The organism is Azonexus hydrophilus DSM 23864 (assembly GCF_000429605.1).
GTDB classification, from domain to species: Bacteria; Pseudomonadota; Gammaproteobacteria; order Burkholderiales; family Rhodocyclaceae; genus Azonexus; species Azonexus hydrophilus.
The window spans coordinates 112,259-169,929 of sequence record NZ_AUCE01000013.1 but is presented as its reverse complement, the minus strand read 5'-3'; the positions used below and the strand labels follow the sequence as shown (position 1 = coordinate 169,929).

Annotated in this window: 40 protein-coding genes, 1 tRNA gene and 1 pseudogene (1 of these 42 cut by a window edge); 18 read left to right on the top strand and 24 right to left on the bottom strand. The window is 65.7% G+C overall.

Annotated elements, in window-relative coordinates:
• Positions 1-50 precede the first annotated feature (50 nt).
• Both metG and G471_RS0108010 read left to right on the top strand, forming a co-directional pair.
• Positions 51-2,132, top strand: coding sequence for a methionine--tRNA ligase (gene metG / locus G471_RS0108015; protein WP_028994897.1), 2,082 nt, complete (start codon positions 51-53; stop codon positions 2,130-2,132).
• A gap of 400 nt (positions 2,133-2,532) precedes the next feature.
• On the top strand, positions 2,533-2,784 hold the full coding sequence (locus G471_RS0108010) for a hypothetical protein (RefSeq protein ID WP_028994896.1): 252 nt from the start codon (positions 2,533-2,535) through the stop codon (positions 2,782-2,784).
• On the opposite strand, the gene G471_RS0108005 is transcribed toward G471_RS0108010, so the two are convergent.
• Complete coding sequence (locus G471_RS0108005) at positions 2,781-2,972, bottom strand: hypothetical protein (RefSeq protein WP_043421182.1); 192 nt, start codon at positions 2,970-2,972, stop codon at positions 2,781-2,783. The two genes, G471_RS0108010 and G471_RS0108005, sit on opposite strands and share 4 nt — an antisense overlap.
• 106 nt (positions 2,973-3,078) lie before the next feature.
• Here G471_RS0108005 and G471_RS0108000 point away from each other — a divergent pair, with 106 nt between their 5' ends.
• Together G471_RS0108000 and G471_RS0107995 are read left to right on the top strand one after the other, a co-directional pair.
• On the top strand, positions 3,079-4,770 hold the full coding sequence (locus G471_RS0108000) for a SulP family inorganic anion transporter (protein WP_028994894.1): 1,692 nt from the start codon (positions 3,079-3,081) through the stop codon (positions 4,768-4,770).
• A 7-nt stretch (positions 4,771-4,777) separates the two neighbouring features.
• Positions 4,778-5,119, top strand: a complete 342-nt coding sequence (locus G471_RS0107995) for a zinc ribbon domain-containing protein YjdM (protein ID WP_028994893.1) — start codon at positions 4,778-4,780, stop codon at positions 5,117-5,119.
• Here the strand turns inward: G471_RS0107995 and G471_RS0107990 are convergent, their stop codons facing one another.
• Genes G471_RS0107990 through G471_RS0107965 form a run of 6 tightly spaced genes read right to left on the bottom strand, consistent with a single transcriptional unit; the run spans position 5,120 to position 14,182 of the window.
• Positions 5,120-5,320 carry a hypothetical protein gene (locus tag G471_RS0107990; RefSeq protein WP_028994892.1) on the bottom strand — a complete coding sequence of 67 codons (201 nt, stop codon included), beginning with the start codon at positions 5,318-5,320 and terminating at the stop codon, positions 5,120-5,122.
• Between the two features lie 2 nt (positions 5,321-5,322).
• The gene (locus tag G471_RS0107985) at positions 5,323-6,774 is read right to left on the bottom strand and encodes a complex I subunit 4 family protein (protein ID WP_028994891.1); all 1,452 of its coding nucleotides are present in this window, start codon (positions 6,772-6,774) and stop codon (positions 5,323-5,325) included.
• Positions 6,771-8,261 (bottom strand): complex I subunit 4 family protein, encoded by a 1,491-nt coding sequence (locus tag G471_RS0107980; RefSeq protein ID WP_028994890.1) that lies wholly within the window; start codon positions 8,259-8,261, stop codon positions 6,771-6,773. Before G471_RS0107980 ends, G471_RS0107985 begins: the two co-directional genes overlap by 4 nt.
• Positions 8,261-9,784 carry a proton-conducting transporter transmembrane domain-containing protein gene (locus tag G471_RS0107975; RefSeq protein WP_028994889.1) on the bottom strand — a complete coding sequence of 508 codons (1,524 nt, stop codon included), beginning with the start codon at positions 9,782-9,784 and terminating at the stop codon, positions 8,261-8,263. The genes G471_RS0107980 and G471_RS0107975 overlap by 1 nt, the downstream gene beginning before the upstream one ends.
• Positions 9,781-12,729, bottom strand: a complete 2,949-nt coding sequence (locus tag G471_RS0107970) for a DUF2309 domain-containing protein (RefSeq protein WP_051295361.1) — start codon at positions 12,727-12,729, stop codon at positions 9,781-9,783. The genes G471_RS0107975 and G471_RS0107970 overlap by 4 nt, the downstream gene beginning before the upstream one ends.
• Before the next feature lies 1 nt (position 12,730).
• Positions 12,731-14,182 carry a complex I subunit 4 family protein gene (locus tag G471_RS0107965; protein ID WP_028994887.1) on the bottom strand — a complete coding sequence of 484 codons (1,452 nt, stop codon included), beginning with the start codon at positions 14,180-14,182 and terminating at the stop codon, positions 12,731-12,733.
• A 167-nt stretch (positions 14,183-14,349) separates the two neighbouring features.
• On the opposite strand from G471_RS0107965, the gene G471_RS0107960 reads away from it, so the two are divergent.
• Both G471_RS0107960 and G471_RS17060 read left to right on the top strand, forming a co-directional pair.
• Positions 14,350-14,934 carry a response regulator gene (locus G471_RS0107960; RefSeq protein ID WP_043421180.1) on the top strand — a complete coding sequence of 195 codons (585 nt, stop codon included), beginning with the start codon at positions 14,350-14,352 and terminating at the stop codon, positions 14,932-14,934.
• 90 nt (positions 14,935-15,024) lie between these two features.
• Complete coding sequence (locus G471_RS17060; protein WP_051295360.1) at positions 15,025-16,542, top strand: methyl-accepting chemotaxis protein; 1,518 nt, start codon at positions 15,025-15,027, stop codon at positions 16,540-16,542.
• 4 nt (positions 16,543-16,546) lie between these two features.
• Here the strand turns inward: G471_RS17060 and dnaE are convergent, their stop codons facing one another.
• Together dnaE and G471_RS0107945 are read right to left on the bottom strand one after the other, a co-directional pair.
• A complete protein-coding gene (gene dnaE / locus G471_RS0107950) occupies positions 16,547-19,990 on the bottom strand; it encodes a DNA polymerase III subunit alpha (RefSeq protein ID WP_043421177.1) in 3,444 nt (1,147 codons plus the stop codon).
• A 25-nt stretch (positions 19,991-20,015) separates the two neighbouring features.
• Positions 20,016-21,170 (bottom strand): benzoate/H(+) symporter BenE family transporter, encoded by a 1,155-nt coding sequence (locus G471_RS0107945; RefSeq protein WP_028994884.1) that lies wholly within the window; start codon positions 21,168-21,170, stop codon positions 20,016-20,018.
• A 110-nt stretch (positions 21,171-21,280) separates the two neighbouring features.
• Here G471_RS0107945 and G471_RS0107940 point away from each other — a divergent pair, with 110 nt between their 5' ends.
• Positions 21,281-22,066 (top strand): enoyl-CoA hydratase, encoded by a 786-nt coding sequence (locus G471_RS0107940; RefSeq protein ID WP_028994883.1) that lies wholly within the window; start codon positions 21,281-21,283, stop codon positions 22,064-22,066.
• On the opposite strand, the gene G471_RS0107935 is transcribed toward G471_RS0107940, so the two are convergent.
• Positions 22,067-24,625, bottom strand: coding sequence for a putative bifunctional diguanylate cyclase/phosphodiesterase (locus G471_RS0107935; protein WP_028994882.1), 2,559 nt, complete (start codon positions 24,623-24,625; stop codon positions 22,067-22,069).
• Between the two features lie 113 nt (positions 24,626-24,738).
• Here G471_RS0107935 and G471_RS0107930 point away from each other — a divergent pair, with 113 nt between their 5' ends.
• Both G471_RS0107930 and G471_RS18300 read left to right on the top strand, forming a co-directional pair.
• On the top strand, positions 24,739-25,770 hold the full coding sequence (locus G471_RS0107930) for an exo-alpha-sialidase (RefSeq protein ID WP_028994881.1): 1,032 nt from the start codon (positions 24,739-24,741) through the stop codon (positions 25,768-25,770).
• Entirely contained in the window at positions 25,767-26,315 is a 549-nt protein-coding gene (locus G471_RS18300) for a hypothetical protein (protein ID WP_051295359.1), read from the top strand. The genes G471_RS0107930 and G471_RS18300 overlap by 4 nt, the downstream gene beginning before the upstream one ends.
• Here G471_RS18300 and G471_RS0107920 read toward each other — a convergent pair.
• Positions 26,293-27,093: a response regulator gene (locus G471_RS0107920; protein ID WP_211226406.1), complete on the bottom strand. Its 801-nt coding sequence runs from the start codon at positions 27,091-27,093 to the stop codon at positions 26,293-26,295. The genes G471_RS18300 and G471_RS0107920 overlap by 23 nt on opposite strands.
• Positions 27,094-27,200: 107 nt before the next feature.
• Here G471_RS0107920 and G471_RS0107915 point away from each other — a divergent pair, with 107 nt between their 5' ends.
• Positions 27,201-28,124, top strand: coding sequence for a LysR family transcriptional regulator (locus G471_RS0107915; protein ID WP_028994879.1), 924 nt, complete (start codon positions 27,201-27,203; stop codon positions 28,122-28,124).
• On the opposite strand, the gene G471_RS0107910 is transcribed toward G471_RS0107915, so the two are convergent.
• From G471_RS0107910 to G471_RS0107900, 3 genes are all read right to left on the bottom strand, one after another.
• On the bottom strand, positions 28,121-30,769 hold the full coding sequence (locus G471_RS0107910) for a PD-(D/E)XK nuclease family protein (protein ID WP_043421173.1): 2,649 nt from the start codon (positions 30,767-30,769) through the stop codon (positions 28,121-28,123). The two genes, G471_RS0107915 and G471_RS0107910, sit on opposite strands and share 4 nt — an antisense overlap.
• Positions 30,766-32,922: a patatin-like phospholipase family protein gene (locus G471_RS0107905; protein ID WP_245580531.1), complete on the bottom strand. Its 2,157-nt coding sequence runs from the start codon at positions 32,920-32,922 to the stop codon at positions 30,766-30,768. Before G471_RS0107905 ends, G471_RS0107910 begins: the two co-directional genes overlap by 4 nt.
• Positions 32,923-32,990: 68 nt before the next feature.
• Entirely contained in the window at positions 32,991-33,641 is a 651-nt protein-coding gene (locus tag G471_RS0107900) for an OmpA family protein (protein ID WP_028994876.1), read from the bottom strand.
• A 159-nt stretch (positions 33,642-33,800) separates the two neighbouring features.
• Here G471_RS0107900 and G471_RS17050 point away from each other — a divergent pair, with 159 nt between their 5' ends.
• From G471_RS17050 to G471_RS0107885, 3 genes are read left to right on the top strand one after another with little or no spacing between them, the layout of a single operon-like run.
• A complete protein-coding gene (locus tag G471_RS17050) occupies positions 33,801-35,867 on the top strand; it encodes a site-specific recombinase (RefSeq protein ID WP_157272467.1) in 2,067 nt (688 codons plus the stop codon).
• On the top strand, positions 35,867-37,540 hold the full coding sequence (locus tag G471_RS0107890; RefSeq protein ID WP_028994875.1) for an autotransporter assembly complex protein TamA: 1,674 nt from the start codon (positions 35,867-35,869) through the stop codon (positions 37,538-37,540). Before G471_RS17050 ends, G471_RS0107890 begins: the two co-directional genes overlap by 1 nt.
• 2 nt (positions 37,541-37,542) lie before the next feature.
• Complete coding sequence (locus G471_RS0107885) at positions 37,543-41,211, top strand: translocation/assembly module TamB domain-containing protein (RefSeq protein WP_028994874.1); 3,669 nt, start codon at positions 37,543-37,545, stop codon at positions 41,209-41,211.
• Between the two features lie 17 nt (positions 41,212-41,228).
• Here G471_RS0107885 and G471_RS17045 read toward each other — a convergent pair.
• A pseudogene (locus tag G471_RS17045) lies at positions 41,229-42,839 on the bottom strand (acyl CoA:acetate/3-ketoacid CoA transferase); the annotation flags it as partial.
• Positions 42,840-42,919: 80 nt separating this feature from the next.
• Complete coding sequence (locus tag G471_RS17040; RefSeq protein ID WP_211226405.1) at positions 42,920-43,504, bottom strand: CBS domain-containing protein; 585 nt, start codon at positions 43,502-43,504, stop codon at positions 42,920-42,922.
• 236 nt (positions 43,505-43,740) lie between these two features.
• On the opposite strand from G471_RS17040, the gene G471_RS17035 reads away from it, so the two are divergent.
• Both G471_RS17035 and G471_RS17030 read left to right on the top strand, forming a co-directional pair.
• Entirely contained in the window at positions 43,741-44,310 is a 570-nt protein-coding gene (locus tag G471_RS17035; RefSeq protein ID WP_043421170.1) for a DUF2062 domain-containing protein, read from the top strand.
• A gap of 70 nt (positions 44,311-44,380) precedes the next feature.
• Positions 44,381-44,911, top strand: a complete 531-nt coding sequence (locus tag G471_RS17030; protein WP_051295356.1) for a hypothetical protein — start codon at positions 44,381-44,383, stop codon at positions 44,909-44,911.
• An 80-nt stretch (positions 44,912-44,991) separates the two neighbouring features.
• Here G471_RS17030 and G471_RS0107860 read toward each other — a convergent pair.
• The 8 genes from G471_RS0107860 to G471_RS0107825 form a co-directional block, all read right to left on the bottom strand.
• Positions 44,992-45,067, bottom strand: a tRNA-Ala gene (locus tag G471_RS0107860).
• A 53-nt stretch (positions 45,068-45,120) separates the two neighbouring features.
• Positions 45,121-46,116 carry an L-threonylcarbamoyladenylate synthase gene (locus G471_RS0107855; RefSeq protein ID WP_028994873.1) on the bottom strand — a complete coding sequence of 332 codons (996 nt, stop codon included), beginning with the start codon at positions 46,114-46,116 and terminating at the stop codon, positions 45,121-45,123.
• Complete coding sequence (locus G471_RS0107850) at positions 46,116-47,255, bottom strand: 5-(carboxyamino)imidazole ribonucleotide synthase (RefSeq protein WP_028994872.1); 1,140 nt, start codon at positions 47,253-47,255, stop codon at positions 46,116-46,118. The genes G471_RS0107855 and G471_RS0107850 overlap by 1 nt, the downstream gene beginning before the upstream one ends.
• On the bottom strand, positions 47,252-47,794 hold the full coding sequence (locus tag G471_RS0107845; protein WP_028994871.1) for an ORF6N domain-containing protein: 543 nt from the start codon (positions 47,792-47,794) through the stop codon (positions 47,252-47,254). Before G471_RS0107845 ends, G471_RS0107850 begins: the two co-directional genes overlap by 4 nt.
• Positions 47,795-47,800: 6 nt before the next feature.
• Positions 47,801-48,298, bottom strand: coding sequence for a 5-(carboxyamino)imidazole ribonucleotide mutase (gene purE / locus G471_RS0107840; protein WP_028994870.1), 498 nt, complete (start codon positions 48,296-48,298; stop codon positions 47,801-47,803).
• Positions 48,295-49,155 carry a bifunctional methylenetetrahydrofolate dehydrogenase/methenyltetrahydrofolate cyclohydrolase FolD gene (gene folD / locus G471_RS0107835; protein ID WP_028994869.1) on the bottom strand — a complete coding sequence of 287 codons (861 nt, stop codon included), beginning with the start codon at positions 49,153-49,155 and terminating at the stop codon, positions 48,295-48,297. Before folD ends, purE begins: the two co-directional genes overlap by 4 nt.
• Positions 49,156-49,226: 71 nt before the next feature.
• Entirely contained in the window at positions 49,227-49,838 is a 612-nt protein-coding gene (locus tag G471_RS0107830; RefSeq protein ID WP_028994868.1) for an indolepyruvate oxidoreductase subunit beta, read from the bottom strand.
• On the bottom strand, positions 49,835-51,709 hold the full coding sequence (locus G471_RS0107825; protein WP_028994867.1) for a thiamine pyrophosphate-dependent enzyme: 1,875 nt from the start codon (positions 51,707-51,709) through the stop codon (positions 49,835-49,837). Before G471_RS0107825 ends, G471_RS0107830 begins: the two co-directional genes overlap by 4 nt.
• 281 nt (positions 51,710-51,990) lie before the next feature.
• Between G471_RS0107825 and aceE the strand changes: the two genes are divergently transcribed.
• The 3 genes in view from aceE to lpdA are tightly spaced (at most 15 nt apart) and all read left to right on the top strand, a layout consistent with a single transcriptional unit that may run on beyond the window.
• A complete protein-coding gene (gene aceE / locus G471_RS0107820) occupies positions 51,991-54,660 on the top strand; it encodes a pyruvate dehydrogenase (acetyl-transferring), homodimeric type (protein ID WP_028994866.1) in 2,670 nt (889 codons plus the stop codon).
• A 15-nt stretch (positions 54,661-54,675) separates the two neighbouring features.
• Positions 54,676-56,307 carry a dihydrolipoyllysine-residue acetyltransferase gene (aceF, locus tag G471_RS0107815; RefSeq protein WP_028994865.1) on the top strand — a complete coding sequence of 544 codons (1,632 nt, stop codon included), beginning with the start codon at positions 54,676-54,678 and terminating at the stop codon, positions 56,305-56,307.
• 12 nt (positions 56,308-56,319) lie between these two features.
• Positions 56,320-57,671, top strand: partial view of a dihydrolipoyl dehydrogenase gene (lpdA, locus tag G471_RS0107810; RefSeq protein WP_028994864.1) — the 5' portion only. 418 nt of this gene lie beyond the right edge of the window; 1,352 of the gene's 1,770 nt are visible here — the first part of the coding sequence; the start codon lies at positions 56,320-56,322; its stop codon lies off the right edge, out of view.

The following is a 57,671-nucleotide window of genomic DNA, read 5'->3' as shown; positions in this document are numbered from 1 at the left end:
TTTTGCCCAGGGCGCGTTAGAATTACGCCTTTGCCCAACGAAATCCGCCCATGTCGCGCAAGATCCTCGTCACCTCCGCCCTGCCCTACGCCAACGGCGCCATCCACCTCGGCCATCTGGTCGAATACATCCAGACCGACATCTGGGTGCGTTTCCAGAAGATGTCCGGCAACGAGTGCTGGTACGTCTGCGCCGACGACACGCACGGCACGCCGATCATGCTCCGCGCAGAAAAAGAGGGGATCACGCCGGAACAACTGATCGCCCGCGTCCATGGCGAGCATTCGCGGGACTTCGCCGGCTTCCTGGTCGGCTTCGACAATTACTACAGCACGCACTCGCCGGAAACCCGCGACTGCGCCAACGACATTTACGGCAAGCTCAAGGCCGCCGGCCTGATCGAGGTGCGTTCGATCGAGCAATATTATGACCCGGTCAAGCAGATGTTCCTGCCTGACCGCTTCATCAAGGGCGAGTGCCCGAAGTGCCACGCCAAGGACCAGTACGGCGACAACTGCGAGGTCTGCGGCGCCGCCTACGCGCCGACCGACCTGATCGAGCCGTTCTCGGCCGTCTCCGGCGCCAAACCGGAACTGCGTCATTCCGACCACTATTTCTTCAAGCTCTCCGACCCGCGCTGCGAGGCCTTCCTGCGCGAATACACCAGCAGCGGCGTGCTCCAGGCGGAAGCCGCCAACAAGATGCAGGAATGGCTGGGCGCCCCCGGCGACAACAAGCTGTCCGACTGGGACATCTCACGCGACGCGCCTTACTTCGGCTTCGAGATTCCTGACGCGCCGGGCAAGTACTTCTACGTCTGGCTGGATGCGCCGATCGGCTACATGGGTTCGTTCCGCAACCTGTGCGCGCAGAAGGGCCTCGATTTCGACGAGTTCTTCAAGAAGGACTCGTCGACCGAGCTCTACCACTTCATCGGCAAGGACATCCTCTACTTCCACGCGCTGTTCTGGCCGGCCGAGCTGCAGCACGCCGGCTACCGCACGCCGACCAAGATCTTCGCGCACGGTTTCCTCACCGTCGACGGCGCCAAGATGTCGAAATCGCGCGGCACCTTCATCACCGCCGAAAGCTTCCTCAACAGCGGCATGAACCCGGAATGGCTGCGCTACTACTTCGCCGCCAAGCTGTCGAACACGATGGAAGACATCGACCTCAGCTTCGACGACTTCGTCGCCCGCGTCAATTCGGACCTGGTCGGCAAGTACGTCAACATCGCCAGCCGCGCCGCCGGCTTCATCGCGAAGCGTTTCAACGGCCAACTGGCGCCGGCCGACGACAACCTGCCGGCGATCCGCGCCATCCGCGACGCGGCGCCGCGCGTTGCCGAACTGTTCGAAGCGCGCGAATTCAGCAAGGCGATCCGCGAGATCATGGCCCTGACCGACGGCGCCAACCAGTACGTCGACAGCGTCAAGCCGTGGGAGCTGGCCAAGCAGGAAGGCAAGGACAGCGAACTGCACGCCGCCTGCTCGAACGCGCTCAACCTGTTCCGCCTGCTCACCGTACTCCTGAAGCCGGTGCTGCCGGCCACCGCCGCCAAGGTCGAGGCCTTCATGAACCTGGCGCCGCTGAGCTGGGCCGACGCCGGCACGCTGCTCGCCGGCGGCCACGCAATCAACGCCTACAGCCACCTGATGACGCGCGTCGACGGCAAGCAGATCGAGGCGCTGATCGAAGCCAACAAGCAGTCGCTGGCCCCGGCCACCGCCGAAGCGCCGGCCAAACCGGCCGCCAAGACAGCGGAAAAGAAGGAAGCCCCGGCTGGCACCGACGGCCTGTGCACCATCGACGACTTCATGAAGGTCGACCTGCGCATCGCCAAGATCGTCAATGCCGAGCACGTGGACGGCGCCGACAAGCTGGTCCGTCTGACCCTGGACATCGGCGAAGAAAACATGCGCAACGTCTTCGCCGGCATCAAGGCAGCCTACGACCCGGCGCAACTGGTCGGCCGTCTGACCGTGATGGTCGCCAACCTGGCGCCGCGCAAGATGAAGTTCGGCCTCTCCGAAGGCATGGTGCTGGCCGCCTCCGACCTCGACGCTAAGACCCCGGGCCTCTATCTGCTGTCGCCCGACAGCGGTGCCCAACCCGGCATGCGCGTGAAATAATTTGCGCACCGACAAGGGGCTGCAACAGCGGCCTCTTGTCTGCTGCAGCGCAACAATTCCGGCCCGAAGTTAAAGCTTTACTTTAAGTAAACCGGGCAATATCGGTCGGCAGAAAAGGGTTTTGAATCTATCCACAAAAGCTGTGGATAAGTCTGTGAATCAATCGATGAACAAAGCGCTAAGCTACCGTTGTACAAGGATTTTCCTTACCCTGCGCAAAACTTGCGCACAATCACAAGTCATTGATTAAAAACGAATTGTAAGCAATCGCCAGCAAACTGACAAATTCAACAGCCAGCCAGCACGGATGCTATCGACAAGCCGGCAAACTGTGCATAAGTCGTTGCTCAAGTGCGCGCAATGTCAAGTCATTTACAAGACTTTTTTCAGGCCTTTTCCGATGACCGAAAACAGCAAAGCCAAACTCCTGCCCCGATTGCTTGCCTATCTGGCTGCCGACCTGTTCGGCTTCCTCTGCCTGACGCTGGGCGTTGCCTGGTTTGCCGGCGGGCCCGGGACCCTGCTTGAGCACTTCCCGGCCTCCAATGCGGAAGCATTCGCCAGCGCCGCCGGTGGACTGGCGGTGATCGCCTGGGCCATGACCCGGATCCTGCAGACCCTGGGTCAGCTGGCGCCGCCGCGCGACAACTAGTCGCTGCGCCCGCCAGGGCGCAACCAGTCGGGCAATTCGCGCTCGCCAGCGTTATCGATGATGTATTGACGAATCAGCCGGCGCACGACCTGCGACGGCGTCAGGTCCTGCTCAGCGCAGATTTCCTCGAATAGCCCCTTCTTGCGCGGATCGATCAGCAGCGTCAGCCGGGCAGTGCGTTTCTCCATGATGCTCTCTTGTTGTGATTTGATCGCAAAATATTAACATACGATTAACATTGACGATTAATCTGATAACCATATAATGCAGCGCTTCGCCCCATGAGCGCGCGTCATGAAAATCGCCTTTCGCCCCAAGCTGCTGGACTGCCTGCCTGGCTATGATCGCAACCAGTTCGGCAAGGACCTGGGCTCGGGCATCACCGTCGGCGTGCTGGCGTTGCCGCTGGCCATGGCCTTTGCCATCGCTTCCGGCGTATCGCCGACGGCCGGCATCTGGACGGCCATCGTCGCCGGCCTGATCATTTCGCTGCTGGGCGGTTCGCGCGTCCAGATCGGTGGCCCGACCGGCGCCTTCATCCCCATCGTCTACGGCATCGTCGTCGCCCATGGTTTCGGCAACCTGCTCGGCGCTACCATGCTCGCCGGTATCATGCTGCTGGCCATGGGACTGACGCGCATGGGCCAGTTGATCCGCTTCATTCCACTGACCGTCGTCATCGGCTTCACCAACGGCATCGCCGTGGTCATCTTCCTGGCCCAGATCAAGGATTTCTTCGGCCTGTCGATCGCCAGTCTGCCGGCCGAATTCTTCGCCCGGATCAAGGTGCTGGCCGCGCATGCGCACACCGTCGATCTGCCGACCGTGGCGCTGTCGGTCAGTTGTTTCATTTTCCTGCTCTCCTACAACCGCCTGGCCCAGCGTTTTGCGCTGCTGCGCCGCGCCCCCGGCCCGCTCGCCGTGCTCGTCGTCGGCACCCTGGTCGCCTTCGCCCTCGACCTGCCGGTGGAAACCATCGGCAGCCGTTTCGGCGGCATCCCGCAGGACCTGCCCAGCTTCGGCCTGCCCGACCTGTCGATCCACGATTTCGGCAAGCTGATCTCGCCGGCGATCACCATCGCCCTGCTCGGCGCCATCGAGTCGCTGTTGTCGGCACGCGTCGCCGACAGCCAGATCGACGACCGCCACGACCCCAACCAGGAACTCGTCGCACAGGGCCTGGCCAACGTCGCCGCCCCGCTGTTCGGCGGCTTTGCCGCCACCGGCGCGATCGCCCGGACCTCGACCAACGTCAAGGCGGGCGGTCGCACCCCGATCGCCGGCATCATTCACGCCATCACCCTGCTCGGCATCGTCCTGATCGCCGCGCCGCTGGCCGCCTACGTGCCGCTGGCAACGCTGTCGGCCATCGTCATGGTGGTCGCCATCAACATGGGCGAATGGCACGAGTTCAAGGAACTGCGCCGCTATTCGTGGAATTACCGGATCATCCTGCTGGCCACCTTCTTCGTCACCGTGCTCTTCGACCTGACCATCGCCGTCGAACTGGGCATGGTGCTGGCCTGCCTGTTCTTCATCTACCGCATGTCGGAACTGACCCGCATCGAGCGCCTGCCGCTCGACGAAGCCGCTCAGGACCCCGAACTGCTCTATCCCGACGGCACGCTGCGCGTTGCCGCGTGGCAGATGTTCGGCTCGCTGTTCTTCGGCGCGGTCAACAAGCTGGAGGAATTGCTCGACCCGCGCGCCGGCCACCCGGAAATCGTCATCCTCGACATGACCCGCCTGGTCCAGCTCGACACGACCGGCCTCGAAGGCCTGGAAAATCTGCGCGACAAGCTGGAAAAACGCGGCTGCACGCTGATGCTGTGCGGCCTCAACGCCCAACCCGGATCGCTGCTGCAGCGCTCCGGCTTCATTGATGCGGTCGGCCCGGCCAACGTCGGCGTGGATATCGAACACGCCATGCAGCGCGCCCGCGACCTGCTGCCCAATCTGATGGGCAGCCACGACGAGGATTATTGAGAGAACCATGAGCCAATTGCCCAACTGCCCCCAATGCAACTCCGCCTTCACCTACGAGGACGGCCCGCTCTACATCTGCCCCGAATGCGCCCACGAGTGGAGCAAGGACACCCCGGTCGCCGAGGTCGAGAAAAGCAAGGTCTGGCGTGACGCCAACGGCAACGAACTGAAGGACGGCGACAGCGTCACCGTGATCAAGGACCTGAAGATCAAGGGCTCGTCCTCGGTGGTCAAGGTCGGTACCAAGGTCCGCAACATCCGCCTGGTCGACGGCGATCACGACATCGACTGCAAGATCGACGGCATCGGCGCCATGCAGTTGAAGTCGGAATTCGTCAAGAAAGCCTGATCAACGCGGCGGCCGTGACTTGTCCGGCAAGTAGTACAGGCAGACCTCGCCCGACGATTCGATGACGTCGCGCATCGGTTCGCGCGCGCTCTTGAAACCGAGCTCGCGGCAACCGTAGGGGAAATTCCGGTCGAAGGTGATGTAGTAGTGCCGGCAATCCCGACACCTCGGCACCCCGCTCTGCTCCTTGCGCATCGTCATGCTCAGGCAGCGATGGCGGCAGCCCAGGCTTCCGCTGCCGGCCGCACGATATCCAGCCACGGCGCCGGGTAGATGCCGATACCGACGATCATCGCGATCAAGGCAATCAGCACCAGCCATTCACGCCACACCAGATCGCCGGCGGCCAGCACCGCCGGCCGGCTGGCCGGCCCGTAGAAGGCCTTGCGGTACAACGCCAGGAAAGCCCCGGCGGCAATCGCCAGGCCGAACAGCGCGGCCATGCCGGCGCCGGTGTAACGGTCGAGCGCCGCCAGGATGAGCAGGAACTCGCCCGGGAAACTGCTGGTTCCCGGCATGCCGACGCCGGCCAAGCCGCAGATCAGGACACCGGCCGCCAGCAATGGCATGGTTTTGGCCACCCCGCCGAGCGCCTGCACGTCGGTCGAACCGGTCCGCAGGCGCAGGCATTCGAGCAGCAGCAGCGCACCACCGGTCGCCACCGAAAAACTGAGCAGCAGCGACACCGCTCCCTGCACGCCCTGCGCCGACAGGGTGGACAAGCCGAGCGTGGCCAGCCCGACATGGCAGATGCTGGCGTAGGCCAGGCCAACCCGTAGATTGCTGTGGGCCAGGATGCCGACCGCGCCGTACAGCAGCGTCACCGTCCCCAGCCCGGCCAGCAGCCAGTGCCATTCCTGCGCGGCATCCGGGGCCAGCGGGATGGCCAGGCGAACCAGCGCAAAACCGCCGACCTTGAGGCCCAGCAACAGCGCCGTCAGCGTTCCCGGCGCCGCCAGCGCAAACTGTGGCAGCCAGGTATGCAAGGGCACCAGCGGCACCTTGAAGGCAAAGGAAAACAGCAGCAGGACCAGCACGACGCGCTGCGTATCGAGCGCCGGCGGCTGTTCGAGCAGCACGCCCAACTCGAAACTGCCGGCCTGGCTGCCCAGCATGATGAAGGCCAGCAGCAGCGGAAAACCACCGGCCAGCATGATCAGCACGTAACGGGCGGCCACTCGCGGCGCATCGACGGTCACGCCGCGACGCGCCAGCAGGAAATAGACCGGAACCAGGCTGAGCTCCCAGAAGACAAAGAACAGGATCAGGTCCACCGCGCAGAAGATGCCCAGTGTCGCCGACTGCAACGCCAGCAACAGGCCGTGAAACAGGCGCGGCGCGTCCTCGGCCGATTGCCAGGAGACCGCCAGCACGCCCAGGAACAGTAATGCCGTCGCCGGCAGGAAGAGCACCGATAGACCATCGACTGCCAGCGACCAGTGAATGCCGAGGCCGGGCAGCCACGGCTGCCGCTCGGCAAACTGGAAGCGCGGCCCGCCGGGGTCGAAGGAAAACAGCAGCCAGGTGGTCAACAACAGCACCACCGCCATCGCCAGCAAGGCGACCCGGCGCGCCAGGCGTGCCGGCAGCAGGAAAACCACCAAGGCCGATAACAGCGGCAGAAGCACGATCAGGGTCAGCAGCGGCAGGCTCATCGGGCGAATCTCCCGGCCACCGCCTGGCTCGCCGCATCGGTCAATTGCAGCCAGGGCTCGGCGAAGAAACCGATGGCCAGCAAGGCCGCCACGGCCAGACCGCAGACCGCGTATTCCATCGGCTGCGTCCGGTCCACGTCATGGCTGCCGCTCTTTTCCTGCGACAGGAAAGCTTTCTGAAAACCCCACAGGAGGAAACCGGCGGCAGCGACGTTACCGAGCGCCGTGGCCACCGTCGGCAAGGCGCCGAAACGGGCAATCGAAGCTTCAAGCACCAGGTGGGCGGCGTCGAAACCTGGCGTTCCCGGCATGCCGACGATGGCCAGGCCGAAGATCAGGAAGGCGATGGCCAGGAAGGGAATACGCTCGAACAGGCCGGACAACTCGCCGAGTTCGGTCGTTCCGGTACGGCGGAAAACGAAGCCGACGATGAACCACATGCCAGTCACCGCCAGACCGAAATTGGCCGCCAGCAGCATCGCCCCCTGAATGCCGGCCGCGTGCAGACTGAACAGCCCGATCACCAGCAGGCTGGTATGGCTGACCACGGCAAAAGCCAGCAGCCGGCGCAGATTGGTCTGCAGGAAGGCAAGCGCCGCCGTGAAGAAAACCCCGGCCATGGCAAAACCGACCACGTAGGCTTGCCAGTCGAGCACGGCATCCGGGGTCAGCGGCAGAACGAAACGGGCCATGCCGAAGACCCCGACCTTGACCCCGACCATCAAGGCCGGCGCCACCGCGATCAGGCCGTGCTGGGCCATGTTCGGTAGCCAGCCGTGCAGCGGGAACAGCGGCGTGCGCACGGCCAGACCGTAGAACAGCAGGTAGAAGGCGGCCGTCTGGAACTTGCCGGCCGGCAGCGTGCCGGTCAGGTCGAACAGGTCGAAACTCCAGCGCCCGCCGGTCACCTCGGCGTACCCCCAGCCGAGCACGAAACAACCGGCGACGAACAGCGCCAGACCGAAGCCCTGGTACTGAACGAAGCGCGCCAGCGCCTGCGTTTCGGCCCGCGACGAGGCCCAGCGACGCAACAGGTAGACCACCGCCCATAGCTCCAGCGCCGAGAAAAAAGCGAACCAGGCAATGTTCAGCGTCAGCAGCATCCCGACCAGCCCGGCCTCGGCCAGCAGCAGTACGGCGAACAGGCGCCCCGGCGAAATCATCCCGCGACTCATGCCGTACAAGGTCATCAGCAAGGTCAACAAGGCGGTCAGCAGCAGGAACATCACGGCAATGCCGTCGATGGCCACGTGGTAGCCGAGCAGATCGATACGTTCGGCCAACTGGAAAGCCAGCGCGGCGTCGACGCGGCTGGCGGTAAAAGCCACCAGCAGCAGCTCGCCGGCGGCAAACAGCTTGCCGGCAAGCACCGCCAAGGGCCGTTCGCCCAGCGCCAGCACCACTGCGGCGCCGAGCAACGGCAGCAATTGCACCAGCGCCAGCAGCGGCACTGCCGTCTGTTGGTACCAGAAGATTTCGCCGTTCATCACAGGATCACCACGAAGGTGGCCATCACGGCCATCATCAGATAACGCGGCTGTTCGAGCAGCGCTTCCAGCGTCTGCAGCCAGCGCCCGGCCTCGCGCAACATGCGTTCGGCGGCACCGCCGCGCCCGCGCAGCAAGAGGCGATTCTCGATCCGCTGCAGGAGGAGGGAAAGTGCCGCCAGCAGGCGCCCGGGCAAGCCGTCGGCACAGACCAGCGGCCGTTCGGGATCGATGCTGCGGCCTTTACCCGGCTCGCCGATGGCGCGGTCGATGAAGCTCTCTTCCAGCGCCCGCACGTCGCGGGCAATCGCCGTCGTCGGCCCGGCCAGCAGGGTAACGCCCAGCTTGTCCAGCCACAGGCGCTGCAGCGCCGCGGTATAGATCGCTTGCCGGCCGACCAGCCAGGCCGGCGGCGGCGCCGGCCGGTCGCGGGTCAGTTGCAGCCACGACGGTGCCAGCAGGAATTGCCAGCTGCGCCAGGCGGCGTGCAGGCACAGATGGATGGTCGCCAGCGTCGTCCAGCCCAGGCCGATGGCGACGAGCATCAGGCTGACCTGGAAAACCGTGGCGTAAATCAGCGCCGATTTGACGTCGGTCTGAACCAGCCCGCACAGCCAGGCATAGACGGCAGTCAGCGTTCCGATCAGCAACAAGCCGGCGAGCACGTCGGGCAGATGGAACAACAGCGGCTCCAGGCGCAACAGCAGGAACACCCCGGCATGCACCATCACCGAACCGTAGAAAATCGCCGACGACGGCGTCGGCCCTTCCAGCGCCCTGGCGATCCACGGCGTGAACGGCAGTTGCGCCGATTTGGCCAGGGCGGCGACAGCAAAGCCCAGCACCAGCACACGCAGGTCGACCAATGGCAAGCTGGCGGCCAACAGTGCCGGCCATTCGAAACTGCCGACCCAGTAGGCGGCCAGACCGAGCGAGAACAACAGCCCGGCGTCGCCGGCACGGTTGGTGACGAAGGCGAACAGGGCGTTGCCGGTGGCCACCGGGCGCTGCCAGGCATGGGCGATGAGCAGGAAGGACGCGATCCCGCACATTTCCCAACCGAGGAAGAGCAGCAGGCCGTTACCCGACAGCAGCACGGCCTGGATGCCGCCAAGGAACATGGCGAGGACAATGAAGTAACGCTGGAATCCGCTTTCCCGGTGCAGATAGGTCGCCGAGAAACGCACCACCAGCCAGCCGATCAGCGCCGTCAGCGTCGCCACCGGCAACGACAGCGCATCGAGCAGGAAGGAAATCCGCCCCTGCCAGTGGGCGGCGGCAAACCAGGTGCCGACAATCTTCTGGCCGGGCCAGCCGTGCCAGATCACCGCCAGATCGATCAGCACCAGCAGCAGCAAGGCGGTCAGCGCCGCCAGTTCGGTCAGGCGCGCGGTCAGGCGCTCGCCGGCATCGCCTGCGGCCCGGCCAAGCAGCACGCGCGCCCCGGTCGTCAGGGCAGCGAGCAGCGGCAAGGCCGGCACCAGCCAGACCCAGTCGGCGACGTCGCGCAATTCTTCGATCATGCGACACCTCCCAGCAACAGCGCCGGCGGCAAGGGGCCGGATTCGCCGGCAAACCAGTCATGCGAACGCGCCACCTGCGGCAGCACGGCCCGCCCGGACCACGGCAACCAACCACGACGCGGGCAGTAACGACTGAGACTACCGGTCGCCGGGTCCTGCGCGGCCAGCTGGATCCAGGCATTGCCGACCAGCTCCTGCAGCGCGGGCTGCCGGGCAAGGATGGCCGACAACACCGCCGGCGCCTGTTCGACGACGACCAACAGGCGCATCGGTTCGTGAATCTCGACCATCTGCCAGGGCAGCCCCGTGCGCAGGTCGGAATCGGCGCCTTCCATGACCCCGAACAGGCCGGTCAGGTTGTGCGTGACTTTGGAACCGCAGCCGAAACGCTCGTTGTCCACGGTCGAGAAATAGTATTCGAGGGCGATGCCGGCGCCGACCGGGCCGGCGGCGAGCAGGATGCGCTCGACGATGTCGCCGTCCCGATCGCTGCCCGGATCGTAGGAAATCAGGAAGACGCGCCGGTCGAGGAACAGGCCCCGGCTCATCGTCCGCCGGCCGATGAAGGCTGCGGCGTTGGTCGCGTGCCCCAGTTCCGGCCGGGCCTGGGCCAGGTCGGCGACGCGGCCGGCGACATGACGCCGTGCCTGCCACGGTGACGGCCGGGACGGCGCCGAAGCCAGCCGGCGGCAACGCTCGACGGCATGCCGGCGGCAGGCCTCGGCCAATTGCTTGAGCAAGGTGTCGCAAGGCGATTGCAAGGCGGCAGGTACCTGCTCGAGGTCGTACCACTCGATGCTGTCGTCGCCGGTATGGTGCTCGGCCGCCAGGAAATGGCAGGTGTCGGGAATGACGATGCCGCGCGCCGCCAGACCGGCACGCACCGCCGGCCGGTTGGCCATCGCCGCCAGTACCCGGGCATTCGGCCCGCCATGCCGCCCGGAACAGGCGCCGCAATCGTAGGCTGACAGATGCGGGTTGTTGCGGCTCCCGGAACCATGGCCGAGGATCAGGACCAGCGGCGCAAAACTGGCGCTCAGGCCGATCGTGCGCAGGAAGGCAGCAACCCGCTCAACCTGCTCGTCATCGCTGAACCCGGGCATGTTCCCGTCACCGACCCCGGGATCGACCACGGTCGGCACCCGGCCGTCGAATTGCGTCCGCCAGCGCTTTCCGGCCAGACTCGCCCAGGCCGGCGCAAGACTGCTCGCCGTCAGCGCCAGCAAGCCGGGCAGCGCCGCGGCGGCGGTCAGCAGCGGACCGGCCAGCGGTGCCCGCCGGCTGCCCTGGTAGAGGCGCTCGCGCCACTGCAGACGGATTTCGCGCCGTTGCGCGTGGCGCGCGAGCAGCGACTCGCTGCCGGCGGCAACTTGCTCGCTGACCAGGCGATCCGGCGTCACCACCACCGGGCACAAGGCCTGCGGCGCCGGGTCATCGACGCCCTGCCAGTACATCGGCACGCCGAAGAAACCGGCGGCGCCGAAAGTCTCGATATCCGGCGCCAGCTCTTCGAGGTGACGCCGCGTGCCTTCCTCGCGATCGTCCATGCACATCACCACCTGCGCCGACGGCGCGGCCGGCGCGGCCTGTCGGCCGACGTTGGCCGCCAGCGCGACGAACAGGCTTTCCCGGTAATGCCCTTCGTAGGCAGCCAGCCAGATCTGGCCGCGTTGCAGAGGCGACAGGCGGGCAGCATCGAGCAGGCGATTAACGGCATCACGACCCAGTTCGTTCAAGCGCGCTTCGTCGAGCGCCAGTTGCCCGGCCAGCTTCTGCAGACCGGCCGCCCAGCGAGTGCTTTCGTCGGCCTGCAGGAAAACCGCAACCCGCGGCGCCAGGGCTTCCCAGCCGCGCACCTCGCGGCCGTCGAGCGTCTGTTCGCACAAGGCGCTGGCGGTGGCCAGCAGATCCTCGGGCAGGACGGCGAGATGCCAGGCCTCGCGGACCAGGAATTCGGCGGGGCAGGCATGGTAATAGGCATGCAGTTCCTCCAGCCCGAGCGGCGCACCGGTCAGGCGGCGGATCAGTTCGCCGCACAACTGGCGCTCGAGGAAAACCCGCACCGCCAGGTAATCGGCCATGCTCACCGGATGGCCGGCGCCGCCCGCAGGATGCTGGTCGCGCCACAGGAACATGCCGGACCAACCGGGCAATTCCAGCGCCAGGCGCTCCAGGTAGCCGGGCCACAAGGATTCGTCCGGCAACAGCGCGCGCAGCTCGTCGACCAGCAAGGGCAAGGGTTCGTCGGGCAGATGCTGGATTTCATCGCGAATCCCCGGTAGTTCGTCGAGCTCCCAGCTCAGGTCGAGCGCCGCCGAGGCTTTCCAGGCGGCGAAGAAGCCGCGTCCGCCGGCCGGATTCGACCAGGCGGCCATACCCAGGTCGAGGTGAGCAGCCAGATGGCGTTGCAGGATGCTACGTACGCTTTCCAGCACATCTTCGCCGGACAGGCGCAGGAGCAAGGCGCGCAGGCTGTACTGCCGGCCGATGCCGGCGTGCAGCGCATCCCAGCGGCGGCGGGCAAGCTCGGGCCAGGCTTCGTCGACCGGCGCGGCATCGCCCAGCAGCCGGCGGCAGACCGCCAGCGCCGGAACGGCGCCGCCCGGCACATCGGTCAGCAACTCGGCGAGCAGGATCTGCCGACGGCTCAGTCCGCCGACGACCTCGTCATCGAGGCCGTCCACCCCCTGATCGTCGAGCGCGGCCGACAGGTCATCGCGGTCGATACGGCCGGCGGCGTATTCAGCGCCGAAGCGCTGGGCCGGCCAATAGACCTGGGCGCCGGTCAGCGCCTGCGCCGCCGCCAGCGCGTCGGCAAAAGGCAGGTGCTGGAAGCCGTGCAGGGTGTTGTGATGGACGAAATCGCGAATCGGCGCCTGCGCCGGCAGGACGTGGGCCAGATGTTCGATCCAGTGGTGCAGGCGCTGCTCGATCGACGGTTCCACGTCAGCCTCCTGCAAACAAGGCGGCGATGCGCGCCGTACTGCTGCCGACCAGGTCGAGCAGCGGCATCGGCCACACACCGAGAGCGACGATGGCGCCAGCCAGCAAGGCGGCGGCGGTCGTTTCGGTTCGCGTCATGTCATGCAACTGCACGGTCGGAGCAGCCGGCCGGTGCAGGTGGCCGATCACGCGCAGACCGTAGGCGGCACCGACCAGCATGGCGATGCCCAGCGCCACCACCCAGAAGCCCCAGCGCTGGTAGGCCCCGACCAGCACGTGCAGTTCGGCGATGAAACCAGCGCTGGCCGGCAGGCCGATGGCCGCCAGCAGGCCGAAGGCGATGAAGAAGGCAAAGCGCGGGGCCCGTCCGAGCAGGCCGTCGTAATCGGCCAGATCACGGGAATGCGTGCGCCGGTAGAGCAAGCCGACGACCAGGAACAGCAGGGCAGCAGCCAGTCCGTGGGCGACCATCTGCAGGACCGCGCCGGTAACTCCGTTCAGGTTGAGCGAGGCAATGCCGAGCAGGACCACGCCCATGTGCGAAATCGACGAATAGGCGACCATGCTCTTCAGGTCCTGCTGGCGCCAGGCCAGCAGCGCGCCATAAAGCAGACTCAGCAGGGCGAGCATGGCCAGCCAGCCCTGAACGGCGACAAAGGCGGCGGGCAGCGTCTCTGCGGCGCGCAGCAGACCGTAGGCGCCCATCTTGAGCAGCACGCCGGAAAGCAGGATGGACACCGGGCTGGGCGCCTCGACATGGGCCAGCGGCAGCCAGCCGTGCAACGGCACGATCGGCATCTTGACAGCAAAACCGATGAACAGCCCGGCGAAGATCAGCAGCTGCATGTTCTGCGGCAGCGCCCGCCCGCCTTCGGCCATGTCGTTCATGGCAAAGCTGTGGCCCGGCGCCGCATCGTAGAGGAAGAGCAGCGCCACCAGCATGAACACCGAACCGCCCAGGGTATACAGGAAGAAATTCAGCGCCGCGCGCTGCCGGTTCTCGCCGCCCAGGCGGTCGATCATGAAGAACAGGGGGATCAACGTCGCTTCCCAGAAGACGTAGAACAGCGACCAGTCGCGCGCCGTAAACACCCCGAACATCGCCGACTGGAGCAGGAACAGCAAGGCAAAATACAAGCGACCGCTGCCTGGCATGTTGCGCGACACGAGAACTGCCACCAAGGACAAAAATGCCGTAAGCATCACCATCGCCAGCGAAATGCCATCGATGCCAAGCGCAAAATAGGAACCGAGCCGCGCGTTCCAGGCCCGGCTCTCGTACATCTGCACGGCCTCGCCGAGCGGATCGAAAGACCAGGCGAGCAGCACGGTCAACAACAATGAGGCCAGCGCAAAGCCGAGCGCCAGCCGCCACAGCGACTGCTGCCCCCGCCCCGGAAAAACGGCCAGCAGGCAGGCACCCAGCACTGGCATGAACACCAGCAGCTTCAGCACCCCCGCCTCCGCCCTGCCTGATCTCTTGTTTTCATCCGCCGGATTATGCCAGCCGAAGCCCGCGCTTGGGCAAAACGCGAAATTTGCCAGGCGAGGCTGCAATTCGTCACCCTAACGAAAATGCTTTCAGTTACAATTTGGCAGTTTTGCAATTTTCAAAGACGACAATGGCAGACAGCGAATTCCTCAGTACCCGGCAAGCCGCCCAGCGCCTCGGCGTATCCCTCGGCACGGTCCAGAACATGGTCGAGAACGGCGTTCTCGACGCCTGGAAAACTGCCGGCGGCCACCGCCGCATTCCGGCCAGCTCGGTCGACAACCTGCTGGCCAAACGGCGCAAGCAGATCTCCCGGCCCGGCGAGCAAGGCGGCCAGCTCGACATCCTGATTGCCGAGGACGACCCAACCCTGCAGAAGCTCTATCAGATCACCTTCGATAGCTGGAAGCTGCCGATCACGCTGCGTATCGTCGGCGACGGTTTCGAAGGCCTCCTGCAGGTTGGCCAGCAGATGCCCGACATCCTGATCGCCGACCTGATGATGCCCGGCATGGACGGTTTCGAGATGATCAAGCGCCTGCGCGCCATGCCCGACCTGAGCCCGATGGACATCATCGTCGTCAGCGCCATCGACGGCGCCGAAGTCCGGCAGCGCGGCATCCCCGCCGACGTCACGGTATTCGGCAAGCCAATCCCCTTCCACGAGATCAAGGGTTTCGTCCTCGGCCGTCTGGCAGCACGTCAACGTATCTGAAACACGCCCCACCTGTAAGCTGCCATTAAGAAAGCGCAGGCAAGATAGGGGCTGACTTTTTCCGACAATAAAAACCACCAGGAGACAAATATGGGATGGTTCGGAAACAACGGGGCACTGGACAAGGTCGACCGCGACATCGCCGCCATCGCGGACGGTCAGGCCGATCTGGCCCATAGCATCGGTTCCCAGGGCAGCGATGCGGCGGGGCGCATTTCGGCCAACCTCAATCGCTTCTTCACCCGCATCCGCGGGCTGATCACCCATTCGCGCAGCAGCAGCGTCAGCATCGCCGCCGATGCCGCCCGGATGAATCACCTGGTGCAACTGACCGGCGACGCGGTTCGCCGTCAGGAAGCGCTGGCCGCAGACATCTTCGAATCGAGCAACCGGGTCAACCTGGCGGTCAGCGAAGTGGCGGTCAATTCGGACGCCATCCAGGCGTCGACGCAGAACAACCTTGATCTGGCGCAACGCTCGCTGTCGCAGATGGAGGCCGTGGCCACCACGATGCGCTCGACCAACGAGCACATCGAGCACTTCTCGACCACGGTCGGCGAACTGCACACCAGCTCCATGAAGATCAACGAGATCGTCTCGCTGATCAACGACATTTCCGACCAGACCAACCTGCTCGCGCTCAACGCTGCCATCGAGGCCGCCCGCGCCGGCGAGGCCGGGCGCGGCTTTGCCGTGGTCGCCGACGAAGTGCGCAAGCTGGCGGAAAAGGTCAAGACCGCCACCCTGGTCATCGGCCAGAACACGCAATCGATGATCAACCTGGTCGCCGACACCTCGTCCAAGACCCAGACCATCGTCGGCGAAGTCACCCGTGCCAACGAGTACGTCGAAACCTCGGCCAACGACCTCGGCACCATGGTCAGCGACTTCAAGCGCACGACCGAACAACTGTCGACCATCGCCAGCGCGATCTACAACCTGCGCGAAAGCAACCAGTCTATCCACCGCGAAGTCGAGGAAATCCGCAACCATTCCGTCGACATCTCCGGACGCATGAAACAGTGCCAGGACTCGGCCAAGACCCTGCGCGAATCGACCGAAGACCTGCAATGTACCCTGGCCGATTTCCGCACCGGCAACAGCATGTTCGATACCCTGCACGACCGTTGCGCCGGTTTCCGCGACAACGTCGCCGGCATCCTGCAGAAGCTGGCCGACCGCGGGGTGAATGTATTCGACCAGGCCTACAAGGACATCCCGGGCTCCAATCCGAAACGCTACACGACGGCCTACGACGGCCAGTGCGACAAGGAATTGACCGCGCTCTACGACCGCCTGCTGGTCGACGTCCCCGGCCTGGTCTATTCACTCTCGGTGGACAGCAACGGTTATGCGCCGGCCCATAACGGCGTGTTCTCGAACCCACCCAGCGGCGATCCGGCCGTCGACCTGACCAAGTGCCGGCACAAGCGCATCTTCAACGATCCGGTGGGTCTGAAGCTGGCCAAGAACCAGAAGTCCTCGCTGTTCCAGACCTATGTCCGCGACACCGGGGAAATTCTCAACGACCTGTCGATGCCGATCGTCATCAATGGACGCCACTGGGGTTGCGTGCGTATCGGCTTCAAGACCGAACTGGTCGCTTGATCACTCAGTAAACGATATCCACGTTTTCCGGCTGCAGCCAGCCGGAAAGCGCTTCCAGCAGCGCGTCGTCGAGACGCACCCGGAGCTCGTCGCCGACCAGCAGTTCGCATTCGGCCGAGGCATTTCGGTAGCGGATGCGCACTGCCGCCGGGCCCGGCGCGAAGGGCTGTAACAAGCTGCGCAGCCGGCGGGCATCGGAACTTCCGTTCATCTTCAGCAACAGGTGCTTGGCGAAACGGGCCCGGGCCTCGCCCAGCGTCAGCAGGCGCTCGGCGGTGACGCTATTGCCGCCGGAGAAGTCATCGTAGCGGACCTTGCCTTCGACCAGCAGGATTTCGTCGGTGACGATCTTGCTGCGCTCGGCCTCGAACAGTTCGTTGAATACCGACACCTCGACCATCGCCGTGCCGTCGTCGAGCTGGACGAAGAGCATCTTGCCGCGCCGGGTCATCTGGGTACGGATGCCGACCACAACGCCGGCCAGCACCTGGAACTCCTTGGCCGGTTCGAGTCGGTTCAGCGGGCGCCGGACGAAACGCGACAACTCCTTCTTGTAGGTGTTGTACGGATGACCGGAGAAGAAAAAGCCGAGCGCGGTCTTTTCTTCCATCAATTGCCGACGCTCGTCCCAGGGCTTGACCGTGATGTACTGCGGCGCGTGCGCCTCGGCCACATCGCCGATGTCGAACAGGCTGGTCTGCATCGCGTTGCGTTCGGCCTGCTCGGCGAACTCCATGGCGATGCCGACCGAGGCGATCAGCTTGTGCCGGTCGCTGTCGATGCTGTCAAAGGCGCCTGCCTTGATCAGCGCTTCGATGGTGCGGCGGTTGACCATGCGCTTGTCGCAGCGCTGGCAGAAATCGAACAGATCCTTGAACGGCCCACCGGCCTCGCGCGCGCGCAGGATGTCGTTGACCGCCTGCTCACCGGTGCCCTTGACCGCCCCCAGGCCGTAGCGGATTGTGTCGCGGTCGACCGGCTCGAAGCGGTAGGCCGAGGCATTGACGTCGGGCCCGAGCACCTTGACCTTGTTGGCGATGGTGTCTTCGTAGAAGATCTTGACCGTGTCGGTGTTGTCCATGTCGGACGACATGGTCGCGGCCATGAAGGCGGCGCAGTGGTAACGCTTGAGCCAGGCGGTGTGGTAGGTGACGACGGCGTAGGCGGCAGTGTGCGACTTGTTGAAGCCGTATTCCGCGAACTTGGTCATCAGGTCGAAGAGTTGTTCGGCGAGCGCCGGATCGTAGCCGCGTTCCTTGGCGCCGGCAGCGATGGTCTCGCGGTGCTTGGCCATTTCCTCGGGCTTCTTCTTGCCCATCGCCCGGCGCAGCATGTCGGCGCCACCGAGCGTGTAGCCACCGATGATCTGCGATATCTGCATGACCTGTTCCTGGTACACGATGACGCCGTAGGTCGGCGACAGGCAGGCGGTCAGGTCGGGGTGGAAGTAGTCGATGGCCTGCTGGCCTTTTTTGCGCAGGATGAAGTCGTCAACCATCCCGGAGCCGAGCGGGCCGGGACGATAGAGCGCGAGCACAGCGATGATGTCTTCGAAACGGTCGGGCGCCAGCTTCTTCAGCAGCTTCTTCATGCCCTCCGATTCAACCTGGAAGATCGCCGTGGTGTTGGCGTCCTTGAGGATCTGGTAGGCACCGGGATCGTCGAAACCGAGCGCCATCAGGTCGAGCTTGTCGCCGGTCATGCGCTCGATGTACTTGAGCGCCAGTTCGATAATCGTCAGGTTGCGCAGGCCAAGGAAGTCGAACTTGACCAGGCCGGCCTTTTCCACGTCGTCCTTGTCGAACTGCGACACCGGCGAGGCATCGCTGCCGGTCGCCTGGTAGATCGGGCAGAAGTCGGTGATCTTGCCCGGTGCAATCAGCACGCCACCGGCGTGCATGCCGACGTTACGCGTCAAATCTTCAAGACGGCTGGCCAGGTCGAACAGCTCGCGGATGGTTTCACCGTCGCCGTCGCCCTGCATCATTTCCTTGAGCTGCGGCTCCTGCTCCAGCGCTTCGGCCAGCGACACCGGCTTGTTCTGGACGATGGGGATGAGCTTGGAAATGCGGTCGCACATCGAGTACGGCAGGCCGAACACGCGGCCGACGTCGCGGATCACCGCCTTCGACGACATGGTACCGAAGGTGGCGATCTGGCTGACTGCCTCGGCGCCGTAATGCTCGCGCACATACTCGATGACGCGCCAGCGGTTGTCCTGGCAGAAGTCGATGTCGAAGTCGGGCATCGACACCCGCTCGGGGTTGAGGAAGCGCTCGAACAGCAGGGCGTAGGCGAGCGGGTCAAGGTCGGTGATGCGCAGGCTGTAGGCGACCAGCGAACCGGCGCCGGAACCCCGGCCGGGACCGACCGGCACGCCGTTGTTCTTGGCCCAGTTGATGAAGTCGGCGACGATCAGGAAGTAGCCGGGGAAACCCATCTGGATGATGGTATTGCACTCGAAGGCGAGGCGGTCGTCGTACTCGGGCCGGCGTTGCTGACGGACCTGCGGGTCGGGATAGAGCTCGGCCAGACGGACTTCGAGCCCCTTCTTCGCCTCCTCGACCAGGAATTCGTCGATGGTCATGCCCGGCGGGATCGGGAAGTCGGGCAGGAAGTTCTTGCCCAGCGTCATCTCGATATTGCAGCGGCGGGCAATTTCCAGCGTGTTTTCCAGCGCTTCCGGCAGGTCGGCGAACAGTTCGACCATCTCCGCCTGAGTCTTGAAATACTGTTCCTCGGTGTAGATCTTCGGCCGCCGATGATCGCCCAGCACGTAGCCTTCGGCGATGCAGACGCGCGCCTCGTGGGCGCGGAAGTCGTCGCGGTTCATGAACTGGATCGGGTGCGTGGCGACCAGCGGAATGCCGGTTTCGCCGGCCAGGTCGGCGGTCTGCTGGACGATGGCTTCCTGCTGCGGCTGGCCGTAGCGCTGCACTTCGAGGTAGAAGGCGTCGGGGAAGATCGCCTCCCAGGCCCGCGCGCGCTCCATGGCCAGATCGAAGTTGCCGTTCAACAGCGCTTCGCCAACGTCGCCGAGATGGGCACCGGACAGCGCAATCAGGCCGTCGCAACCGACTTCGGCAAACCACTCGCGGCGGATTTCGGCGCGGTCGCGGCGACCGTCGACGGTGTAGGCGCGGGTCAGCAATTCGCACAACTGCTGGTAGCCCTGGCGGTTGCGTACCAGCAGCAGCAGGCGGCGCGGGTCTTCCGGCGCTTCCGGGTTGGCGATCCAGACATCGGCGCCAGCCACCGGTTTGACGCCCTTGCCGCGCGCGCCGGTGTAGAACTTGACCAGGCCGAACAGGTTGCCGAGATCGGTCAGCGCCAGCGCCGGCATGCCGTCGCCGGCTGCCCGCTTGACCGCGTCGCCGATGCGGACGATGCCGTCGGTGACCGAATATTCCGAATGGAGACGAAGATGAACGTAGCGCGGCGAACTCATCGCCCGGATTTTAACCCGGCAGGCGTCATCGCGTCGGCATCACTTTCAAAACCAGCAGTCCCAGCACCAGCCCCCAGAACGCACTGCCGATGCCGAACAGCGACATCCCCGAGGCGGTGGCCAGGAAAGTCACCAGCGCGGCTTCGCGCTCGCGCTCGTCAGCCAGCGCCGCGCCCAGGCTGTTGCCGATGGTGCCGAGCAAGGCCAGCCCGGCAATCGCCGCAATCAAGGCGGCCGGCAGGGCGCCGAACAGGGCGGCGACGGTCGCCCCGAACAGGCCGGTGAACAGGTAGAAAACGCCGGCCCATACCGACGCCCGGTAGCGCTGCGCCGGGTCGGGATCGGCCGCCGGGCTCATGCAGATGGCGGCGGTGATTGCTGCCAGGTTGAAGGCGAAGCCGCCGAACGGCGCCAGCAGTAGCCCAGTGACGCCGGTCCAGGTGATCAGCGGCGAGGCCGGCGTCTGGAAGCCATTGGCGCGCAATACCGCCAGACCGGGAACGTTCTGGCTGGCCATGGTGACGATGAACAGCGGCAGGCCGACGCCGATCAGCGTGGTCAATGAAAACGTCGGCGTCGTCCATACCGGCAGCGCCAGCGTCAGGCTCACCGCCTCGGCGTGGATCATGCCGCTGGCCGCAGCGAGCAGCAGCCCGACCAGGAAGGCGAGCGGCACGGCGTAGCGCGGCAGCCAGCGGCGACCGGCGAAATAGACGGCGAACATCGCCCCGACCAGCAGCAGTTCGCTGCTCAGCGAGGTGAACAGCGCCATCCCGAAACGCGCCAGGACGCCGGCCAGCAGCGCTGCCGCCAGCGATTTCGGGACGTGGCGCATGATCGCCTCGAACAGCCCGAAAACACCGCAAACGACAATCAGCGCCGAGGCGAACAGGAAGGCGCCAATCGCCTCGCTCATCGGCACGCCACTCAGGCCAACGGCCAGCAGCGCCGCCCCCGGCGTCGACCAGGCGGTCAGCACCGGCGCCTTGAACCACAGCGACAGGCCGACCGAGGTGGCGAACATGCCGATGCCGAGCGCCCACAGCCACGAGCCGATGTGCTCGGCACTACCGCCGGCGGCGCTCGCCGCCTGGAAAACAATCGCCGCCGAACTGGTGTAGCCGACGAGAACGGCGATGAATCCGGCGGTCAGGTGGGAGACGGAAAACAGGCGGCGCATGGCGGCAACATCCGGGAAAAACAGCCCGACATCATAGCAGGTGGCTGGAGCCCGCCCGGCTTCTCGGTTACAGTCGTGGATCACCAACAATACCCATCGAGGAGACCAGAATGAGCGAAGAAGCCTGCCTGTTGCGCAACGACCGTGGCGACGGCCTGACCACCCTGACCCTGAACCGCCCCGGGCAATTCAACTCGCTGTCGCGCGAGATGCTGACCGCGCTGCAGCGCGAACTCGACGCCATCGCCGCCGACGAAGCCGTCCGCGTCGTCGTCATCGCCGGCGCCGGCAAGGCCTTCTGTGCCGGCCACGACCTCAAGGAAATGCGCGCCAACCACAGCAAGGAATTCATGCAGGCGCTGTTCCGCCAGTGCGGCGAGCTGATGCTGACGATCACCCGCATGCCGCAGCCGGTGATCGCCCGCGTGCACGGCATCGCCACCGCCGCCGGCTGCCAGCTGGTATCGATGTGCGACCTGGCGGTGGCCGCCGATGTCGCCAAGTTCGCCGTCTCCGGCATCAACGTCGGCCTCTTCTGCTCAACGCCGGCAGTCGGCCTGGCGCGCAACCTGGGGCGCAAGGCGGCGCTGGAAATGCTGCTCACCGGCGAGTTCATCGACGCCATGGAAGCCCGCGCCAAGGGCCTGGTCAATCGTGTCGTGCCGGCCGACGCGCTCGACGTCGAAATCGAGCGCCTGGCCGGGTCCATCCTTGCCAAGAGCGCCGTCGCCGTGCGCATGGGCAAGGGCATGTTCTACAAGCAGCTGGAAATGGGCCTCGCCGACGCCTACGACTACGCCGGCGAGGTGATGGCCTGCAACATGATGAGCGAGGATGCCGGCGAAGGCATCGACGCTTTCATGCAGAAGCGACCACCGAACTACAAGGGCTGCTGATCAGGCCGGTGGTTGCCAGTCCCGGGAGATGATCGCCGGGGCCGGGCGGCCGATGTAGTAGCCCTGGGCGCGGTGGATTTCCATACGTTCGAGTTCGCGCAACACCTCCGGCGACTCGACGTACTCGGCGACCACCGCGATGCCCATTTCCCGCGCCAGCGAACGGATGCTGGTGACGAAGGTGCGATCCTTGTCGCTGTTGAGCATGTTGGCGATGAAGTCGCCTTCGATCTTCAGGTAGTCGATCGGGAAACGGCGCAGGTAGTGGAAGGACGAGAAGCCAGAGCCGAAATCGTCGATCGCCAGCTTGAAGCCGTCGGCCTTCAGATCGTTCAGGAAGCGTTCAAGCAGGGCCAGGTTCTTGACCGTGTCGCGCTCGGTGATCTCGAACACGATGCGGTCCGGCGAAATGCTGCTGGCGGCGATGATGCGGCGCAGGTCGCGAGCGAATTCGTTGAACACCAGCGCACGCGGCGACAGATTGACGAAGATTTCGCCGTCGTGCCCCTGCTGCGCCAGGGCATGCAATGCCCGTTCGAGTACCAGCATGTCGAGGCGGTGGATGACGCCGATCTTCTCGGCGATCTCGACGAACTCGTCGGCGCGGATCATCTCGCCCTTGAGGTCGATCCGCGACAGGACTTCGTAGGCGACGATGCGACGCTCGGCGACATCGAGTATGGGCTGGAAATACGGCACAACGCGCTGATTCTCGATGGCCTCGATGACCATCAGGCTCTTCTGCGAGATGTCGCGGAAAATCTCGACCACATCGTTCTGCGACGGCACCGCCACCTGATCCTTGCCGGCGGCCTTGGCGCGATACATCATGTTGTCGGCGAACATCAGCAGGTCCTTGGTGCTGTCCGCATGATCCGGATACACCGCCAGGCCGATCGAGGCCGTACCGCGCAGACGGACGCCGTCGGCCGTGACGATTTCGAGTTGCTCGATGGCGCTGCGGACGCGCTGGGCGACGACGACGACAGCTTCCTGGGTGGCCTCCGGCAGCAGCGCGACGAATTCGTCGCCGCCGTAACGGGCCAGGATGTCGCCATCGCGCAAGGCACCCTGAACCTGACGGGCGAAGCGCTGCAGGTAGGTATCGCCGACCGCGTGTCCGTGGGTGTCATTGACCAGCTTGAAGTTGTCGAGGTCGATCAGCAGCAGGCCGAAACTGTAGCCGTGACGCTGGGCGCGGCCGACCTCATAGGACGACAGTTCCCAGAAGACGCGCTGATTGAACAGGTCGGTCAGCGGGTCGCGAGTCGCGTAGTACTCCAGGTCGCGGGTGTATTTGTAGATCGCCTTGACGGAACCGACCACGTTGAGCAGCGTGGACAGCACACTCTCGACCACCAGGTAGCGGGTCTCGTCCTCAAGCACCCCGGCATGGACACCGATCCCGACAATGCCGCCGATCTTGGGCTTGTCGACGAAGAAGGACTTGACCCGCAAGGCCACCTCGGCTTCGGTCAGTTCGACCGCCGGCGCACTGATATTGGCAACGTGATGGTGGATGGCAAAGGCGCCACTATCGGCGAAACTGGCCATCTGCCCCAATTCCTGGCGGATGTGGTGCTCCATGCGGGCGCGCGTTTCCGGCGAGGCCGGGCCATACCAGAAGACCTCCAGATCGAACATCTCGTCGTCGATCTTGAAGATCGAGAACAGCGTATGCGCTGGCAGGATGGTATTGATGTCGATCAGCAGGCGACCGACGTATTCGCGCCAGTCGCGGACGACGTCGGCGGTGATGACGAATTTCTCGAGCAGGCCGATCTCGAAGGTCAGGATTTCCTTGTCCACGGCAATGCCGCGCAACTTGTCGAGCAGGCGGCGCAAAGCCTGGTCGATGCGATTCAGTTCGACAAAACCGAAATCGCGCTGGGCCATGGCCAGCGCCTTGAGGTCGGATACCGCGCTGACCTGATCGAATTCCTCCTGCAGGCTTTCCACCGCGCCTTCGATGCGTCGCCCGACCCACCAGACGGCGCCGCCGGCCAGCAAGGCGACAAGCGGCAGCAGCAGGGCAAATGCCCACGACAGTTCGCGCCGGGCATCGGCAAGCAGGCCGGCGTAATCCTGGCGCACTTCGATGGCCCCGAGGCTGACACCGGGCGTTGCGTTGGCATGACAGCCCAGGCAACGCTGATCGGCGATCAGCGGATAGACGTGACGGGCAGTTTCGCTGCTGTCGATACGCACCGCCTGCCCGCTGGCCATCGCCGACTGCAACACGTCGTCAAGTTCGGGCTGCTCGATGACGCCATAAGTGTCGATCACCAGCTGGCCACGATAGATCTGCACCTGCATATTGCTGCCTTCGCCGGAACTGGCCACCCCGCGCAGGAAATCGTCGGCCTGGCTGCGGCTCCAACCCTGACTCATCAGCTGGTACATGGCGGCGAAGGTGATCCGCGTTGCCGCGTCGGATGCGCGCGCGGCATTGGTACGCACGATGTTGTCGAACACACGATCGAGCGACCAATAGGCCCCACCGAAAAACAATGCTGCGACGACAGCCGATGTCGCCAGAATGAACCTGCTTATGCGCATAGCAATCTCCCCGGCGGGAGATTATCACCAACTGCATTAAATCGTACTGATCTAAGACAAAAGTACGAGACGTGACAAGGCACTGCGAGCGCAAGCGGCGCTACAATCCGGCCATGCCGCAAGCCCCTTCCCTACCGAAAAACCCTGCCCCGAAACTCCTGCACTGGTTGGCCGCCGCGATTTTCTTGCTGGCGCTGGCCGCCGCCTTCTGGCGGGCACCGCAGCTGCCGCCGACAGCATTCGCGGCAACGCCCGTCCTCGCGCTCCCCACGCAGCCACCACTGCTCCAGCACGACATGCTGCCCGGCGTCGGCGGCCTGCTCGGCGCCCCCAGCCTGACCCGTCTGGCCGACGGCCGCATGGCCATCGCCTGGTTGGCGCAGGCTGACGCCCCCCGGCACCACGACGTCATCTGGTTCAGCACGCTGAGCGACGGCAACTGGGGCGAACCTTACCCGGTCTTTTCCAGCGAAGAAGCCGCCGGCAAACTTTTCGCCCACATCCGGCATCTTGCCGACCCGATCCTGTACGCCCATGGCGAGGCCCTCCATCTGTGGTTCACTGCCGGCGGCGCTGGCGCCCACCGCATCGTGCACACCCTGTCCGACGATGGCGGTCAGCACTGGCAAGCGCCGCTGCGACTGACGACCTCGCCGGTCGGCGTTGCCGATACCCGCCTGCGCATGGCACCACTCACGCTGGACGACGGCGGACTCGGCTTGCCGCTCAGCCCGACATTAATCTCCGCCCGCGACGAATGGCTGCGTCTTGACAGCCACGGACGCATCGTCGGTAAGGTCCGCCTGCCGGACGAGCCCCCCGCCGCACCGTGGCGCCCCGTCAGCCAGCCCGACACCCTGGCCGATAACCGGCCGCAGGCAATGACCCGGCTGGCCAGCGGGCGACTGTTGCTGGCCGGCAACACCACCACCGGCGCCGGCACGCTGGCGGTCTGGGTCGGCAACGCCGACGGCAGTGTCTGGCAAGCGCCAAGGATCATCGAAGCGGCGGCCGACGCCGATTTCTCCGCGCCTTCGCTGGCCCTGGCCGCCGATGCCGGGATTCACCTGGCCTACGGCTGGCGCCAGCAGGGCATCCGCCATCTGCGTTTCAATGAAGCCTGGCTCGACGGGGCGCCGCAATGAACGCCCTGTCCGCCTACAGCCTGCTTGCCCATGGTTTGATTTTCGGCGCCCTGGCCAGCCTGCTGCCGCTCGGCGTGCTGCGCCCGAAAGCCGCGCTGACGGCAACCACCATCGCACTGATCGCCGGGATCGCGCCGGTCATGCATTCGTTGTTCGGCACACCGTCGGTGACCCTGCTGATGCTGGCCATCCTCCACCTGCCGGCCAGACCGCTGACGCCGCTGGGCTACCCCGGCGCGCTCGGTCTGCTCGCCTTTGCCGCACTCTTCTATCCGGCCGCGCTGGGCTGGGGCGCCTTCGATCCCTACGCTCTCGGTTACCAGCCGTGGATGCTGCTCGGCGCGCTGATCCCGGTCGCTCTGGCCCTCTGGCTGAGGCGCATGCACGTCTGGCTGATGATCCTGGCCGTCGACCTGGCGGCTTACGCCAGCGGCATTTTCGACAATCTCTGGGACGCCCTGGTAGACCCGCTGCTGGTCCTGCTCGCCTTCTGCATCGTGCTAAGGCAGCTGGTGTTGCGGGTCATCGCTGCAAGGCATCGCTGATCAGGCGGCGAATGTTCGAGGCTTCGAACGGCTTGTCGCAGATGGCCGACACCCCGGCCCGCTCGACGGCCGCCAGCCGGCCCATGTTCTGCTCGCTGGTCACCATCAGTACCGGCACTTCGGCCTGCCAGCTTTGCGTGCGGATGTATTCGGTCAGTTCGCGGCCGTCCATCTCCGGCATGTTGTAGTCGGTAATGACCAGGTCGAACATGCTTTCCTGCAGCACCGCCACCGCCTGCCGGCCGTCGACGCATTCGGTGATGCGCTCGATGCCGAGCTCCTCAAGCAGCCGGCGCAGGTGATGCCGCGACGCCAGACTGTCGTCGACCACCAGCACGCGCAGCCCTTCGATCTCGGCGAGATCGATGTCCTGCGGCGGATTAAGGTAATCGGCGGCAGCGTACAGGGCGCGCGACAACTGCTGTTCAGTGAACGGCTTGGCGACGATGGCGCAGGCACCGGATTGACGGACCGGCTCAAGCACTTGCGGCCGCGTCTCGCTGGAAACCAGAATGAAGGGCACGCTTTCCAGCGCCGGGTCATCGCGCATCGCTGCCACCAGTTCGGTCCCGGCCATGTCCGGCAGATAGAGGCTGCTGATCACCACCTGTCCGTCGGTCGCATCCTGCAGGGCAATCATTGCGGCACTACCGTTGGCGACGATGGTGATCCGGCGCACCCCCTGATTGGTCAGCATGCGTTCAACCAGATGCGCCTGCATCTGCGAAGGCTCGACAAGCAGGACGACGAGATCGGCCAGGGAGGTGGTCAGGGCCATGCGCACAGACTCCGGATAGCGTGAATGCACTCACTATAGCAGGCACTCGAGAAACCGACACGGCAGTCATCCGGGGCGTAAAATCCGCGCATCGATCCGGAAATCCCATGAAAATCTCCCTCGAACTGCTCCAGGTTCTCGACGCCATCGACCGGCACGGCAGCTTCACCGCTGCCGCCAAGGCCCTGCACCGGGTGCCGTCGGCGCTATCGCACGCGGTGGCCAAGCTGGAAAGCGACCTCGACATCACGCTGTTCATCCGCGAAGGCCGGCGTGCCATGCTCAACGACGCAGGCCGCACCCTGCTCGACGACGGTCGCCACCTGCTGCGCGCCGCCCGCGAACTGGAGCGCCGCATCCAGCGCATCGCCACCGGCTGGGAGTCGGAACTGCGCATCGGCCTCGACGCGATCATCCCGGCTGAGCGCCTGCTGCCGCTGATCCGGCGTTTCTACGATGCCGGTCACCAGACCCAGATCCGCCTGTCCAACGAAGTCCTCGGCGGCACCTGGGATGCCCTGGCCACCGACCGTGCCGACCTGGTCATCGGCGCGCCCGGCGATCCGCCGGCCCGGGGCGGCATTGGCAGCCGCCAGTTGTGCCGCCCCCGGATGCGTCTGGTCGTCGCCCCCGACCATCCCCTGGCCCGTGCGCCGACGCCGATCACTGCCGCCGACCTGGCCCTGCACCGCGCCATCGTCATCGCCGACACCTCGCAGGAACTGACCGCGCGCACCATCGGCCTGCAGGACGGCCAGGACGCCTTGCGCGTCCCCGACATGCGGGCCAAGGCCGCCGCCCAGCTGGCCGGCCTCGGCGTCGGCCACCTGCCCGGCTGGATCGCCGACCCGGAAATCGCCGCCGGCCGGCTGGTCGAACTGCGCACCGCCGAGCCGCACCCGCCGATACGCAGCCATATCGCCTGGCGCAACCGTCAGGTCGGCAAGGCGCTGCAGTGGTTTCTCGACGAACTGGCGCGACCGGAAGTCATCGCCGCGTTGAGCGCCGGGCTCGACAGCGGCGAGGATTAACGCGCCTGCAACAGCCGCCGTCGCTCGGGCAAGCGCAGCAAGGGCAGGACTTCGCAATATTTGAGGTCGGCCTCGCTGGCAAAGCTGACGCCGGCAACCCCGGCCCGGACCTCGCGCGCCACGCCGTGCAGGGCACCCTGCCAGTGAGCAATCACTGACGGCCAATCGGGGAAGCTTTCCGCCGGAAAAACCTTCTGCCGCGGATCAGCCAGCCCACGGACCCCCGGCAGCAGGTCGCCGGCAGCAGAAATCCCGGCAAAGGCCGGTTTGTCGATCAACACCTTGGCAAAAACGACGGCCACCACGTCATCGCCAACCAGAGCGGCGTAGATCGGCAACTGCGGCTCGGTGATGCGCGACGACGCCCAGTTGTCGATATTGATCGCAGCCCCGGTCTTGTAGTCGATGATCAGTTGCTGGCCGTCGGCCAGCCGGTCGATACGGTCGACCACCATGTTCACGCGGATGCCTTCGATGTCGACGCTGGCCGCCTGTTCGCAGGCGACGACGGTGAACGGCTCCGGCCGCTCGCGCTCGACCGCCAGCCAGCGCTCGAGCAGGCGCACCAGCCGCGCCGATTCCAGTTGCCGGAAGCGTTCCGGCAAGGAGCTAAGCTGCGCCTCCTCGAAGTGCACCAGCGCCTTCTCGACCGCCTCGGCCAGAAGGCGCCGGGCGGCGTCATCGCTCAGCGCCGCCAGCCCTTCACTGCCGCCGACGCGGCCCCAGAACTGCTCCAGCGCGCCATGCACCAGGGTGCCGCGCGCGGCCGGGTCGAGGCCTTCGACCGGCGTTTCCATGGCCTGCGCGCCGAGCCGGAACTGATAGAAGGCCCAGGCCGGACAGATCGCCTGCGCCCGCAGCAACCAGCTTCCGCCGGCCACCACCTCGCCCTCGGCAACCGGCGGCGCCACGCCATCTTCGATGGATTCGCAGCCGGCAGCAACGGCCAGGCGAGTGGCCAGCGTCGTCAGCCGCGCCTCGTGCACGCCGGCCGCCGGCAGTTCGCCGAGCAAGGGGCTGGCACGCAGCATGCGGTTGCCGTCGGCGCGCGCCCAGGACAGCACCACCGAAGCCGCCGAACGCAGCAGACGAACATGCACGCGGCGGGCGAAATCGAGTTCGACGTCGGCGCTGGCATGCGAACTCCCGGCCGTGCGCTGGGCGTCGACTGACAGCAGTGGGTTCGGCCGGGGCGGCGGCGGCCAGCGGTCGTCGTTCAGACCCATCACCCACAGGGCGTCGAAATTCAGGCCGGCGCTTTCAAGCACGCCGAGCACCTGGATCGCCGGCTGACCGCGGGTTTCCGGCTGGAACAGGCGTTGTCGGCACAGTTCGCGCAGACGGGCCAGCGCCGCGCCCTGACCGATGCGCCCGAGCAGCGCGTCGAACCGCCCGAAGCCGTCGAGTACTTCGCCAAACGCCCGATGCGCCTGGAACTCGTCGCTGGACAAAGGCCGTTCGCCAGGCCAACCGGCAGCCGCCAGCGCCTGCCGGAAAACCCGCCCCCAGGCGCCCGGTAACTGGCTGCGCGGCGCTTCGGCCAGCATCGCCAGCGCGCCATTCAGCGCATCAACCGTGCGCGGGCAGGATTGGGCTTGACGCGCCGCCAGCCGCAGCAGGGCTGGCACCTGGGTGAAATAGGGCAGGTCGCGGCGCATCGCCGCATCCAGACAGGCCCGCGCATCGGCTTCGCTGACGTCGCCAGCCCAGAAGGCACCGAGCAGCAGCGTCGACAAACGCGACTGCTCGAAGGCCGCACGACCGCTGCCCAGGGCCAGCAGATCGAGCGCACTGCGCACCAGTGGCTGTTCGGCCAGCGGCCGGCCGAGCGAGATGTTGTAGCTGCGCGGCAGTTCCGCGCCATCGGGACGTAGCGCCGGAAGATGCAGGGCTTCGTCGAGCAGGCCGGCGAGGCGGTCACGAACGCCAGCGAGATCCGGCGCGACGATGCCAATGCGCCGGCCGGGATGCTCAGCCAGTTGCGCCAGCGCCCAGCTCACGGCGGCATGGCATTCGGCGGTGGCATCGGCGCAGGCATGGACAGTCGGCGGCCCGGCAGGTACCGAGAAATCGCGTTCCGAGACATCCACCCCACGCGCCTGAAGCACGTCGATGAATCGTTGCTCCAGCGGCGTCAGGCGGTCGAAGCCGCACAGCACGACTTGCGCCGGCAGAACGAACTGGCCGGCCGCCAGGCGGTCAAGCAGTTCAAGTTGCAGACTGGCGGGATCGATCCAGCCGCCGTCGCGGCAACGCTTGAGGAAAGCCGCCTGCCAGGCGGCGAACAGACGCGCCTCATCGGCCGCGCCGCCGGCGGTCAGCCCCCAGCGCCGACACAGGGCGTGCGCGTCCATGGCCGACGCCGCCAGGCCGGGCAGATCGAACAACGGTGCCGCCGCACCGGCGCCGCTGCTCAGGGCATCGGCGATCACCTGTTCCCAAAGCAGGCGCTCGGCTTCGCTGTCCAAGGCTTGCGGCAGCGCGGCATCACCGCCGAGCACTGCTTCGTCGGCCAGCGCCGACAGCCACTGGACCATGGTCAGCGCCGCGGGCGTCTGCCAGGCGCCCGATCCAGTCGGGACTTCGTCGCGCAGGATCTGGGCCAGTCGACTGGTGGCACAAAGATGGAGGGTGTCCTGGCTCATGGCGTACCGATGAACAGGAACAGATTGGATGTGCCCTGCCGCGAGTGGCCGATACCGAGATAGGCCGGTCCGAGCGGCGTCTCGCCGCCGAGGTAAAAGGCCAGCGAATCCAGCCAGCCGTCGCGCCCGGTTTCGCTGAAGCGCCGGCCCAGACGGGCGGCTTCGAGGGCCACGCCGAAACGCATGTCGCCCCGCAGCCCCAGCGGCAGGCGACCGATGATTCGTTCGCTGCGCAGACCGGCGTACTGGATGTCGTCGCCGAGCAGCTGCCCAGTGCTGTAGGCGGTCATGTTGAGAAAGCCGCCCAGCCGGCCGGCGTCGTAGGCCGGCAATTTGCCGCGCGGCGACCCGGTGTAGGCGACCCGGGCATTGAACACGGTATCGGCCAGGGTAAAGGCCCCGCGCAGCTCGGCATCGAAACGCGCGTAATCGCGAGCCGGTGAATGGAAATAGTTCAGATGGGCGGCCCAGCCCCGGGTCGGGAAATACATGCGGTCGGAACGGTCGAAATCGAGCGTTGCCTGCCAGCCACCGAAGGTGACATCACCGCGCGGCAGCGCCAGGGTTCCGGTATCGAGCCGGTAATCGCGGCGACGCTGCAGCCAGCCGAAGCGTACCGCCCCATAGACGTGGGCGTTGTACCCCAGCCATCCCCCCAGGCGCGACTCGGTGACTTTGTACTTGGCGATCCGCCGATCGTCCTCGAACACGCTCAGGCGCTCCTGCTCGACACCGGCCAGCGCTTCGGCGAAGTAACGCTGCGCGGGATCAAGCGGCTGATGGAGATTCACCCCCAGGCGATTATGCGAGCCCAGTTCGGCGTGATAGAGCAATTCGCCACCCAGGGCATTCAGCCAGGTCCGGTGATAGGCGGCGCGGACGCCGAACGACGCCCCGTCACCGCTGTCGGCGGCGAGATGGATGCCGAAACGCAGATAATCCGGCCCCCAGGGTTTCTCGACCGGCATGATGCGCAGGGTATTGCGTCCGGCATTGCCGATCACCGCGTAATCGACGCTCTCGTAATCGCCATCGCCGTAAATACGCAACAAGCTGCGGTCGATACGCTCAGCCGAAACCACGTCACCAGGCGCAATATCGATGAAGCGATCAAGCGAGCGCGGATTGACCCGACCCAAGCCGGCCACCTCGATCGCGTCAACCCGCAGCGGTGCAGCAGCCTGGGCCTCGATGCCCTGCCACCAGGCGAGATAGTCGGCCGGCGCCAGGGCCAGCGGAGCCAGGCGCTCGGCCACGGCCTGCGCCGCCTGTCGGCCGCGCACCGCCGCTTCGGCGTGACGTGGAAAGTCGCCGGCACGGATGCCGTCGAGCGCCGGCTGGATCAGGATGTCCCGCTCGCCCAGCAGGGCCAGCGAACGGGCCACGTTCTGCCGGGTCAGGATGCCGATCATCTGCGCCGACACCGTCAGCAGGGAACCGACCTCATCGGCCTTGAGCAGCGGGGTGCCGACATCGACGACGATCAGCACATCGGCTGCACAGCGTTCGCGGATTTCCGCCACCGGCAGGTTGTCGACCAAGCCACCATCGACCAGCTTGCGCCCGCCTTGCTCGACCGGTGCCAGCAGGCCGGGAACCGACATGCTGGCGCGCATGGCCGTGCTCAGATCGCCGTCGCGGAACACCACGGCCTCGCCGCTGCCAATATCGGTGGCGACAATCGACAAGGGTAGCGCCAGCTGCTCGATGCGGCTGCCGCCGACCAGACGGTTGAAGAACAGTTTGATCTTCTGCCCGGCAACGACGCCGCCCTGGTAGCGGACGCCGTCGGCGCCGACCCCACTTTCGGAACCCGGCAGATACAGCCGGGAAATGGCCCGGTTACGATGGCTCATCTCGCCATAGTCGGGGTTGTCGAGGAACATGTCCGACCAGTCTACGGCCGCCAGCGCTTGCTGCATCCTGGCCGGCGTGACGCCTGCGGCCCAGGCTCCGGCAACCAGCCCCCCCATGCTGGTGCCGGCGACACAAGCAATCGGGATGCGCTGTTCGGCCAGCACTTCGAGCACGCCGATATGCGCGGCACCGCGCGCGCCGCCACCGCCGAGCACCAGCCCGACGCGCGGCGGCTCGGCCGCGATACCCGGGATGCTGGTAACGACCAGGCTCAGGACCAACAGGGAGCGATGCAATAATGACAAAGGACTTCCAGATGTAAAAAAGCCCTGCCGAGGCAGGGCTTCGTGCAACAAAGTCGCTATTACTTGGTGCCGATGACTTCGATGTCGACGCGGCGATCCGGCTGCAGGCAGGCGATCAGGGCCGGGGTCTTGGCGTTGCCCTTGCAGGTGTCGCCGGTGACCGGCTGGGTCTTGCCCTTGCCTTCGGTGTAGATGCGGTTGGCTTCGATGCCCTTGGCAACCAGGTATTCCTTGACCGCAGCAGCACGCTTCTCGGACAGGGTCTGGTTGTAGGCAGCACCGCCGATGCGGTCGGTGTGGCCGACGGCCAGGATCACTTCGAGCTTGATCTGGGCAGCCTTGGCAACCAGTTCGTCGAGCTTGGCCTTGCCTTCCGGACGCAGGACAGCCTTGTTGAAGTCGAACAGGGCGTCAGCGGCGACGGTGATCTTTTCACCGGTCGGCTTCGGGCCGGCGACAGCCGGGGTTGCAGCAGCGGCAGCCTTGCCTTCGCAGGTTTCCTTCGGCAGCAGGTCCTTGTCGCATTCGCAACCGGCCTTGTCGGCGGCGGCGCCGGCCGGGGTCCAGTAGCCGGTGCGCCAGCACAGGCCGGTACCCGACTTGGCGACGACGTCGCGCTGGTCGATGACATAGACGCGTTCCTGGGCAACGGCAGAGAAGCCGATGCCGGCCAGCAGGGCAACAGCGATGGATTTCTTGACGAGGTTCATGTTTCTTCCTGTTGAAAGGGTTGTTATTGATATTGCAGCACGCATTCTATTACGAATCGTCACCAAGACAACAAGCGGGAAAGAACGGGTTTAGCGCACCACGGGATATCATGGTGCAACCTGAACCACCGGGCAGTTCCGTTTGCCCCGCCGATGCCTTTGAAAACACTCATCCGCCGCCTGACCCGCTACTTTGGCGACTTCCGCCCCACCGGCGACCAGCGCCTACTTGCCGCACTGGAAGATTTCCGCAATCCGGAAGCCTGTGAGCTTGAATTGCTGCGCCGGCTGATCGCCGCCCTGCGCCCGGAGGATACAAACGACGACCAGAGCAACCGGCGCTACGCACTGATGCTCGAGCGCCTGGAAGACGACGAGGCATTGCGCGCCGGCTTCCGGCATCACGTCATCCATTTCGTCGGCAGCCGCCGCCTGCTGAGTTTTTTCACCGACAGCGGCATCCTGCCCGGCACCGGCTTCTTCTCCGAATGGTGGCGCATCCTCGGCAACCGACTGCTGCCCGAGGTACCCGACGAAAGACGGATGAAGGACTGCCTGCACCTGATCTTCTCCGACCGCGACGACTGGCGCTGGCTGGAGGCCGTCCCGGCCGAACTGGCGCACCGCTTCTGGGAAATTCTGGCGCCGCCCGAAACCTTCCGTGAAATGGACCGGCGCGGCGTCCAGGAGCAGATGCTCGACGCGCTGCTGCTGCTCGCCCATCGGGTCAGCGGCCTCGGCCTGGAAGGCGAACTGATGCGTGCGTCGCCCAACCTCGAGGATGATTCGCCGCGCTTCGTCGCATTGTCGGCCGAGGCACTGGAATTCGTCCGCGGCTTCCGCGCCGGACTCGACGGCGACGACAGTCGCTTCGACAACGGCGACCAGTTGCTGGTCATTGTCGACCAGTGCCAGGACACCCTGAACCGAATCCGTAAGCGGGCACTCACCATCGGTACCAGCCTTCATCTTTCGTACATTCTGACCCGCAGCGAACAAAGCCTGCAGCGGATCACCGAACTCACCCGCATCCTCACCGCCGGCCTGCGCAATGCCCCGCACGAGGTCGCCATCCGCGACTGGACGATCTTCGCCCGCGAGGTTTTCCTCGCTGAAAACCGCCGTCACAGCCTGCGTCACTACATGCAGCAACTGTCCGGCGTGCTCGCCGTGCGCGTCACCGAAAACGCCGCCCGCTCGGGTGAACACTACATCTGCGAAACCCGTACCGACTACCACCGGATGTGGCGTTCGGCGGCCGGTGCCGGCATCCTGATCGGCATCATGGCGCTGCTCAAGATCAAGGCGGCGGCACTTGGGGCACCGCTGTTCGTCGAAGCCTTTCTGTTCAGCATGATCTACGGCCTGGGCTTCGTCACCATCTTCCTGCTCGGCTTCACCGTCGCCACCAAGCAGCCGGCCATGACCGCACAGACGCTGGCCGGTCTGCTCGACGGTCTCAAACCCAATCGCCAGGCCGACCTCGAACGCATTGCCGATGTCGCGGCAGCGGTCAGCCGCAGCCAACTGGCGGCCATCGGCGGCAATGTCATGGTCGCCCTGCCGGTGGCCATCCTGGTCAGCCTCGCCGCCGCCTTCCTGTTCGGCGGGCCGCCGGTCGACACCGCCAAGGCGGCGCACCTGATGGCCGATCTCGATCCGCTGTCGTGGGCGGTCCCGCACGCGGCCATTGCCGGCTTCTTTCTATTCCTGTCCGGCCTGATCAGCGGCTATTTCGACAACCGTGCCGCCTACGCCAACATCGGCCCGCGCATCGCCCGTCTCGGCTGGCTGCAACGACTGGCCGGCAAGGACAGGGCTGTACGCACCGGCGACTACATCGAAAGCCACCTCGGCGGCATCATGGGCAACCTGTTGTTTGGCTGCATGCTCGGCTCGACCGGCATGATCGGCACCCTGCTCGGCCTGCCACTCGACATCCGCCACATTGCCTTCTCCTCGGCCAACCTCGGTTACGCCTTCGGCGGTTTCGAGTTCGCCATGGCCTGGCAGGCTTTGCTGTGGGGCGCACTCGGCGTCGCCCTGATCGGGCTGACCAACCTCGGCGTCAGCTTCGCGCTGGCCTTGCGCACGGCCATGGGTGCCCGGCGCATCGCCTTCGCCCACTGGGGCCCCTTGCTGGCGGCACTCGGCCGGCGTTTCCGCCAGCAACCGCGCAGTTTCCTGCTGCCGCCCGAAGAGCCACGGGAGAACGGGGGCCATTGATGCGCAGCCTCCGCCTTGCCCTGCCCCTGCTGCTCGCCTGCCTGGCCCTGCCAGCCACAGCGCAGTTGCGGATCGAGGCACCGGCAGCGCTGGCCAGCCGCCTGTCGCCTTTTCTGCAGGCAGAAGCCGGCCCTCAGCGGCTGCAGGCCCAGGCGCGTGACATTCTCGCCACCGAAGGCTATTTCTCGCCGAACATCGATATCGTCGACCACGACGGACTGCAACTGCGTGTCGATCCGGGGCCGCGGACACTGATCGAGCGTGTCGACCTGAACGTCGATGGTCCTATCGACAAGGAACGTCGCCAGGCACTGATAAGCGGCTGGCGCCTGCCGGCCGGCCAGCCCTTCCGCCAGGAAGACTGGAATACCGCCAAGCAACAGGTACTGGCCGAACTGCTGGCCAACGAACACGCTGACGCCCGACTGGTCGACAGCCGCGCCGACATTGATGCCGAGGCAGCACGCGCCACCCTCAGCGCCCGCTACGATGCCGGCCCGCGCTACCGCTACGGCGAACTGGAATTCAGCGGCCTGCACCGCTACACGCCGGAACTGGTCGCCCGCTACAACCGCCAGGTCCGGCCGGGAGAACCTTACCGGGCAGCCGACCTGCAGACCCTGACCGGCATCCTGCAATCGACGCCGTACTTCGCCAGCGTCCGTGCCGAACTCGATACTGCCGCCGCCCAGATCGACGCCGACGGCAACGCCGTCGCCCCGGTCCGCCTGCGGATGCGCGAGCGCCCCGGTCATCGCGCCGGCTTCGGTATCGGCGCCAGCTCCAATACCGGCGCCCGGGTCGAGGCCAACTACAACACGCCCGACCTCTTCGGCCAGGCCTGGGAATTCGATACCGGCCTGCGTCTCGAACAGAAGCGGCAGACCTTCTACAGCGACGTGATCCTGCCGCCCGACGACAAACAACGCCGGCACAGCATCGGCTTTGTCCGCGAAGCCAGCGACATCGAGAGTCTGCGCACCGAACGTTATGGACTCGGCATCCAGAGCGTGCAACAACGCGGCAGCGTGGAGCAGCGCCTGTCGCTGAACTGGCAGCGCGAAACCCGCTGGCCCGACGGCAGTGTCGACATCACCAGCCGGGCGCTGGTGCCCAACGCCATGTGGACCTGGCGCCAGATCGACAACCTGCTCGACCCACGCGCTGGCACGGTACTCCAGTTGAGCGTCGGCGGTGGCGCCAAGGCGGCGTTGTCGGACCAGAATTTCGTCCGCCTGCACGGGCGCATCCAGCACTACCTGCCGGTTGGCCCCCGCGACACCCTGGCCCTGCGCGGCGAACTGGGGCGGACCTTCGCCGATTCGCGCCTGCGCATTCCGCAGGATTACCTGTTCCGCGCCGGCGGCACCGGTTCGGTCCGCGGTTACGCCTATCAGAGCCTGGGCATCAAGGAAGGCGAAGCCACCGTCGGCGGTCGTTACCTGGCGGTGGCCAGCGCCGAGTACACGCACTGGCTGAACGACGACTGGGGCCTGGCGCTGTTTGTCGATGCCGGTGACGCCGTCGATGGACTCAAGGACATCCGCCTCGCCACCGGCTACGGCCTCGGCGTACGCTGGCGCAGCCCGGCCGGCCCGATCGGCGCCGACCTCGCCTACGGCGAACGCGAAGGTCGCCTGCAACTGCATTTCTCGCTGGCCATCCCGTTCTAACTATGCGCCGCCTCGTTACGCTCCTCCTCTCCCTGCTCCTGGCCATCGGCACCGCTGCCTACTGGCTGGTCAGTACCGGCAGCGGACTGCAATTCGCCCTGAGTCTGGCCGGCACGCTGAGCGGCAATCGCCTGCTGGTCGAGCAGGCTGACGGGCGTCTCGGCGGCCCGCTCACGATCGGCGAACTGCGTTGGCAGGATGGCGACACCCACATCGTCGCCACCGACCTCGCGCTGGCCTGGACACCCGGCGCCCTGCTGCTGCAGCGCCTGCAGATCGAGTCCCTGAGCGCGACCAGCCTGCACATCACGACCCCGGCCAGCGACACCCCGAGCGTCGAGCCGGCCGACCTGCAACTGCCGCTGGCCATCCATCTCGGGGAATTGCGCATTGCCCGCCTGCACTACGGCGAGCAGGAAATCGCCCGCGACCTGGCGGCGCGGATCGACAGCGACGGCCGCCACCATCGCATCGACGACCTGCGCCTGCACAGCGGCGATGTCGCCGTGCGCGGCCAAGTGCAGATCGACGGCCAGGCCCCCTTCCCGCTCGAGGCCAGCGGCGAGATCCAGGGGCAACTGGAAGACAAACCACTGGCGCTGGCGTTTCAAGCGGCGGGGCCGCTGGCCGGCTTCACCGTCAAGCTCGACGCCCGCGCCGGCATCGAAGGCAATGCCTTGGTCAGCCTGCACCCGTTCGCGGCGATGCCGCTGGTCGAGGCCGACATCAAGCTCGCCAACATCGACCCGGCGGCCTGGCGCGACGGGCTGCCCGACGCCCGCCTCGACCTCGATCTCAAGGTGACGCCGGCGGCCGGTGGGGTAAGTGCCCGCTTCGACCTGAGCAACCGCCAAGCCGCGCCGCTCGACCGACCGGGATTGCCGATCGAGCGCCTGCAGGGGCAAGCCACCTGGCTGGACGGACAACTGGCGTTTCCCGAACTGCAGGCCCGCCTGGGCGGCGGCGAACTTTCCGGACGCGGCGTCTGGCAGGGCGAACTTGACGACGGCGCGCTGCAACTGGAACTCGCCGTCCGTCAGCTCGACGCCACCCGCCTGCACAGCAGCTTGCGGCCGACCCGGCTGGACGGCCAGCTGAGCGCGACAATCGGCCAGCAACGCCAGGACATCCGCGTCGACCTGCGCGACCGCCGCTTCACCTTACGCGGCACCGCACAACACGCCGCCGATATCCTGACCCTGACGGACATCGAAATCGCCGCCGGCCAGGCCCGCCTGCTTGCCGCCGGCAGTCTGCAACTGGTCGAGCAGGCATTCACGGTCGACGCCCGGCTGCAGGAATTCGACCCCGCCCGCTTTGCCGAACTGCCGAGCGCGCGTATCAACGCCAGGCTGCAGGCCAAGGGACGACTGCAGCCGAAACCCGTCGTCGACGCCAGCTTTGCCCTCGGCGACAGCCAGTTTCGCGGCCAGCCGCTGGCTGGCCAGGGCGAATTGCAGGTGGACTGGCCGACGCTCAGCGGCATCGACCTGAACCTGGCGCTGGCCGGCAACCACCTGACCGCCAAAGGCGGTTTCGGCGCCCCCGGCCAGCGCCTGCAGCTCGCCATCGACGCGCCTCGCCTAGGCGCCCTCGGCGCCGAAGGCGACCTGAAGGCCGACCTGAACTTGAGCGGCAGCCTCGCCCGACCGCTGGTCGACGGCGAATTGCGCGCCGGCCGCATCGGCCTGCCCGGCGTTTTCCGCGCCGACGGCGTGCATCTATCGGCCAGCCTGGCGGAAGCTGCCGATGCGCCGCTGCAACTCGGGCTGACGTTGCAGCGCCTCGAATCCGGCGCCGGCCAGCGCCTGTTCGCGCCGCTGACCATCCGTGGCGACGGCAGCCGGCGCCAGCATCAAATTGCCATCGACGGTCGCCTGGCCGCTGGCGAACGCCTGCAACTGCAGGTCGACGGCAGCGAGCAGGACGGTCGCTGGCAAGGCATGCTGACGCAACTCTCGCTGCTTGCCGACAGTGCCGCCCGCAACCTGCGCCTGCGCAGCCCGGCCGCGCTGCGGGCAAGCGCCGACGGCTGGTCGGTCGGCCCCCTGCAACTGGCCGGCGAGCCGCTCGACTGGCAGGCCACGATCCAGGCCAACGCCGACCGTAAAGCGCTCAAACTTGACCTGCAGGCCAGCGGCTCGCGAATCGGACGGGTCCAGGCCGGCTTGACCGCCGGCGTGGACGGCCCCTGGCAACTGGCCGCCAGCGCGCCCTGGCAGGGCCAGGCCACGGCCGAAATTGCCGACCTCGGCTGGCTCGGCGAACTGCTCGGCGAGGACTGGCAAACCGGCGGCCGCATCGACGCTCGCCTGCAGCTTGCCGGCAGCCCGGCCCGACCGGCGCTGGCCGGCACCCTGAACGGCCAGGCGCTCAGCCTGCGCCTGCCGGCCCAGGGCCTGGCGCTGGTCGACGGCGAGCTGGCCGCCGACATCGCCGACAATCTGCTGAGCATCCGCCGGCTCAGTTTCAGCAGCGCCCGCCAGCGCGCGCCCCGGCCGTTGCGCCTGGCGCTCGGCGATCAGGCCGGCAGCCTGGAAGGACCGGGACGACTCGATGTTTCCGGCGAGCTGCGCGTCGCCCCCGGACAGGGCGACGGCCAGGCGGCGCTGACCGTCCGCCTCGACCGCGTTGGTGTCTGGCAACGCCAGGACCAGTGGGTCAGCCTGTCCGGCGAAGGAAAATTGCGCTGGCAGGACGCCGCGCTCGGCATCGACGGCCGCCTCGCCATCGACGGCGCCTACTGGCAACTGGCACCGGCCGGCGCCCCGCGACTGTCCGACGACGTCGTCATCCATCGCCCGGGCAACCAGCCGTCGCCGGGCCTGCGCCCGAACCTGGCACTCGATGTGCAGACCGATCTCGGCCGCCATTTCCTGTTCGAAGGCGCCGGCCTGAGTACCCGGCTGGCCGGTCAGGTCCGGCTGAGCGCCAGCGGTCGCGATCTGCCCCGGGCCACCGGCACGATCCGCACCCGCGACGGCCGCTTCGAGGCCTACGGCCAACGGCTGGAGATCACCCGCGGCATCCTGACTTTCCAGGGGCTGCCCGACAACCCGGCGCTCGACGTGCGCGCCGTGCGTAAAGGCCTGGCCGTCGAACCCGGCGTCCAGCTTTCCGGCACGGCGCAGCGACCGGTGGTACGCCTGATCTCGGACCCGGACCTGCCGGACCCGGAAAAGCTGTCCTGGCTGATCCTCGGCCATGGCCAGGACAGCATGAGTGCCGGCGACGCCAGCCTGCTGCTGTCGGCGGCCGGCGGCTTGCTCGGCAACGACTCGGGCAACCTCGTCCAGCAACTGAAACGCACGTTCGGCATCGACGAATTCGGCGTTCGCCAGGGCAATCTCGACGGCAGCGGCGGCCGTCAGCCGGGCAGCCGCGTCGTTGCTGCCGGTGTCGACACCGGCGCAACGACGGGCAACCAGATCCTCAGCATTGGCAAACGCCTGTCGTCGTCGGCCACCCTGAGTTATGAGCAGTCGCTGGGCACGGCCGAGAGCATCGTCAAACTGTCGATCGAACTGACCCGCCAGATCACGCTGATCGGGCGGGCCGGCAGCGACAATGCACTGGACGTGTTTTACACGCTGACCTGGGGGCTGCCGCCGACATCACGACGTCAGGGTAGCCGCCATCAGGCAACAGACGGCAGCGATACAACGGACTGAAATCAGGCCTGTCCGGCCAGGATGTCCGGCCGCAGATGCATCGGCGCATCGACGAAGATACGCGCGTCCATGAGCCGGGGCGCAGTCGGCATCAAGGGCGCGAAATCCATGCGCGCCAGGATGTCGTGCTGCAGGTCAACGCCCGGCGCGATTTCGGTCAGCACCAGCCCGGCCGCGGTCAGTTCGAAGACGCAGCGCTCGGTGATGTAGAGCACCGGCGTGCCGCGCTTGACCGCCTGCGGCCCGGAGAAGGTGCGGTGTTCGACCTGGTCGACGAACTTGACCGCCGAGCCGTCCTGGAGAATCTTCAGCTTGCCGCCGTCGACCGCCACTTCCAGGCGGCCGGCGGTGAAGGTGCCGACGAAGACGACCTTGCGCGCCGATTGCGAGATGTTGATGAAACCGCCGGCACCGGCCAGTCGCGGGCCGAACTTGGAGACATTCAGGTTGCCCTCGCGGTCGGCCTGGGCCAGCCCGAGGAAAGCGAGGTCGAGACCGCCGCCGTCGTAGAAGTCGAACTGGCTGGGCTGGTCGATGATCGCCTGCGTGTTGGTGGCGGCGCCGAAGTTCAGGCCGCCGGCCGGAACACCGCCGATGACGCCGGGTTCGGCGGTCAGCGTCATCAGGTCGACGATGCCCTCCTCGGCAGCGACGTCGGCCACGCCTTCGGGCATGCCGATGCCGAGATTGACCACGGCACCCGGCGTCAGCTCCATCGCCGCGCGACGGGCGATGATCTTGCGCTCGCTCATCGGCATCGGCTTCAGCGCCGACATCGGCACCCGGATTTCGCCGGCAAAGGCCGGGCTGTACGGCTCGGCGAAGGTCTGCATGTGGTATTCGGGCTTCTCGGCGACCACCACGCAATCGACCAGGATGCCGGGAATCTTGACCTGGCGCGGGTTGAGCGTGCCGCGTTCGGCGATGCGCTCAACCTGGACGATGACGATGCCACCGGAGTTCCTCGCGGCCATGGCGATCGCCTGGGCTTCCAGCGTCAGCGCCTCCTTTTCCATGGTCACGTTGCCGTCCGGGTCGGCGGTGGTGCCGCGGATGATGCCGACGTGAATCGGGAAGGCCTTGTAGAACAGGTATTCCTCGCCGTCGATTTCCATCAGCCGGACCAGTTCGGCGGTCGTCCGCTCGTTCAGCTTGCCGCCGCCGAAACGCGGATCGACGAAGGTGCCGAGACCGGTGCGCGTGATCGTTCCCGGCTTGCCGGCGGCGATGTCGCGGAACAGGTGGGAAATCACGCCCTGCGGCAGGTTGTAGGCAGCGATGCGGTTGGCCACCGCCAGTTCCTGCAGGCGCGGCACCAGCCCCCAGTGACCGCCGATGACGCGGGCAACCAGGCCGTCATGGCCGAGATGGTTGAGCCCGCGTTCCTTGCCGTCGCCCTGGCCGGCGGCATAGACCAGCGTCAGGTCACGCGGCGCGCCCTGGCCATGCACATCGCCTTCGCGGGTTTCGAGGAAACGCTGCTCGAGCGCCACGGCGATGTTCTCGGGAAAGCCGATGCCGACGAAACCGCCGGTCGCCACCGTCGCGCCATCGCCGATGAGGGCCACGGCATCGCGTGCCGAAACGATCTTGCCAGCGGGGGAAAGGGATTGCGCCACAGTGCTCATCGAGTTCTCCGGGAAACGACAAACCCCAATGTTCGGGCAGAGCGCGGCATTGCGCCACGCTCGTTTACCCGCATGCGGCGTCAGTTGACCAGCGCCGCCTCGATTTCGGCGAAGGTCCGCGGCAGATCGAAGCCCAGCACCGGCACACCGAGCGCACGACCGATCTGGGTGGCCGAGAACAGGCCGCGAACGCGCGGCAGGCCGGTGGACGGATCGGTATCCTCGACCAGCACGTGCTGACGCCCGAGTTGCTTGAGGGCATCGAGGATATCGGCCACGCGAGCACGCAACACATCTTCCAGATACAGGGTGTCGATGCTGGCGATCGGCGTCATCAGGTCGGCCACATGCAGTTCATCGCGCTTGCCACCGCGCGCCTGCGCCACCTGCAAAGGCTTCTCGCCAAGGATGTCGCGGGCGGTGATCAGGCCGACGACTTCCTCGTCCTTGCCCAGCACCATCAGCAAACGGACGCCGCGCGAGATCATGCGCGCATTGGCATCGTCCACCGAAGCTTCGGGGCCGATGCTGACCACATTGACCCGGGAAAAATCAGTCATCGCCTCGATTGCCGGGGAATCGGCGGCAATCAGGTTAAAACCGGAAACGCACAACGAAGCATTTTGCGACAGCTTGTGTGCACGAACGTGAACAGGGTGGTTCATGGTGTCTTCCTCCATCAGGATTCTTATTTTTGCGGAGCAAACCGCTTGCCGGGAGTGTCTCTGCCAAGCCGCACTCCTTGCCCACAGTATTCCGGGAAGCGTGTGCACTTGCAAGTGATTGGCACATTCGCCACAGCACCGCCGAAAAGCACACAGGCAACTGCGCTTTCGGCAACGGGGACGCGGTATCATTCGGCGCTTTCACCCTGCACCAGCCTCCCCACAAGCCACCAGCCATGACCCGCCCGACCAGCCGCCTGCGCTCACTGATCCCGACCCGGGAACAGATCATGGCCAATCGCTGGCTCGGCTGGCTACGCCCCTTCCTGGCCCACCCGCAACTGTGGCGCTGGTCGCGCCGCGGCGTCGCCCTCGGCGTGGCACTCGGCATTTTCTTCGGGCTGCTCATCCCGATCGCCCAGATCCCTTTCTCCGCTGCCGCCGCCGTCCTGCTGCGCGCCAATGTACCGGCGGCCGCAGCCAGCACCCTGGTCACCAACCCGGTCACGTTCGGCCCCGTGTATTACGCGGCCTACCGCCTGGGCAGCTGGATTTACGGCGACACGCCGCAGGACGAACCACCGGTACACGACGACGCCGACCACGAAATCAGCATCTGGGAACGCATCGGCAAACTCGGCCTGCCCCTGATCACCGGCCTGGCCATCATGGCAACGATCTTTGGACTGCTCAGCTACTTCGTGATCAGCGCGGTCTGGTACTGGCGGGTCAAGGCCAAACGACGGCGTATGGTTCGCTATTACCAGACACGTGACGGCAGGAAGAACAGCGACCCGCAAGCCTGACACAAGCGCTTAATCATTCCGCAACGCTGACCGGCGAAACTTGCGGCTTTGGATTTCTGACGCTTGGTCGATGCTCACCAAAACCCCACTGGGCGAAACTGAACTTCAGCCCGGCCGTCGTACGCTAGGCTTGCGCGAGCGCGCTGTACTCGTGCTGGCCGATGGCACGCGCCCCCGGGAAATGCTGGCTTCGCTTTACGATGGCTCGGCAGCGCCACTGGTTGATCGATTGCTCGAACTGGGTTTCATTGCACCCAGTTCGGCAATGGCGCGAGAAGCACAACGCGAACCAGAACAGGCAACCCATGTAGCCGACTCATTCAAGATTGTGCGTCCATCTTTGGGCGAGGCACGTCTGTATCTGTTTGATCTGTCCGAGCGCCTGCTGGCGCCACGTGACAAACACCTGGCAGAACATTTCCGGGAAAAATTGCGCATGGCAAGGGACGAAGCAGCATTGATCGCCGTCGCCAACAAGCTGCTTGAGATGATTGCCGAGCACGCGACGCCGGAGCGAGTATCCGGGATGGCAGAAAGGCTGCAGCGCTTTTTCCCTGATGCGATGATGGGCCCGACTCAATTCAGTAAGGCCGTGACCTAACTGCTGGAGCGTAATCACTCTTCGATTACGCCAAAAAAGCAAAAAGGCCTTTGGAAACAGGCCTTCTTGGTGAAATCGAGTGGTGGACCGAATGAGGATCGAACTCACGACCTCCGCATTGCGAACGCGGCGCTCTCCCAGCTGAGCTATCGGCCCGTGGCGGGGATTATAGCCTAGCGTTGGACGGAATTCACCAGCGCCCGCGGAAGTCAGATTTGTCCGGCGCCCGCCGCGGCGCGGCGCAGGCGGTCGGCGACGGCCGCCCATTCGGCACCGCCGGGCAGCGCCTCGACGACGATCAGGTCGACACTGGCGTGATCCATGTCGCGCAGCGCGGCGTAGAGGTCGTGGGCATAGCCGACCGGGTCGGCCGGCAGCATCCGCCAGGCGTGCGGCATGCCGGCCTGCGGCGGCTGGTTGGGGCTGATCACGCCGCAAGTGCCGCCGCGATGGCGCTGGGCGTTGAGGAAGTCGAGCAGGCGCTCGCCGGTGACCACGCGCAGCGGCGTGATCGGCGCGTAGTGGGCTTCCAGCGAGCCGGAAACGCGGGGCGCGCCGTGGCTGGTTTCGATGGCCGGGGCGCGGCCGAGCACCGCTTCGAGATGCAGCGGCGAGATGTGGCCGGGGCGCAGCACCACCGGTTCGCCGCGCGAGCAGTCGATGATCGTCGATTCGATGCCGACGGCGCAGGGACCGCCATCGAGGATCAGCGGCACGCGCTCGCCCAGTTCCTCGGCGACGTGGGCGGCGGTGGTCGGGCTGATACGGCCAAAGCGGTTGGCCGACGGCGCGGCGATGCCGGCGTGCTCACCTTTGGCGACGGCAAACCGGCGCAGCAGTTCGAGCGCCACCGGATGGCCGGGAACGCGCAGGCCGACGGTGTCCTGGCCGCCGGTGACGGCGTCGGGCACCCAGGCCTGCTTCTTCAGGATCAGCGTCAGCGGGCCGGGCCAGAAGGTTTCCATCAGTTCCCAGGCAATGATCGGCACTTGCTCGGCCCAGGCTTCGACGGCGTCGTGGCCGGCCAGGTGGACGATCAGCGGATGGTCGGCCGGGCGGCCCTTGGCGGCGAAGATCCTGGCCACCGCCGTCGGGTTGGCAGCGTCGGCGCCGAGGCCGTAGACGGTCTCGGTCGGCAGCGCGACCAGTTCGCCGGCCAGCAGCAGGTCGACAGCGCGCTGGTAATCCGCTTCGGAAGGCGTCATCAGTCCTTGATGCCGATGGCGGCGCGGGCAGCCAGCGCGGCTTTCTGCACGGCTTCGGCGTTGTCGCCGATGACCGTGAAGTGGCCCATCTTGCGGCCCGGCCGCGCGTGGTGCTTGCCGTAGAGGTGCAGCTTCAGGTTGGGGATGGCGTAGAGCACCGACCAGTCGGGTTCGCGGTAGCTATCACCGTCGTACCACAGGTCGCCGAGCAGGTTGACCATCACCGACGCGGAGTGAGCGCGTGCTTCGCCCAGCGGCAGGCCGCACAGCGCGCGCACCTGTTGCTCGAACTGGTTGGTGACGCAGGCGTCGATGGTGTAGTGGCCGCTGTTGTGCGGACGCGGCGCCATTTCGTTGACCAGCAGCTGGCCGCGGCTGACGAAGAACTCGACGCCCATGGTGCCGATGTAGCCGAGCTTTTCGGCGATGCGCGCGGCGACGTCCTCGGCGTCGCTCTTCACGCAGCCGGAGGTGCGCGCCGGCACGATGGAGACATCGAGGATGCCGCGCGTGTGCTGGTTCTCGCCGGTCGGGAAGCAGGCGACCTTGCCCTGCTCGTCGCGCGCCAGCACGACCGAGACTTCATAGTCGAGCGGCAGGCGCTGCTCGAGCACGCATTGCTCGCCCTTGAACTGGCCGAAGGCGAGCAGCGCTTCCTCGACGTTGTTGACCGTCGCCTGGCCTTTGCCATCGTAGCCGAAGCGGGCGACCTTGAGGATGGCCGGGAACAGGCTGGCCGGCGCGGCCTTGAGATCGGCATCGCTGTTGACCTCGATGAACGGACCGTGCGGGAAACCGTTGTCGCGCAGGAAGGTTTTTTCGCTGACGCGGTGCTGGCAGATGGCCACCGCCGCCGCGTGCGGGCGCACCGGCACGAACTTGGCGAGGTAGTCCAGCGTCGCTGCCGGCACGTTCTCGAATTCGGTGGTGATCGCGGCGCAACCGGCGGCGAATTCGTCGAGCGCGGCGTAGTCGTCGTAGGCAACGCAGAAGTGGCGTTCGGCGATCTGCGCGGCGGGAGAGTTTTTGTCCGGATCGAGCACCCAGACCCGGTAGCCCAGTTCGTGGGCGGCGGCAACAAAGAAGCGGCCGAGCTGGCCGCCACCGAGCATGCCCAGCGTGGCGGGCGGCAGGATCATTGTTTCTTCTCCTGAGAATCAGTCACGAAGCCGATCTGGCGCGACGAGGATAGTGGTGGGGTCGCCATCTGCCGGATGGTTGCCACCAAGGTGGATAGGGTGTTGTCGTGACGCGCGACACGCGCTTCAAGCTCGTCCAGGCGCTCAGCCAAGTCCTTGTGTTCGACCAGCATCTGGCGCAGGCGAACAAAGGCGCGGACAACGAAGACGCTCATTTCGACGGCACGCGAACTGTTCAGAATACTAGCCGCCATGATGGCGCCGTGTTCTGTGAATACGCGCGGCAGGTGCGGAGAGTACTTCAGCCGGGCGAGGTGATCACATTTTGTGATGACCTCCTGCTTTTCTTCCTTGGTCAGGATGAAGGAAAAGTCGACGGGGAAGCGTTCCCCATTTCGTTTGACCGCTTGATTGAGGACGCGCGCCTCGACGCCATAGAGCTCGGCCAGATCGCTGTCGATCATGACGCGCTCGCCGCGCAACACGAGGATGCGTTGCGGCAGTTGGTCGACGCTGAAACGGAGCTGGTCCTCTCCCATTGCGGCTCAGACCTCGGGCAGCTTCATCGCCAGGACCTTCTCGGTCTGGGCGGCACGGAAAGCCTGCAGCTTGGCGTTCAGCGCCGCGTCGCCGTTGGCCAGCATGGCGACGGCGAACAACGCGGCATTGGCTGCGCCGGCTTCGCCGATGGCGAAGGTGGCAACCGGGATGCCCTTGGGCATCTGCACGATGGAATGCAGCGAATCGACGCCGGACAGGGCGCGCGACTGCACCGGCACACCAAGCACCGGCACCGTCGTCTTGGCGGCGAGCATGCCGGGCAGGTGGGCGGCGCCGCCGGCGCCGGCAATGATCGCCTGCAGGCCGCGCGGGCCGGCGGTCTCAGCGTATTCGAAGAGCAGGTCGGGCGTGCGGTGGGCGGAAACGACGCGGGCTTCGAAAGCGACGCCGAAGTCTTTGAGGATGACGGCAGCGGCCTGCATGGTCGGCCAGTCGGAGTCGGAGCCCATGACGATACCGACGGAGATTTTCTTGTCGCTCATTTGCGGATTCCTGCTTTGCGTTCGGCGGCCTCGATGGTGTTGGCCAGCAGCATGGTGATGGTCATCGGCCCGACGCCGCCCGGCACCGGGGTGATCTGGCCGGCGACGGCGAGGCAGTCGTCGAAATCGACGTCGCCACACAGTTTGCCATCCGGCAGGCGGTTGATGCCGACGTCGATGACGACGGCGCCCGGCTTGATCATGTCGCCCTTGACGAACTTCGGCTTGCCGACGGCGGCGACGACGATGTCGGCGCGCCGGGTGTGGAACTTCAGGTCGCGCGTCTTCGAGTGGCAGACGGTGACGGTGGCGCCGGCGTTGATCAGCAGCATCGCCATCGGCTTGCCGACGATGTTGGAGCGGCCGATGACGACGGCTTCCTGGCCGGCGAGATCGACGCCGCCCTTCTCGAACATCTTCATGACGCCGTAGGGCGTGCAGGGAATGAAGCGCGGCGCGCCCTGCGACAGGGCGCCGACGTTCTCGGCATGAAAGCCGTCGACGTCCTTCTCGGCGGAAATGGCTTCGAGCACCTTCTCCTCGTCGAAGTGTTTGGGCAGCGGCAGTTGCACCAGGATGCCGTGGATCGCCGGGTTGGCGTTCAGTTCGGCGATCTTGTCGAGCACCACCTGCTGGTCGACGCCGGCGTCGTAGACGATCTTCTCGGAGTGCATGCCGATGGCCAGACAGCCATTGACCTTGTTCTTCACGTAGACCTGCGAGGCCGGGTCTTCGCCAACCAGAATGACCACCAGACCGGGCTGGTGCCCCTTGGCCGTCAGGGTTTCCACGCGTGCCTTGAAGCTCTGCCGGAGCTCTTCCGCCAGCGCCTTGCCGTCAATGATTTGTGCCGTCATCGTCCATCCGTCAAAAAGAAAAGGGGAAAGGCGGTGGCCTTTCCCTTTGATTCGGCGCGGATTTTACCAGATTACGCGAGCGCTGCTTCAGCTGCGCCAACCGCCGCCCTGCCGGCCTCGAAAGCACGCCGGTTGAGTTCGACCAATTTCTCGCCCTTGCGCGCAAAACGCTTGAGCACGCAATCGAGCAGGACTTCCGCACCGAACGGCAGATGATCGGCGATGGCGCCGAGCATGACGGTGTTGCCGAGGCGGATGTCGCCGAGTTCCTGGGCGATCGTCGTCGCGTCGAAGGCGACCACCTTGTTGCCGGTCTTGCGGATTTCGGCGAGCGGATCGTCGGGGTAATCGAACAGGCCGAGTTCGACCACCGGCGGCACCAGCCGGGCGGTGTTCATCAGCGTGATGCCGCCTTTTTTCAGCATGTGCTGCCAGCGCATCGCCTCGGCCGATTCGAAACCGAGCAGCACGTCGGCACTGCCCGGTGTGATCTGCGGCGACAGCACGCGCTCGCCGAAACGCAGGTGCGAGGAAACGACGCCGCCGCGCTGCGCCATGCCGGCGACTTCGGTTTTCTTGGCATCGTGACCAAGGGCGATGGCCGCTTCGGCGAGAATTTCGGTGGCGGTCATGACGCCCTGACCACCGATACCGACGACGAGGATATTGGTCGTTGCGCTCATGCCGAACAGCCTCCCTTAACGAACTGGATCGGCGCACTCGGCACGTAGTGCTCGATTGCCTTCGGCGCACAGGGCTGCAGGCAAAGGCCGCAACCGGTACACACCGACGACTCGATACGGACGAAGGCGAGATCGACTTCACGGCCGCTGGCCTTGACCTCCTTGCCGCGGCGGGTGACGTGGATGGCCGGGCAGCCGACGTCGATGCAGTTGCCGCAACCGGTGCACTTGTCCTCGTCGACCGCGTAGGGCTTGAGCTTGTGGTAATCCTTGATCAGCACGCAGGGCTGGTCGGTGATGATCACCGACACATCCGGTACCTTGACCTCCTCACGGATGGTCTTGAACAACACCGGCAACTCGTAGGGATTGACCACGTGGATGCGCTCGTCCTTGACCCCCAACGCCGACACCAGCTTGGCGAAGTCAATGCGCGGCGCTTCGTCGCCGTGGATGTCGCGGCCGTTGCCCGGGTTGTCCTGACCGCCGGTCATGCCGACGGCGCGGTTGTCGAGCAGCAGCACGGTGACGTTGCCCTTGTTGTACACCATGTCAAGCAGGCCCTGCATGCCCATGTGCAGGAAGGTCGAATCGCCGATCACGGCGACCACGCGCTTGTCCTTGTCGGACTCGCCACGGCCTTTGTCCATGCCCAGGGCGATGCCCATCGAGGCGCCCATCGAGACGCAGGTATCCATCGCCTGCCAGGGGTGTCCTGCACCCAGCGTGTAGCAGCCGATGTCGCCGGAGATGTTGAGGTTACGCACCTGCGACAGCGTGTAATAGACACCGAGGTGCGGACAGGCGACGCACATCGTCGGCGGTCGCGGAAACAGTTGCAGGGCGGCCGTCGCTTCGCTTTCCGGCAGCGCTTCGCCGAGCAGCCGGGCAATCGCCGGCCTGAGCACAGCCGGCGACAACTCGCCCTGCAACGGCAGGATGTCCTTGCCGATGACGGCGATGCCCTGGGCCTTGAGTTCGGTTTCGAGCAGCGGCTCGACTTCCTCGACCACCACCACCTGATCGACCAGCGCCGCCAGTTCGCGGCACTTCTCGAACGGTGCCGGGCAGGAGAAGCCGAGCTTCAACACCGGGGCGTCCGGGAAGGCTTCCTTGACGTGCATGTAGGCCGGGCCGGAAGTGATGAAGCCGACGCGGCGGTCGCTGCCCGGCTCGATGAAATTCAGCGGCGAAGTCTCGGCCAGCGCGCGCAGGTCGCGGTCACGCTGGAACATCAGCGGAATGCGCTTGCCGGCGTTGCCCGGGACCATCACGTAACGCGCCGGGTCCTTGCGGAAGCCGGCGCCGGTGTGCGGCACGCGCTCACCGACGGTGACGATGGATTTGACGTGATTGATGCGCGTCGTCATGCGCAGGATCACCGGCACCTGGAACTGCTCGGACAGCGCGAAGGCGTCGAGCGTCATTGCGTAGGCTTCCTGCGAATCGGCCGGCTCGAACACCGGCACGTGGGCAAAACGCCCCCAGTAGCGCGAATCCTGCTCGTTCTGCGACGACGACAGGCCGACGTCGTCGGCAATGGCAATCACCAGGCCGCCGCTGACGCCGGTCAGGGTCAGGGTCATCAGCGCGTCGGAGGCGACGTTCATGCCGACATGCTTCATGCAGCAGAAGGCGCGCGAACCGGCGTAGGCGGCGCCGATGGCAACTTCCAGCGAGACCTTCTCGTTGACCGACCACTCGGCGTAGAGATCCGGGTAGGTGGCGATTTCTTCGAGCATCTCGGTCGACGGCGTGCCGGGATAGGCCGCAGCCACCTTGACGCCGGCTTCCCAGACGGCGCGGGCGACGGCTTCGTTGCCGGAAAGCAAATGCCGGCTGGCGGCCGGTGCGGGCATGACTGCTGCCATGAAAGCTCCTGATTACAAAGACAAGAGCGGAAATTATAGGAAGGCGCCAGAACTTCGATTTGATACAACGCAAGCAAGGCCGCTTTAGTTTTTTGTCTCATATCGAATTGCATAAAAAAATCCCGCAAACCAATCACGCAATATTGCACGATGCGAATTTTGTTTTTACAATGCGCAACAGAAACTAGGTGTAAACACGGGGTGTGATCCTCCGTGCAAAGCGTTAAAGTTGTCCTGCTAAGCCAGCAGGACAGAATGAAAACCCACGTAGGAGACAAACCATGGCCGACCAGCCGAACACCCTGCCCGCCGATCTGGACCCGCAGGAAACCCGGGAATGGATCGACGCCCTCGAAGGCGTCATCAGCAACGAAGGCGCCGAACGCGCCCATTACCTGATCGAAACGCTGATCGGTCAGGCCCGCGAGGACGGCATCGACATTCCGTACTCCGCCAACACCGAATACATCAACACCATCCGCGCCGACCAGCAGCCCAAGTACCCGGGCGATCCGGACATGGAGATCAAGATCCACTCCTACATCCGCTGGAACGCCATGGCCATGGTCGTGCGTGCCAACAAGCACACCAACGTCGGCGGCCACATCGCCTCCTTCGCCTCCGCCGCCGCGCTGTACGACGTCGGCTTCTCGCATTTCTGGCGCAGCATCAACGACCCGTCCGGCGGCGACCTGATCTTCTTCCAGGGCCACTCGGTGCCGGGTGTCTATTCACGCGCCTTCATGCTCGGTCGCCTAACCGAAGAGCAGATGGACAACTTCCGCCAGGAAACCGACGGCAAGGGCATCTCGTCCTATCCGCACCCCTGGCTGATGCCGGACTTCTGGCAGTTCCCGACCGTCTCGATGGGCCTCGGCCCGATCCAGGCCATCTACCAGGCCCGCTTCATGAAGTACCTGGACTCGCGCGGTCTGGCCAAGGCCGGCGACCGCAAGGTGTGGGCCTTCCTCGGTGACGGCGAGACTGACGAAGTCGAATCGCTCGGCGCCATCGGCATGGCCGGCCGCGAGAAGCTGGACAACCTGATCTTCGTCATCAACTGCAACCTGCAGCGCCTCGACGGCCCGGTGCGCGGCAACGGCAAGATCATCCAGGAACTCGAAGCCGAATTCCGCGGCGCCGGCTGGAACGTCATCAAGCTGATCTGGGGCACCCACTGGGACGCCCTGTTCAACCGCGACAAGAAGGGCATCCTCAAGAAGCGCATGATGGAACTGTGCGACGGCGAGTACCAGACCTTCAAGGCCAAGAACGGCGCCTACGTCCGCGAGCATTTCTTCAACACGCCGGAACTGCGCGAACTGGTCGCCGACTGGACCGACGACGACGTCTGGAACCTGAACCGCGGCGGCCACGACATCTTCAAGATCTTCGCCGCCTACAACGCCGCCGTCACCCACAAGGGTGCGCCGACGCTGATCCTGGCCAAGACCATCAAGGGCTTCGGCATGGGCCAGGCCGGCGAGGCCATGAACATTTCCCACCAGCAGAAGAAGATGGACAAGGAGCAGATCGCCCGCTTCCGCGACCGCTTCGGCCTGCCGGTGCCGGACGACAAGCTGGAGGAACTGCCTTACCTGAAGTTCCCGGAAGACTCGGCCGAGTACAAGTACATGCAGGCGCGCCGCGCCGCGCTCGGCGGCTACCTGCCGCAACGCCGCCGCAAGGCCGAGCCGCTGGCGGTGCCGTCGCTCGACGCGTTCACCGCCCTGCTCAAGGCCTCCGGCGAAGGCCGCGAACTGTCGACGACGATGGCCATCGTGCGCATCATGAACATGCTGCTCAAGGACAAGAATGTCGGCAAGAACGTCGTCCCCATCGTCCCGGACGAGTCGCGCACCTTCGGCATGGAAGGCATGTTCCGCGCCGTCGGCATCTGGAACCAGGAAGGCCAGAACTACGTTCCGGAAGACCACGACCAGCTGATGTTCTACAAGGAGTCGAAGACCGGCCAGGTGCTGCAGGAAGGCATCAACGAAGCCGGTGCGATGAGCGACTGGATCGCCGCCGCCACGTCCTACTCGGTGCATAACGTCCAGACCATTCCGTTCTACATCTGCTACTCGATGTTCGGCCTGCAGCGCACGCTGGACCTGTGCTGGGCTGCCGGCGACCAACGCGCACGCGGCTTCCTGATCGGTGGCACCGCCGGCCGCACGACGCTGAACGGCGAAGGCCTGCAGCACGAAGACGGCCACAGCCTGATCCTGTCGCAACTGATCCCGAACTGCATCTCCTACGATCCGACCTTCCAGTACGAAGTTGCCGTGATCGCCCAGGACGGCATGCGCCGCATGTTCCAGGAACAGGAAGACGTGTTCTATTACCTGACGGTGATGAACGAGAACTACGAGCACCCGGAAATGCCGGCCGGCGCCGAAGCCGACATCATCAAGGGCATGTATTCGTTCAAGCAGGGCGGCGATTCGGCCGGCCCGCGCGTGCAACTGCTCGGTTCCGGCACCATCTTCCGCGAAGTCATCGCCGCCGCCGAACTGCTCAAGCAGGACTGGGGCGTCGAAGCCGACATCTGGGGTTGCCCGAGCTTCAACGAACTGGCCCGCAACGGTCAGGACGTCGCCCGCTGGAACCTGCTGCATCCGCTGGAAGAGCCGAAGCTGTCGCACGTCGAGCAGAAACTGGCGGGCGCCAAGGGCCCGGTCATCGCCTCGACCGACTACATCCGGATGTTCGCCGAGCAGATCCGCCCCTTCGTCAAGGCACCGTATGTCACGCTGGGCACCGACGGTTTCGGCCGCTCCGACACCCGCGAGAAGCTGCGTCATTTCTTCGAGGTCGACCGTCACTGGGTGACGCTGGCTGCCCTCAAGGCGCTGGCCGACAACGGCGAGATTGCCCGTGAGAAGGTCGCGGCCGCACTGGTCAAGTACAACCTGGATCCGGCCAAGCCGAATCCGATGTCGGTCTAAGAAGGGAGCGACGACATGAGCCAGATCATTGAAGTCAAGGTTCCCGATATCGGTGATTTCGACGAAGTCCCGGTCATCGAACTGTTCGTCAAAGTCGGCGACACGATCAAGGTCGACGATGCCATCGTCACCCTCGAATCCGACAAGGCCACCATGGATGTGCCAAGCACGGTTGCCGGCACGGTCAAGGAAGTGCTGATCCAGGTCGGTTCCAAGGTGGCCGAAGGCGCCCTGCTGATCAAGGTCGAAGCGGGTGCGGCTGCCGCCGTTGCAGCCACACCCGCCCCCGCTCCGGCACCGGCACCCGCCGCTGCACCGGCCGCTCCGGCGGCTGCACCCGCCCCGGCTGCCGCCGGCGGCCTGGTCGAGGTCAAGGTGCCGGATATCGGCGATTTTGCCGAAGTCCCGGTCATCGAGTTGTACGTCAAGGTTGGCGACAGCATCAAGATCGACGATGCGATCGCCACGCTCGAATCCGATAAGGCCACGATGGATGTTCCGTCCACCGTCGCCGGCACGGTCAAGGAAGTGCTGGTCCAGATTGGCGCCAAGGTCGGCGAAGGCACGGTGCTGATCAAGGTCGAAACCGGTGCCGGCGCAGCTGCCCCGGCTGCTGCGGCGCAAGCTGCCGCGCCGGCGCCCGTTGCTGCACCGGTTGCCGCAGCGCCCGCTCCCGCACCGGCCGCCGCGCCCGCCGCACTAGCCCCGGCCCTGCCGGTCGGCGGCAAGGTGCACGCCTCGCCGTCGGTCCGCGCCTATGCCCGCGAACTCGGTGTCGACCTGTCCAAGGTCGCCGCTTCCGGACCCAAGGGTCGCATCGTCAAGGAAGACCTGACCAAGTACGTCAAGGGCGTGATGTCCGGCGCCACCGCGGCACCGGTCGCCGCTGCTGGCGCCAGCCTGGGTGGCGGGCTCGACCTGCTGCCCTGGCCGAAGGTCGATTTCAGCAAGTTCGGCGAGATCGAAGTCAAGCCGCTGTCGCGGATCAAGAAGATTTCCGGCCAAAACCTGTCGCGCAACTGGGTCATGATCCCGGCCGTCACCTATCACGAAGACGCCGACATCACCGACCTCGAAGCCTTCCGCGTGCTGCTCAACAAGGAAAACGAGAAGGGTGGTGGCGCCAAGCTGACCATGCTGGCTTTCCTGATGAAGGCTTGCGTCAAGGGTCTGCAGAAGTTCCCGGAATTCAACGCTTCGCTCGACGGCGACAACCTGGTGCTGAAGAAGTACTTCAACATCGGCTTCGCCGCCGACACGCCGAACGGCCTGGTTGTGCCGGTGGTCAAGAATGTCGACCAGAAGTCGGTGTTCGAACTGGCGCAGGAATCCGGTGAGCTGGCCAAGCAAGCCCGTGACGGCAAGCTCAAGCCGGCCGACATGTCCGGCGCCTGCTTCACGATTTCCAGCCTGGGTGGCATCGGCGGCACCTACTTCGCGCCGATCGTGAATGCCCCGGAAGTCGCCATCCTCGGCGTCAACAAGTCGGCGATGAAGCCGGTCTGGGACGGCAAGCAATTCGTGCCGCGCCTGACCCTGCCGCTGTCGCTGACCGCCGACCACCGCGTCATCGACGGCGCACTGGCGACCCGCTTCAACGTCTATATCGCACAACTGCTGGCCGACTTCCGTCGCGTCGCGCTGTAAGGGGGAATGACCATGAGCAATCTGGTTGAAGTAAAAGTCCCGGACATCGGCGATTTCGACAGCGTGCCGGTCATCGACCTGTTCGTGAAGGTCGGCGACACGATCAAGGTAGACGACGCCATCGTCACCCTGGAATCGGACAAGGCGACGATGGACGTACCGTCCACGGTCGCCGGTACGGTCAAGGAAGTGCTGGTGCAGGTCGGTTCCAAGGTCAGCGAAGGTGCGCTGCTGATCAAGGTCGAGGCCGGTGCAGCGGCAGCCGCCAGCGCCCCGGCGCCGGCCGCCGCAGCGCCGGCAGCGGCCCCCGTGGCCGCACCGGCTGCCGCCAGCCACGGTGGCAGCGCCGACATCGAGTGCGAGATGCTCGTCCTCGGCGCCGGCCCCGGCGGCTACTCCGCTGCCTTCCGCTCGGCGGATCTGGGCATGAAGACGGTCATCGTCGAACGCTATTCGACGCTGGGCGGTGTCTGCCTGAACGTCGGCTGCATCCCGTCGAAGGCACTGCTGCACGTCACCGCCGTCATGGACGAAACCAGCCACCTGGCCGACGCCGGGGTGACTTTCGCCGCACCGCAGGTCGATATCGACAAGCTGCGCGCGCACAAGGAAAAGGTCGTCGGCAAGCTGACCGGCGGTCTGGCCGGCATGGCCAAGGGCCGCAAGGTCGACATCGTGCGTGGCTACGGTCATTTCCTCGACCCGCATCACCTTGAAGTCGAGGAAACCACCGGCAGCGGCCAGGACAAGACCGGCAGCAAGAAGGTCATCAAGTTCCAGAAGTGCATCATCGCCGCCGGTTCGGCAGCGGTGCATCTGCCCTTCATCCCGCGCGACCCGCGCATCGTCGACTCGACCGGGGCGCTGGAACTGCGCTTCGTCCCGGAGAAGATGCTGGTTATCGGCGGCGGCATCATCGGCCTGGAAATGGCCACCGTCTATTCGACGCTGGGCGCCAAGGTCGATGTCGTCGAAATGGGCGACGCACTGATGCAAGGCCCGGACCGCGATGCGGTCAAGGTCTGGGAAAAGCTGAACCTGTCGCGCTTCGACAAGATCATGCTGAAGACCAAGACAGTCGCGGTCGACGCCAAGGACGACGGCCTCTGGGTCAAGTTCGAAGGCGAAGGCGCGCCGGCCGAAGCGGTCAAGTACGACCTGATCCTGCAAGCGGCAGGCCGCTCGCCGAACGGCAAGAAGTTCGCCGCCGACAAGGCCGGCGTGATTGTCGACGAGCGCGGTTTCATCCCGGTCGACAAGCAGATGCGGACCAATGTCCCGCACATCTTCGCCATCGGCGACCTGGTCGGCCAGCCGATGCTGGCGCACAAGGCCGTGCATGAAGCGCACGTCGCCGCCGAAGT

What these genes read in the sequence shown, in the direction of transcription:
- metG (WP_028994897.1), top strand. Translation starts at nt 51, where the DNA reads ATGTCGCGCAAGATCCTCGTCACCTCCGCCCTGCCCTACGCCAACGGC.
- G471_RS0108010 (WP_028994896.1), top strand. Translation starts at nt 2,533, where the DNA reads ATGACCGAAAACAGCAAAGCCAAACTCCTGCCCCGATTGCTTGCCTAT.
- G471_RS0108005 (WP_043421182.1), bottom strand. Translation starts at nt 2,972, where the DNA reads ATGGAGAAACGCACTGCCCGGCTGACGCTGCTGATCGATCCGCGCAAG.
- G471_RS0108000 (WP_028994894.1), top strand. Translation starts at nt 3,079, where the DNA reads ATGAAAATCGCCTTTCGCCCCAAGCTGCTGGACTGCCTGCCTGGCTAT.
- G471_RS0107995 (WP_028994893.1), top strand. Translation starts at nt 4,778, where the DNA reads ATGAGCCAATTGCCCAACTGCCCCCAATGCAACTCCGCCTTCACCTAC.
- G471_RS0107990 (WP_028994892.1), bottom strand. Translation starts at nt 5,320, where the DNA reads ATGACGATGCGCAAGGAGCAGAGCGGGGTGCCGAGGTGTCGGGATTGC.
- G471_RS0107985 (WP_028994891.1), bottom strand. Translation starts at nt 6,774, where the DNA reads ATGAGCCTGCCGCTGCTGACCCTGATCGTGCTTCTGCCGCTGTTATCG.
- G471_RS0107980 (WP_028994890.1), bottom strand. Translation starts at nt 8,261, where the DNA reads ATGAACGGCGAAATCTTCTGGTACCAACAGACGGCAGTGCCGCTGCTG.
- G471_RS0107975 (WP_028994889.1), bottom strand. Translation starts at nt 9,784, where the DNA reads ATGATCGAAGAATTGCGCGACGTCGCCGACTGGGTCTGGCTGGTGCCG.
- G471_RS0107960 (WP_043421180.1), top strand. Translation starts at nt 14,350, where the DNA reads ATGGCAGACAGCGAATTCCTCAGTACCCGGCAAGCCGCCCAGCGCCTC.
- G471_RS17060 (WP_051295360.1), top strand. Translation starts at nt 15,025, where the DNA reads ATGGGATGGTTCGGAAACAACGGGGCACTGGACAAGGTCGACCGCGAC.
- dnaE (WP_043421177.1), bottom strand. Translation starts at nt 19,990, where the DNA reads ATGAGTTCGCCGCGCTACGTTCATCTTCGTCTCCATTCGGAATATTCG.
- G471_RS0107945 (WP_028994884.1), bottom strand. Translation starts at nt 21,170, where the DNA reads ATGCGCCGCCTGTTTTCCGTCTCCCACCTGACCGCCGGATTCATCGCC.
- G471_RS0107940 (WP_028994883.1), top strand. Translation starts at nt 21,281, where the DNA reads ATGAGCGAAGAAGCCTGCCTGTTGCGCAACGACCGTGGCGACGGCCTG.
- G471_RS0107935 (WP_028994882.1), bottom strand. Translation starts at nt 24,625, where the DNA reads ATGCGCATAAGCAGGTTCATTCTGGCGACATCGGCTGTCGTCGCAGCA.
- G471_RS0107930 (WP_028994881.1), top strand. Translation starts at nt 24,739, where the DNA reads ATGCCGCAAGCCCCTTCCCTACCGAAAAACCCTGCCCCGAAACTCCTG.
- G471_RS18300 (WP_051295359.1), top strand. Translation starts at nt 25,767, where the DNA reads ATGAACGCCCTGTCCGCCTACAGCCTGCTTGCCCATGGTTTGATTTTC.
- G471_RS0107920 (WP_211226406.1), bottom strand. Translation starts at nt 27,093, where the DNA reads ATGGCCCTGACCACCTCCCTGGCCGATCTCGTCGTCCTGCTTGTCGAG.
- G471_RS0107915 (WP_028994879.1), top strand. Translation starts at nt 27,201, where the DNA reads ATGAAAATCTCCCTCGAACTGCTCCAGGTTCTCGACGCCATCGACCGG.
- G471_RS0107910 (WP_043421173.1), bottom strand. Translation starts at nt 30,769, where the DNA reads ATGAGCCAGGACACCCTCCATCTTTGTGCCACCAGTCGACTGGCCCAG.
- G471_RS0107900 (WP_028994876.1), bottom strand. Translation starts at nt 33,641, where the DNA reads ATGAACCTCGTCAAGAAATCCATCGCTGTTGCCCTGCTGGCCGGCATC.
- G471_RS0107890 (WP_028994875.1), top strand. Translation starts at nt 35,867, where the DNA reads ATGCGCAGCCTCCGCCTTGCCCTGCCCCTGCTGCTCGCCTGCCTGGCC.
- G471_RS0107885 (WP_028994874.1), top strand. Translation starts at nt 37,543, where the DNA reads ATGCGCCGCCTCGTTACGCTCCTCCTCTCCCTGCTCCTGGCCATCGGC.
- G471_RS17040 (WP_211226405.1), bottom strand. Translation starts at nt 43,504, where the DNA reads ATGAACCACCCTGTTCACGTTCGTGCACACAAGCTGTCGCAAAATGCT.
- G471_RS17035 (WP_043421170.1), top strand. Translation starts at nt 43,741, where the DNA reads ATGACCCGCCCGACCAGCCGCCTGCGCTCACTGATCCCGACCCGGGAA.
- G471_RS17030 (WP_051295356.1), top strand. Translation starts at nt 44,381, where the DNA reads ATGCTCACCAAAACCCCACTGGGCGAAACTGAACTTCAGCCCGGCCGT.
- G471_RS0107855 (WP_028994873.1), bottom strand. Translation starts at nt 46,116, where the DNA reads ATGACGCCTTCCGAAGCGGATTACCAGCGCGCTGTCGACCTGCTGCTG.
- G471_RS0107850 (WP_028994872.1), bottom strand. Translation starts at nt 47,255, where the DNA reads ATGATCCTGCCGCCCGCCACGCTGGGCATGCTCGGTGGCGGCCAGCTC.
- G471_RS0107845 (WP_028994871.1), bottom strand. Translation starts at nt 47,794, where the DNA reads ATGGGAGAGGACCAGCTCCGTTTCAGCGTCGACCAACTGCCGCAACGC.
- purE (WP_028994870.1), bottom strand. Translation starts at nt 48,298, where the DNA reads ATGAGCGACAAGAAAATCTCCGTCGGTATCGTCATGGGCTCCGACTCC.
- folD (WP_028994869.1), bottom strand. Translation starts at nt 49,155, where the DNA reads ATGACGGCACAAATCATTGACGGCAAGGCGCTGGCGGAAGAGCTCCGG.
- G471_RS0107830 (WP_028994868.1), bottom strand. Translation starts at nt 49,838, where the DNA reads ATGAGCGCAACGACCAATATCCTCGTCGTCGGTATCGGTGGTCAGGGC.
- G471_RS0107825 (WP_028994867.1), bottom strand. Translation starts at nt 51,709, where the DNA reads ATGGCAGCAGTCATGCCCGCACCGGCCGCCAGCCGGCATTTGCTTTCC.
- aceE (WP_028994866.1), top strand. Translation starts at nt 51,991, where the DNA reads ATGGCCGACCAGCCGAACACCCTGCCCGCCGATCTGGACCCGCAGGAA.
- aceF (WP_028994865.1), top strand. Translation starts at nt 54,676, where the DNA reads ATGAGCCAGATCATTGAAGTCAAGGTTCCCGATATCGGTGATTTCGAC.